The 55,199-nt window shown below is 71.5% G+C and carries 53 protein-coding genes and 1 other RNA gene (1 of these 54 running past the window's edge); 22 read left to right on the forward strand and 32 right to left on the reverse strand.

Annotation, left to right across the window (positions count from 1 at the left end):
• Positions 1–126 precede the first annotated feature (126 nt).
• The 4 genes from recR to ffs form a co-directional block, all read right to left on the reverse strand.
• Positions 127–756 (reverse strand): recombination mediator RecR, encoded by a 630-nt coding sequence (gene recR, locus GSE44_RS07785; RefSeq protein ID WP_159348348.1) that lies wholly within the window; start codon positions 754–756, stop codon positions 127–129.
• Between the two features lie 45 nt (positions 757–801).
• A complete protein-coding gene (locus tag GSE44_RS07790; protein ID WP_159348233.1) occupies positions 802–1,146 on the reverse strand; it encodes a YbaB/EbfC family nucleoid-associated protein in 345 nt (114 codons plus the stop codon).
• Positions 1,147–1,215: 69 nt separating this feature from the next.
• A complete protein-coding gene (locus tag GSE44_RS07795; RefSeq protein ID WP_159348234.1) occupies positions 1,216–3,267 on the reverse strand; it encodes a DNA polymerase III subunit gamma/tau in 2,052 nt (683 codons plus the stop codon).
• A 128-nt stretch (positions 3,268–3,395) separates the two neighbouring features.
• An RNA gene (ffs, locus tag GSE44_RS07800) (signal recognition particle sRNA small type) lies at positions 3,396–3,491 on the reverse strand.
• A 127-nt stretch (positions 3,492–3,618) separates the two neighbouring features.
• Between ffs and nudC the strand changes: the two genes are divergently transcribed.
• Together nudC and GSE44_RS07810 are read left to right on the forward strand one after the other, a co-directional pair.
• A complete protein-coding gene (gene nudC, locus GSE44_RS07805; protein WP_159348235.1) occupies positions 3,619–4,572 on the forward strand; it encodes an NAD(+) diphosphatase in 954 nt (317 codons plus the stop codon).
• Positions 4,569–4,871, forward strand: coding sequence for a hypothetical protein (locus GSE44_RS07810; protein ID WP_159348236.1), 303 nt, complete (start codon positions 4,569–4,571; stop codon positions 4,869–4,871). The genes nudC and GSE44_RS07810 overlap by 4 nt, the downstream gene beginning before the upstream one ends.
• A gap of 34 nt (positions 4,872–4,905) precedes the next feature.
• Here GSE44_RS07810 and GSE44_RS07815 read toward each other — a convergent pair whose 3' ends face one another.
• The 5 genes from GSE44_RS07815 to GSE44_RS07835 form a co-directional block, all read right to left on the reverse strand.
• Complete coding sequence (locus GSE44_RS07815) at positions 4,906–5,307, reverse strand: phosphoribosyl-ATP diphosphatase (RefSeq protein WP_235924639.1); 402 nt, start codon at positions 5,305–5,307, stop codon at positions 4,906–4,908.
• Between the two features lie 338 nt (positions 5,308–5,645).
• Positions 5,646–6,425, reverse strand: coding sequence for an imidazole glycerol phosphate synthase subunit HisF (hisF, locus tag GSE44_RS07820; RefSeq protein WP_159348350.1), 780 nt, complete (start codon positions 6,423–6,425; stop codon positions 5,646–5,648).
• Between the two features lie 61 nt (positions 6,426–6,486).
• Positions 6,487–7,323: a SirB1 family protein gene (locus tag GSE44_RS07825; RefSeq protein WP_159348237.1), complete on the reverse strand. Its 837-nt coding sequence runs from the start codon at positions 7,321–7,323 to the stop codon at positions 6,487–6,489.
• Positions 7,323–7,712 (reverse strand): histidine triad nucleotide-binding protein, encoded by a 390-nt coding sequence (locus GSE44_RS07830; RefSeq protein ID WP_159348238.1) that lies wholly within the window; start codon positions 7,710–7,712, stop codon positions 7,323–7,325. The genes GSE44_RS07825 and GSE44_RS07830 overlap by 1 nt, the downstream gene beginning before the upstream one ends.
• 107 nt (positions 7,713–7,819) lie before the next feature.
• Positions 7,820–9,439: a bifunctional metallophosphatase/5'-nucleotidase gene (locus tag GSE44_RS07835; protein WP_235924621.1), complete on the reverse strand. Its 1,620-nt coding sequence runs from the start codon at positions 9,437–9,439 to the stop codon at positions 7,820–7,822.
• A gap of 271 nt (positions 9,440–9,710) precedes the next feature.
• Between GSE44_RS07835 and GSE44_RS07840 the strand changes: the two genes are divergently transcribed.
• The 6 genes from GSE44_RS07840 (at position 9,711) to GSE44_RS07865 (ending at position 13,809) form a co-directional block, all read left to right on the forward strand.
• Positions 9,711–10,619, forward strand: a complete 909-nt coding sequence (locus tag GSE44_RS07840) for a sulfite exporter TauE/SafE family protein (protein WP_159348239.1) — start codon at positions 9,711–9,713, stop codon at positions 10,617–10,619.
• Positions 10,616–11,410, forward strand: coding sequence for a TIGR02186 family protein (locus tag GSE44_RS07845; RefSeq protein WP_159348240.1), 795 nt, complete (start codon positions 10,616–10,618; stop codon positions 11,408–11,410). The genes GSE44_RS07840 and GSE44_RS07845 overlap by 4 nt, the downstream gene beginning before the upstream one ends.
• A gap of 137 nt (positions 11,411–11,547) precedes the next feature.
• The gene (locus GSE44_RS07850; protein ID WP_159348241.1) at positions 11,548–12,012 is read left to right on the forward strand and encodes a universal stress protein; all 465 of its coding nucleotides are present in this window, start codon (positions 11,548–11,550) and stop codon (positions 12,010–12,012) included.
• Between the two features lie 107 nt (positions 12,013–12,119).
• Positions 12,120–12,683: a NifU family protein gene (locus tag GSE44_RS07855; protein WP_159348242.1), complete on the forward strand. Its 564-nt coding sequence runs from the start codon at positions 12,120–12,122 to the stop codon at positions 12,681–12,683.
• A 110-nt stretch (positions 12,684–12,793) separates the two neighbouring features.
• Positions 12,794–13,405: a malonic semialdehyde reductase gene (locus GSE44_RS07860; RefSeq protein WP_159348243.1), complete on the forward strand. Its 612-nt coding sequence runs from the start codon at positions 12,794–12,796 to the stop codon at positions 13,403–13,405.
• Positions 13,406–13,545: 140 nt separating this feature from the next.
• The gene (locus GSE44_RS07865) at positions 13,546–13,809 is read left to right on the forward strand and encodes a hypothetical protein (RefSeq protein ID WP_159348244.1); all 264 of its coding nucleotides are present in this window, start codon (positions 13,546–13,548) and stop codon (positions 13,807–13,809) included.
• A 16-nt stretch (positions 13,810–13,825) separates the two neighbouring features.
• Here the strand turns inward: GSE44_RS07865 and GSE44_RS07870 are convergent, their stop codons facing one another.
• Entirely contained in the window at positions 13,826–14,542 is a 717-nt protein-coding gene (locus tag GSE44_RS07870) for a response regulator transcription factor (protein ID WP_159348245.1), read from the reverse strand.
• 301 nt (positions 14,543–14,843) lie between these two features.
• Between GSE44_RS07870 and ribA the strand changes: the two genes are divergently transcribed.
• From ribA to GSE44_RS07890, 4 genes are all read left to right on the forward strand, one after another.
• Positions 14,844–16,034: a GTP cyclohydrolase II RibA gene (gene ribA, locus GSE44_RS07875; protein WP_159348246.1), complete on the forward strand. Its 1,191-nt coding sequence runs from the start codon at positions 14,844–14,846 to the stop codon at positions 16,032–16,034.
• 72 nt (positions 16,035–16,106) lie between these two features.
• Positions 16,107–16,571, forward strand: coding sequence for a hypothetical protein (locus GSE44_RS07880; RefSeq protein WP_159348247.1), 465 nt, complete (start codon positions 16,107–16,109; stop codon positions 16,569–16,571).
• A gap of 47 nt (positions 16,572–16,618) precedes the next feature.
• A complete protein-coding gene (locus GSE44_RS07885) occupies positions 16,619–17,107 on the forward strand; it encodes a L,D-transpeptidase family protein (protein WP_159348248.1) in 489 nt (162 codons plus the stop codon).
• 32 nt (positions 17,108–17,139) lie between these two features.
• Positions 17,140–17,856 (forward strand): YjbF family lipoprotein, encoded by a 717-nt coding sequence (locus GSE44_RS07890; protein ID WP_235924622.1) that lies wholly within the window; start codon positions 17,140–17,142, stop codon positions 17,854–17,856.
• Here GSE44_RS07890 and GSE44_RS07895 read toward each other — a convergent pair.
• The 6 genes from GSE44_RS07895 to GSE44_RS07920 form a co-directional block, all read right to left on the reverse strand.
• Positions 17,837–18,901, reverse strand: a complete 1,065-nt coding sequence (locus tag GSE44_RS07895; protein ID WP_159348249.1) for a glycosyltransferase family 4 protein — start codon at positions 18,899–18,901, stop codon at positions 17,837–17,839. The two genes, GSE44_RS07890 and GSE44_RS07895, sit on opposite strands and share 20 nt — an antisense overlap.
• Entirely contained in the window at positions 18,901–19,650 is a 750-nt protein-coding gene (locus tag GSE44_RS07900; RefSeq protein WP_159348250.1) for an FkbM family methyltransferase, read from the reverse strand. Before GSE44_RS07900 ends, GSE44_RS07895 begins: the two co-directional genes overlap by 1 nt.
• Entirely contained in the window at positions 19,647–20,516 is an 870-nt protein-coding gene (locus GSE44_RS07905) for a VOC family protein (protein ID WP_235924623.1), read from the reverse strand. Before GSE44_RS07905 ends, GSE44_RS07900 begins: the two co-directional genes overlap by 4 nt.
• Positions 20,477–21,151, reverse strand: coding sequence for a glutathione S-transferase family protein (locus tag GSE44_RS07910; protein ID WP_159348251.1), 675 nt, complete (start codon positions 21,149–21,151; stop codon positions 20,477–20,479). The genes GSE44_RS07905 and GSE44_RS07910 overlap by 40 nt, the downstream gene beginning before the upstream one ends.
• Positions 21,144–22,163: an NAD(P)/FAD-dependent oxidoreductase gene (locus tag GSE44_RS07915; protein WP_159348252.1), complete on the reverse strand. Its 1,020-nt coding sequence runs from the start codon at positions 22,161–22,163 to the stop codon at positions 21,144–21,146. Before GSE44_RS07915 ends, GSE44_RS07910 begins: the two co-directional genes overlap by 8 nt.
• Before the next feature lie 217 nt (positions 22,164–22,380).
• A complete protein-coding gene (locus tag GSE44_RS07920) occupies positions 22,381–22,560 on the reverse strand; it encodes a hypothetical protein (protein ID WP_159348253.1) in 180 nt (59 codons plus the stop codon).
• A 123-nt stretch (positions 22,561–22,683) separates the two neighbouring features.
• On the opposite strand from GSE44_RS07920, the gene tsaE reads away from it, so the two are divergent.
• The 6 genes from tsaE (at position 22,684) to GSE44_RS07950 (ending at position 32,419) form a co-directional block, all read left to right on the forward strand.
• On the forward strand, positions 22,684–23,151 hold the full coding sequence (gene tsaE / locus GSE44_RS07925; RefSeq protein ID WP_159348254.1) for a tRNA (adenosine(37)-N6)-threonylcarbamoyltransferase complex ATPase subunit type 1 TsaE: 468 nt from the start codon (positions 22,684–22,686) through the stop codon (positions 23,149–23,151).
• Positions 23,148–24,158, forward strand: coding sequence for an aminoglycoside phosphotransferase family protein (locus GSE44_RS07930; RefSeq protein WP_159348255.1), 1,011 nt, complete (start codon positions 23,148–23,150; stop codon positions 24,156–24,158). The genes tsaE and GSE44_RS07930 overlap by 4 nt, the downstream gene beginning before the upstream one ends.
• Positions 24,155–24,880 carry a nucleotidyltransferase family protein gene (locus GSE44_RS07935; protein ID WP_159348256.1) on the forward strand — a complete coding sequence of 242 codons (726 nt, stop codon included), beginning with the start codon at positions 24,155–24,157 and terminating at the stop codon, positions 24,878–24,880. The genes GSE44_RS07930 and GSE44_RS07935 overlap by 4 nt, the downstream gene beginning before the upstream one ends.
• Before the next feature lie 34 nt (positions 24,881–24,914).
• Complete coding sequence (addB, locus tag GSE44_RS07940; RefSeq protein WP_159348257.1) at positions 24,915–27,905, forward strand: double-strand break repair protein AddB; 2,991 nt, start codon at positions 24,915–24,917, stop codon at positions 27,903–27,905.
• A complete protein-coding gene (addA, locus tag GSE44_RS07945) occupies positions 27,902–31,348 on the forward strand; it encodes a double-strand break repair helicase AddA (protein ID WP_159348258.1) in 3,447 nt (1,148 codons plus the stop codon). The genes addB and addA overlap by 4 nt, the downstream gene beginning before the upstream one ends.
• Positions 31,349–31,429: 81 nt before the next feature.
• A complete protein-coding gene (locus tag GSE44_RS07950; RefSeq protein ID WP_159348259.1) occupies positions 31,430–32,419 on the forward strand; it encodes a Bug family tripartite tricarboxylate transporter substrate binding protein in 990 nt (329 codons plus the stop codon).
• A 45-nt stretch (positions 32,420–32,464) separates the two neighbouring features.
• Here GSE44_RS07950 and GSE44_RS07955 read toward each other — a convergent pair whose 3' ends face one another.
• The 5 genes from GSE44_RS07955 to GSE44_RS07975 form a co-directional block, all read right to left on the reverse strand.
• Complete coding sequence (locus GSE44_RS07955; protein ID WP_159348260.1) at positions 32,465–33,661, reverse strand: lactonase family protein; 1,197 nt, start codon at positions 33,659–33,661, stop codon at positions 32,465–32,467.
• A 133-nt stretch (positions 33,662–33,794) separates the two neighbouring features.
• Positions 33,795–35,459 carry a histidine kinase famiy protein gene (locus tag GSE44_RS07960; protein WP_159348261.1) on the reverse strand — a complete coding sequence of 555 codons (1,665 nt, stop codon included), beginning with the start codon at positions 35,457–35,459 and terminating at the stop codon, positions 33,795–33,797.
• A gap of 92 nt (positions 35,460–35,551) precedes the next feature.
• Complete coding sequence (locus GSE44_RS07965) at positions 35,552–36,250, reverse strand: class I SAM-dependent methyltransferase (protein ID WP_159348262.1); 699 nt, start codon at positions 36,248–36,250, stop codon at positions 35,552–35,554.
• Between the two features lie 134 nt (positions 36,251–36,384).
• Positions 36,385–37,602, reverse strand: coding sequence for a ribonuclease D (gene rnd, locus GSE44_RS07970; RefSeq protein ID WP_159348263.1), 1,218 nt, complete (start codon positions 37,600–37,602; stop codon positions 36,385–36,387).
• Positions 37,603–37,724: 122 nt separating this feature from the next.
• Positions 37,725–38,813: a class I SAM-dependent methyltransferase gene (locus GSE44_RS07975; RefSeq protein WP_159348264.1), complete on the reverse strand. Its 1,089-nt coding sequence runs from the start codon at positions 38,811–38,813 to the stop codon at positions 37,725–37,727.
• 162 nt (positions 38,814–38,975) lie between these two features.
• Between GSE44_RS07975 and GSE44_RS07980 the strand changes: the two genes are divergently transcribed.
• Entirely contained in the window at positions 38,976–39,965 is a 990-nt protein-coding gene (locus tag GSE44_RS07980; protein ID WP_159348265.1) for an AraC family transcriptional regulator, read from the forward strand.
• 25 nt (positions 39,966–39,990) lie between these two features.
• Here GSE44_RS07980 and GSE44_RS07985 read toward each other — a convergent pair whose 3' ends face one another.
• Both GSE44_RS07985 and GSE44_RS07990 read right to left on the reverse strand, forming a co-directional pair.
• Positions 39,991–40,647 (reverse strand): LrgB family protein, encoded by a 657-nt coding sequence (locus GSE44_RS07985; RefSeq protein WP_235924624.1) that lies wholly within the window; start codon positions 40,645–40,647, stop codon positions 39,991–39,993.
• A 59-nt stretch (positions 40,648–40,706) separates the two neighbouring features.
• Complete coding sequence (locus tag GSE44_RS07990) at positions 40,707–41,090, reverse strand: CidA/LrgA family protein (protein WP_159348266.1); 384 nt, start codon at positions 41,088–41,090, stop codon at positions 40,707–40,709.
• 161 nt (positions 41,091–41,251) lie between these two features.
• Here GSE44_RS07990 and pgi point away from each other — a divergent pair, with 161 nt between their 5' ends.
• Positions 41,252–42,856 (forward strand): glucose-6-phosphate isomerase, encoded by a 1,605-nt coding sequence (gene pgi, locus GSE44_RS07995; protein WP_159348267.1) that lies wholly within the window; start codon positions 41,252–41,254, stop codon positions 42,854–42,856.
• 10 nt (positions 42,857–42,866) lie between these two features.
• Here pgi and GSE44_RS08000 read toward each other — a convergent pair whose 3' ends face one another.
• Both GSE44_RS08000 and GSE44_RS08005 read right to left on the reverse strand, forming a co-directional pair.
• On the reverse strand, positions 42,867–44,945 hold the full coding sequence (locus tag GSE44_RS08000) for a TonB-dependent receptor family protein (protein WP_159348268.1): 2,079 nt from the start codon (positions 44,943–44,945) through the stop codon (positions 42,867–42,869).
• 61 nt (positions 44,946–45,006) lie between these two features.
• Positions 45,007–45,375, reverse strand: coding sequence for a DUF2946 family protein (locus GSE44_RS08005; protein WP_159348269.1), 369 nt, complete (start codon positions 45,373–45,375; stop codon positions 45,007–45,009).
• Between the two features lie 110 nt (positions 45,376–45,485).
• Here GSE44_RS08005 and mutL point away from each other — a divergent pair, with 110 nt between their 5' ends.
• A complete protein-coding gene (gene mutL, locus GSE44_RS08010; protein ID WP_235924625.1) occupies positions 45,486–47,354 on the forward strand; it encodes a DNA mismatch repair endonuclease MutL in 1,869 nt (622 codons plus the stop codon).
• A gap of 17 nt (positions 47,355–47,371) precedes the next feature.
• Here mutL and GSE44_RS08015 read toward each other — a convergent pair whose 3' ends face one another.
• From GSE44_RS08015 to GSE44_RS08035, 5 genes are all read right to left on the reverse strand, one after another.
• Positions 47,372–48,595: a DUF4336 domain-containing protein gene (locus GSE44_RS08015; protein WP_235924626.1), complete on the reverse strand. Its 1,224-nt coding sequence runs from the start codon at positions 48,593–48,595 to the stop codon at positions 47,372–47,374.
• A 256-nt stretch (positions 48,596–48,851) separates the two neighbouring features.
• A complete protein-coding gene (locus GSE44_RS08020; protein ID WP_159348270.1) occupies positions 48,852–49,094 on the reverse strand; it encodes a hypothetical protein in 243 nt (80 codons plus the stop codon).
• A 68-nt stretch (positions 49,095–49,162) separates the two neighbouring features.
• A complete protein-coding gene (locus tag GSE44_RS08025) occupies positions 49,163–49,609 on the reverse strand; it encodes a DNA polymerase III subunit chi (RefSeq protein WP_159348271.1) in 447 nt (148 codons plus the stop codon).
• A complete protein-coding gene (locus GSE44_RS08030; RefSeq protein ID WP_159348272.1) occupies positions 49,606–51,069 on the reverse strand; it encodes a leucyl aminopeptidase family protein in 1,464 nt (487 codons plus the stop codon). The genes GSE44_RS08025 and GSE44_RS08030 overlap by 4 nt, the downstream gene beginning before the upstream one ends.
• Before the next feature lie 28 nt (positions 51,070–51,097).
• Positions 51,098–52,777 carry a leucyl aminopeptidase gene (locus GSE44_RS08035; RefSeq protein WP_159348273.1) on the reverse strand — a complete coding sequence of 560 codons (1,680 nt, stop codon included), beginning with the start codon at positions 52,775–52,777 and terminating at the stop codon, positions 51,098–51,100.
• Between the two features lie 260 nt (positions 52,778–53,037).
• On the opposite strand from GSE44_RS08035, the gene GSE44_RS08040 reads away from it, so the two are divergent.
• Positions 53,038–53,460 (forward strand): VOC family protein, encoded by a 423-nt coding sequence (locus GSE44_RS08040; protein ID WP_159348274.1) that lies wholly within the window; start codon positions 53,038–53,040, stop codon positions 53,458–53,460.
• Between the two features lie 182 nt (positions 53,461–53,642).
• Here the strand turns inward: GSE44_RS08040 and GSE44_RS08045 are convergent, their stop codons facing one another.
• Together GSE44_RS08045 and GSE44_RS08050 are read right to left on the reverse strand one after the other, a co-directional pair.
• Positions 53,643–53,921, reverse strand: coding sequence for a DUF4242 domain-containing protein (locus GSE44_RS08045; protein WP_159348275.1), 279 nt, complete (start codon positions 53,919–53,921; stop codon positions 53,643–53,645).
• Between the two features lie 176 nt (positions 53,922–54,097).
• A protein-coding gene (locus GSE44_RS08050) for an MFS transporter (RefSeq protein WP_159348276.1) crosses the window boundary here: on the reverse strand, positions 54,098–55,199 show its 3' portion. 71 nt of this gene lie beyond the right edge of the window; only the last 1,102 of its 1,173 coding nucleotides appear in the window; the start codon falls outside the window, past its right edge; its stop codon occupies positions 54,098–54,100.

Below are 55,199 nucleotides of genomic sequence, written 5' to 3' on the forward strand. Positions count from 1 at the left end.
GGAAAGCTACGACGACATCGTCGATGCATGCTGCCACGCCTGGTCCGCCCTGATGAGCACGCCAAAGCAGATCGCCTCTATCACGCGTCGCTCCTGGGCACAGGTCAAACTCTGAGGCGGTTGGTATCAGGCCGGCCGCCGCGCCCGCAGCGCTGCGGCCAGCGTCCCGTCGTCCAGAACGTCCAGTGCCCCGCCCATCGGCACGCCCTGCGCCAGCCGCGTGATGGGCACGGAAAGTGGTTTCAGCCGGTCCGCCAGGTAATGCCCGGTCGTCGCGCCCTCGACGGTGGCGGGCAGGGCGAGGATCACCTCCTCCACACCCCCCTCCGCGATGCGCTCCACCAGCGGCTGGATCGACAGATCCTCCGGCCCAACGCCGCCAAGCGCGGAGAGCGTGCCGCCCAGCACATGGTACAGCCCGCGATGCGCCCCGGCGCGCTCCAGCGCCCAGAGATCGGCCACCCCTTCCACCACGCAAACCAGACCACGCTCCCGCCGCGGATCGCGGCAGACCTGGCAGGGATCGCGAGTGTCGAGATTGCCGCAGACCCGGCAGGGCGCCACCGCTTCCGCCGCCGCATCCAGCGAACGCGCGAGCGGCAGCATCAGCCGCTGCGGATCCTGCAGCATCTTCAGCACTGCCCGCCGCGCGGAACGCCGCCCCAGCCCCGGCAGGCGGGACAGGAGGGCGACGAGCTGCTCCACCGGATCGTTCGGCGGAACCGGCGGGGAAGGCGTGGAGGGATCGAACGGCATCCGTCTCATATGGGAACGGAGCCCCCCAATCGCATCGGAAGCGGATCAGAACGGCAGCTTGAAGCCGCCCAGACCGCCGCCACCCATGCCGGGGATGTTCAGCCCGGAGGTCGCCTTGGACATCTCCTCGGCCATCATCGCCTCGACCTTCTGCTTGGCATCCGCATGGGCCGCCACAATCAGGTCCTCGAGCACCTCGCGCTCATCCGCCACCATCAGCGAGGGGTCGATCACGATGCCCTTCAGGTCGCCCTTGCCCGAAAGCGTCACCCGCACCATCCCGGCGCCGGCCTGGCCCTCCATGGTGGCGGCCTCCAGCTTGGCCTGCATCTCCTGCATCTTGGACTGCATCTGCTGCGCCTGCTTCAGCATGTTGCCCAGGTTCTTCATCGGCATTCCTTCGATCGGATGGGAAAGCGTGTCGCCGCTCCCCGGAGGGGGGGCGGAATCGGCGAAAGCCTAAGGCCTGTCCATCCCGGCAGGCTCGGCATCCAGCGGCGCGAAACCGGGATCGTCGTCATCCATCGGCGCGAAGCCTGCGTCGTCCTCGCCGACAGGCTCGCCATCCGGGGCGGCCTCGGGCGGCGGCAGGCCATAGGCATCCAGCGAGGCATCGCGCACATCGCGGATCTGCGCGCCGGGAAAGGCCTCCATCACCGCCAGCACCAGCGGATGGCTGCGCGCCACCTCCAGCCGCGCCTCGTCGGCGGCGCGGCGCTGCGCCGCCAGGGTCGGCTCGCCCTCGGCATTCGAAAGGGAAACAGTCCAGCGCGTGCCCGTCACCTCATGCAGCAGGGCGGTGAGCTGCCCCGCCAGGTCACGCGGCGCATCGGGCCGCGTCCGCAACTCGATCCGCCCTTCGGCGAAGCGTACGAGATGGACGCTATGCACCAGATGCGCATGCAGCATCGGCTTCCGGCCGGAGGCGAGCGCCGCCACCTCACGGAAGGTGGTGGGAACAGGCGCCGGCGCGGCCTCTGTCTCCGGCAGCACGGCGGGTGCGGCCTCCGCTGGCGCCGCGACGGCGCGCATCGGCCCACCGCCCGCAATGGCGCGCAACCCGCCCGGAGCGCCGCCACCCAGCGCAGATACGCCAATGGCATCGGCAAGCACGCCGGCCGGTGCCCCGGCAGGCGCGCCGGACCCGCCGCCGGACGGCATCGGCGCGGAAATCCCGCGCGGCGCCTGCGCGCCCGAAAGCCGCCGCACAATTTCGCCCGGCGTCGGCATCTCGGCCAGATGCGCCAGCCGGATCAGCACCATTTCGGCCGCCGCGCGGCGGTCGGGGCTGTCCGCCACCTCGCCGATTCCCTTCAGCAACACCTGCCAGGCACGGCTCAACACGGGGATGGTCAACGTCTCCGCCAACGCCCCACCGCGCACCCGCTCCGCCTCGGGGATGGAGGGATCGTTGCGCAGCCCCGGCACGGCGCGAAAGCGCGTCAGCGTATGGGTCAGCTCGGTCATGTCGGCCAGCACCACGCCGGGATCGGCCCCGCGCTCATGCGCGCGGTCCATGGCCTGCAGCACGGCGGGCAGGTCGCCGCGCATCGCGGCCTCCATCAGGTCCAGCACCAGGGCGCGGTCCGCGAGCCCCAGCATGTCCCGCACCTGCTCGGCCGAGACGGCGCCGCCCGCATCCGGCATGGCGATCGCCTGGTCCAGCAGCGACAACCCGTCGCGCACCGAACCATCGGCGGCGCGGGCGATCATCGCCAGTGCCTCAGGCTCGATCGTGGCCCCTTCCTTCTCCGCGATCCGCGCGAAATGCGCGCGCAGCGTCTCCTGCGACACGCGCTTCAGGTCGAAGCGCTGGCAGCGGGAGAGGATGGTGGCGGGAACCTTGCGGATCTCGGTGGTGGCAAAGAGGAACTTCACCGCCGGCGGCGGTTCCTCCAGCGTCTTGAGCAGCGCGTTGAACGCCGCCCCTGACAGCATGTGCACCTCGTCGAGGATATAAACCTTGAAGCGCCCCTGGCTTGGCCGGAAGCGCACCGCCTCGCGGATTTCGCGGACATTCTCGACGCCGTTGTTGGACGCCGCGTCCAGCTCCATCACGTCCGGATGGCGGTCGGCCAGGATGGCGCGGCATTCCGGGCAGACGCCACAGGGATCGGCGGTCGGCCCGCCCTTGCCGTCCGGCCCGATGCAGTTCAGCGCGCGGGCGATGATGCGGGCGGTGGTCGTCTTCCCCACTCCGCGCACGCCGGTGAGCATGAAGGCATGGGCCACGCGGTTCTGCGCGAAGGCGTTCCGCAGGGTGCGGACCAGCGCCTCCTGCCCGATCAGGTCGTTGAAATCCTGCGGCCGGTACTTCCGCGCCAGCACCCGGTAGGGCTGTGAGGGCTTCGCCGGGGCGGGCTCGGTCCCGACAGGCGGCACGGCGACAACCGGCGGGGCAGGGGAGGGCGCGGGCGGCGGGGACGGATCGCCGAACAGCCCCGGCCCCTCCATCGGGGGCTCGGGCAGGTCGTCAGTCGGTTCGGGCGAAAGGTCGGTGTCGCTGGTCATCCGGGCGGCATGGCTGGAGCGTTGCGGAAGGTATCACGCATCCGGGCATCCCACCCCTCGGCGATTCGCCCCCCGATGGATCGCCCTTGAGGCGCGGCCTGGGCCGCCAGGCATCGGGAACTCAAAAGGTGGAAGACCGGCCACGACCCAGGCGGTAACCCGCCTCGGCTGCTTCCTTCCGGACCTGACCGGGTCGACGAGGCGCCCGTCCGCGACCGGCCTTCCGGGGCGGAATATGGGGGGAGGGGGCCCAGGAGTCCACCACTTGCCCCACCTTCAATCGCCTCCCGCCCCGGAAGGCGCCGCCCCGCCCGTTGTCGCGCCCGTCCCCCCGTGCGACCTTCCCCGTCCATGCTGTCCATCCCCGCCAGCCGCCCCAATGCCTATACAGGCAGCCCTCTCGACCGCGTCTCGGACCGGCGGGACGACGCCGAGTTCGTGGCCGCGGCCCTTGCCGCGAAGGACAGCCTGATCGCCCCGGTCTGGCGGTCCAAGAGCCTGCTGCGCGGCGTCGAATCGGGCGCCCCCGAAGCCGTGCTCCTCACGCGGGAGGCCGCCGAGGCCATGCTGATGGCCGGCGGCCAGGACCAGTCCACCTGGGCTCTGCTCGGCCTGCGGGACGGCATCGCCGTCTTCGCGGTGGATTGCAGCGCCGCCGAGGACCCGCTGCCCCTCCTGCCCGAAGGCTTTGGCAGCTTCCACGACCTGCGCGCCGTCGCCGGCTTGCTGCCGCCCGGCGAGGCCTCTCTGCTCGCCCATGCGCGCGGGCTGATGCATTGGCGCACCCGCCATCGCTTCTGCGGCGTCTGCGGCCATGGCTGCGAACCGCGCTCCGCCGGCAACGCCATGGCCTGCACGAATTGCGGCACCCAGCATTTCCCCCGCACCGATCCGGCCGTGATCATGCTGGTGGTGGCCAGGGACGAAAGAGGTGACAGCTGCCTGCTCGGCCATTCCACCCGTTTTCCGAACACCACCATGTACTCGACGCTGGCCGGCTTCGTGGAACCAGGCGAAAGCCTGGAGGAGGCGGTGCGGCGCGAGGTGTTCGAGGAAACGGCCGTGCGCGTCGGCGCCGCCTATTATCACTCCTCCCAGCCCTGGCCCTTCCCCTCATCGATCATGCTCGGCTTCCATGCCGAGGCGCTGAGCCGCGACATCACTGTGGACCCGAACGAACTGCGCGACGCGCGCTGGTTCACCCGCGACGAGATCCGCAATCACAAGACCGCCGGCTTCTCCCTGCCGCGGGTCGATTCCATCGCCCGCCGCCTGATCGAGGACTGGCTGGAGTCCAAGCCATGATCCCGGCCATGCACCGCGCCATCCCCGCCCTCGTCATCCTGCTGGGTCTCGGGGCCTGCGCCGCCAACGACCCCCTGCCTCAGGCCCATAATGCCGCCGAGGCCGCCTGCCGCTCCGAGGCCGAGGCCGCGCCCGAGGTGAAATCCGCCTATCAGCGCCTTTCGGCCGACAACCAGACGCAGCGCAGCCGCGTGCTGGCCGATGCGGCCGCCGCCGAGCGCGCCGCCTATCTCCGCTGCATGCGCCTCAAGGGCCTGATCCCCCCCGGCGGGGTGGAGCCGGTCCGCCCGCTGCAATAGCGCCCGGCGGACCACTCGCTCGTCAGGTCGCTTATCAGGGCAGCTTCGTCGTCTGCCCTGCCTTGACCACTCCGGCTGAGGAAAGGTTTTGGCGCGAGGCCTTCTCGGCGATCCCGCTGATTCCCTCGCGCCGCACCAGCTCCGCCCAGACCTCTTCGGGCCGGATGCCTGCATCCACCCACAGCACGATCAGGTGGTACAGCAGATCGGCGCTCTCGCCGATCAGGGCGGGGCGGTTGCCGGCCATCGCCTCGATTACCGCCTCCACCGCCTCCTCGCCCAGCTTCTGCGCGACCTTCGCCGTCCCGCGCGCGAGCAGACGGGCGGAATGCGAGACCGTGGCATCGCCCGAGACGCGACGCTCCTCCACCGTGGCCCAGAGCCGGTCCAGCACGGCAGCCGCCGGGTCGGCCCGGCTGGGATCCAGCGGCCCCAGATGCCGCGATTCCGCCTTGCGCACGCGCTTGGGCACCGGGGCATCCGCGGCCACGGGCGCATCCGCCAGATCCTGCGGCACGGGAAGCGGATGCAGGACGCGAAGATCCTCCTTCCACTTCGCCGGCTTCAGCTTCGGCGGCTTGGCCTTTGCCTTCACCTTAGGCCTCGCCGGTGGCTTGGGAGGCTCCTTCGCCTCGGCAAGGTTCCGTGCCGCTGCCTCCCGGCGCTTGTCCCGGGCCTTCTTCTGCGCCGCGTTCTTGCGCCGCAGGGCCGCGTCCTCCGGCCGCTCCGCGCCTTCAGCCTTTGCCGCCTTGCGCGGCTTCGTGGCCTTCGCCATCACGCCGCCTCCCGCTGTTCCGCTGCAGGCCGCACGGGCAGCCCGGCCGCCGCCAACGCCGCCTTCGCCTCCGAAATGCGGAACTGGCCGTAATGGAAGACGCTCGCGGCCAGCAGGCCCGTCGCCCCGGCCATCGCACCCTCCACGAAATGCTCCAGCTTGCCCACGCCGCCCGAGGCAACGAGGGGCAGCCGCACTGCCGCCCGCACCGCACGCAGCAGGTCGAGGTCGAAGCCCTCCCCCGTGCCGTCGCGGTCCATCGAGGTCAGCAGCAACTCACCCGCGCCCAGGCTCTCCACCCGCCGCGCCCATTCCACCGCATCCACGCCCGTCTCGCGCCGTCCGCCATGGGTGAAGATCTCCCACCGTCCCGGCGCCACGCGGCGCGCATCCACCGCCACCACGATCGCCTGGCTGCCGAAGGCCTCCGCGCCGCGGCGCACCAGATCGGGATCGGTCAGCGCCGCCGAGTTCACCGAAACCTTGTCGGCCCCGGCCAGCAGCAGCGCCCGCATGTCCTCCACGCTCCGCACCCCGCCGCCGACGGTCAGCGGGATGAACACCTCCGCCGCCGTGCGCGAGACGACATCGAGCATCGTGCCCCGGTTCTCATGCGTCGCGCCGATGTCGAGGAAGGTGATCTCGTCGGCCCCCTCGCGGTCATAGGCGCGCGCCTGCTCCACCGGATCGCCGGCGTCGCGCAGGGAGACGAAGTTCACGCCCTTCACGACGCGGCCGTCCTTCACGTCCAGGCAGGGAATCACGCGCAACGCCAGCACGATGGGCACTCCTGTCACAATCCGCCGCGATTGCGCCCCCGCGCCCCGGGGGTCAAGCGCCTCAATGCAATCGCGCCCGCCATTCCTCGATCATGTCGCGCCCACGCGTCGCCGCCTCGCCGGAGGGCACGAGCTCGAGGAAGCGCTCCATCCCCTCGATCGCCGCTCCCAGCCGCCCAAGCCGCGCATTCATCACCGCCGCCTCCCGCCACAGCGGCGCGGCATCCGGCGCCAGGCGCAGCATGTCGGTGGTGCAGCCCAGCGCGCCCTCCAGGTCGTTGTCGCGCAGCCGGCGCAGGCGGATGTTGGTCTGCAGCCGCAGCAGCACGGCACGGCGGCTCATCGGCGCCAGCATTCCCGGGCGCAGCTCGGCCTCCGGCCCCTCGATCCGCTTGATCAGCGCACGCAGCGCCGGCGCCGGCAGCCCGATGCCGCCGCCGAAGGGATCGACCACCACCGCGCCGTGCTTCGTGTCGCCATCCAGGGCGATCAGGAAATGCCCCGGGAAGTCCAGCCCGCGTGCGGACCAGCCGGCCGCCTCCGCCACATGCAGCCAGAGCAGCCCGATCGCGACCGGCAGGCCGCGCCGCCGCTCCGTAACCCGGATCAGGTTGGCGTTGCGCAGGTCATCATAGCTCTCGGAATCGCCAGTATAGCCGCCCTCGTCATGGATCACATGGGCCAGCAGCGCGCGGCGCGCCTCGGCGTCGCGCGGTGATTCCTGGGACAGCACGGCGCGCACCAGCTCGGATATGCGGGCCTGCGCGCCACGCCAGTCGGCCTCCGGCGCGTCGATCCGGGCGAGTTGCAGCGCGACGGCGGCCAGGTCCAGCTCGTCATCCGGCAGGCGCCCGGCGGCCTCGATCGCCGCCCGGGCATCGGCGATGGCGTCCGCCATTAGCGCTCCGTGGCCGGGACCATGCGTCCCAGCCGCTTGCCGCCGAAGATATGGACGTGGAAATGCGGCACCTCCTGCCCGCCCTCCGGTCCCATGTTGGACAGGACGCGATAGCCGCTCCCCTCCAGCCCCAACTCCCGCGCGACGCGGCCGACGGCCCGCCAGAACCCGGCAATCTCGGCATCCGAGGCCTGGGCGCTGAAATCGGCCAGCGAGACGTAGCGCCCGCGGGGAATCACCAGCACATGCACCGGGGCCTGCGGATTGATGTCGTGGAAGGCGACGGCGTGATCATCCTCGTGGATGCGCCTGCTCGGGATCTCGCCGCGCAGGATCTTCGCGAAGATGTTGCTGTCGTCATAAGGCGGCAGGCCGGTGGTTGCGGACATGGCAGCTCCTCGCGATGGGCCATTCTTCCTGCTGCGGCCTTGAGCCGGGCGCAAGGCCCCAGGTTAAGCCTTGTGCCTCAAGGCGGGCCCCGGGCCGCCCGGCGTCATCAACGCCGCGCGATGCGGCCATCCAGCACCGGCGCCACCTGCCCGCGCGCGGCGATATGGTCCGCCAGCACCTCCTCCAGGGGTGGCCCCTCGTCATAGGCCTCCAGCGCCGCATCCCGCAGCACGGCATAGCCATCCCCGCCCCCCCGCATGAAGTTGTTGGTCACCACGCGGTAGGCGCGGTCCGGGTCCAGCGGGCCGTCGCGGGTGGCGATCTCCCGCAGCCGCTGCCCCGGGGGTGCCGCGGGGTCGAAGACCAGCCTCAGCCCCGCCAGTTGCGGAAAGCGCCCGGCCAGCCCCGGCAGGCGGGACAGCCCGTTCTCCAGCGCCGCCCGCAACGCCCCGCCGCGGATCGTCAGCATGGACAGCGTATTGCCGAAGGGCAGTACCGCCAGCACGTCGCCATAGGTGAGTGTCCCGGCGGGCAGTGAGGCGCGCAGGCCACCACCATTGACGATTGCGATCTCGGCCGAGGGGACCCAGGCCAGCGCCGCCTCCGCCACCAGATTGCCCAGCGCGCATTCCCCCTCACGGCAGCTCGCATCGGGGAAGGCGCCGGAGGCGGTGCCGAGCGGGCGGCGCCGCATCTCGCCCAGCGGTGCCGCATACTCAGCCACCACCGCCGCCACCGACGGATCCTCCGCCACATCCGCCCCGATCGGCCGCACCGCCCCGCCATGCGCGGCCACCCGGCCATCGTCCGAAAGGTCGAGGTCCAGCCGCCCGAGATAGCGCCCGTGGCAGGCAACGGTCGCGATCCGCACCTCCCGGTCCCGTCCCGCCACCATCAGCGGACTCGGCCCCACCGCCCCCGCCAGCCCATTGGCCAGCAGCAGATGCGAATGCCCGCCGATGATGGCGTCGATCCCGCCTACCTCCGCCGCCAGCCGCTGATCCGCCGGCAGGCCGAGATGCGAGAGCACCACCACCGTGCCCACCCCCTGCCGGCGCAGCGCGAAGGCGGCGCGGTCCGCCGCCTCCAGCGGATCGGTGAAGCGGAGGTTCCGCCCGGGTGAGGAAGAGGTGGCCGTGTCGGGCGTTGTCAGCCCCACCACCCCGATCCTCACTCCGCCCGACTCCAGCACGCTGAACGCCGTCACACGGTCCCGCAGCAGCGGCTCCGCCCGCGTGTCCAGATTCGCCGAAAGTAGCGGGAAGGGTACCGCTGCCGCATAGCGCGCGAGATTCTCCGGCCCATTGTCGAATTCGTGATTGCCCAGCGCCATGGCCATGGTGCCCACGGCGCGCTGCACCGCCGCCTCCGCCAGGCCACGATGGAAGGTGTAGTAGAGGCTGCCCATGAACTGGTCGCCTGCATCCAGCAGGAAGGGCGCGCGGCCCTCGGCCAGCGCCGCCGCGCGGGCCTCCCGAATCGCGCCTGCCAGTCGCGCGGCGCCGCCGGCGCAGGGACGATCCGCTCGGCAGACGCTGCCGCCCTCGGCCACGCCCTCATGCTTGGAGTGGAAGTCGTTCAGGTGGATCAGCGCGATTCGCGCGCCATTTGCCGCGATTGCGGGCCGCAGTGCGGGCGCGGCGAGCGGCAGCGCCAGTGCCGCGCGTAGCAGCCCACGCCGCGACAAATCGCGTGGCATCGGTGAATTGGCCGAATCGTGCCGCATGGATGCCCTTTTCCCCGGGAAGGATGCCTCCCGGCCCCGATTCTGTGTCGCGGCGACACGCCGCGGCGCCAAGGTTTAGCGCCTCCGCCTGCAGGACCGGAATGGACCTTGCGTGACACGGGATGCGGGTCCAAACGGCCCGCGCCCGGGCGCTCCGCCGGGTGCCGAATCCTGCGCCGCGCCGGGGCGATTCCCCGGGCGCGACCCGCCCGCGCGCGGCCCGCGCGGAACCTGCGCGCCCCCCTTTCGCTGGGGGAGGAGCGGCGAACGCATGCCTGTTTACCTGCCGATCGCCGAAATGTCCGTGGATGCCCTGCTACTGCTGGGCATCGGCCTCGGCGTGGGCTGGCTCTCGGGCCTGTTCGGCGTGGGCGGCGGATTCCTGCTGACGCCGCTGCTGATCCTGATCGGCATCCCGGCTCCCGTCGCCGTGGCCTCAGGCGCGAACCAGACGCTCGGCGCCTCCGTCTCCGGCCTCATCGCCCAGTGGCGGCGCGGCAATGTCGATGTGCGCATGGGCGCGGTGCTGCTGGTGGCCGGCCTCGTCGGATCGGCGGCGGGCACGCAGTTTTTCGTGCTGCTGCGCCGCCTCGGCCAGGTCGATCTCGCCGTCTCACTTTTCTACGTCGTCGTGCTCGGCACCGTCGGCGCGCTGATGGTGCGGGAAAGCCTGCGCGCCATCCTGCGCCGTCGCCGCGCCCTGCCGGCGCGCACGCACCAGCATTCCTGGCTGCACGGCCTGCCGTTCAAGATGCGCTTCCGCAAGTCGCGCCTCTACATCTCCATCATTCCGCCCGCGCTGGTCGGATTCGGCATCGGCATTCTCTCGGCCATCATGGGCGTGGGCGGCGGCTTCATGCTGGTGCCGGCCATGATCTACCTGCTGGGCATGCCGACGATGACGACCATTGGCACCAGCCTGCTCCAGGTCACCTTTGTCAGCGCCAACGTCACCCTGCTGCAGGCGCTGCAGACCGGCTCCGTGGACATCGTGCTGACCCTCCTGCTGCTCACCGGCGGCGTGGCGGGTGCGCAGTTCGGCGCGGCCATGGGCACGAAGCTGCGGGGGGAGGAGACGCGCGCCCTGCTCGGGCTGCTGGTGCTCGCCGTCGCCGCGGGACTGCTCGTGGACCTGCTGCAGACGCCCTCGCACTTGTACCTCATCGGCCCGGCGACGTGAGGCGGCGGCGCGTTCCGGCGCTGGCGGCCCTGTTGCTGGCGGCGTTCCTGGCCCTGGCCCCCGGCGCCTCCGCCCAGCGCGAGCCGCCGCCCGGCGCCCCCGTCCAGGTCGGCCCGGCCCTGGCCGCAGAGCTTGGCCAGCCGCGCATCGCCGTGGACACCAGCTTCACCGGGGCGGACCTGCTCGTCTTCGGCGCCACCGACCGCCTGCTCGGCCCCGCCGGGGACAATGTGGTCGTGGTCGGCCTCGGCCCCCCGCGGGACGTGACAGTGCGCCGCCGTATCAAGCGCCTCGGCATCTGGGTGAACGGCCCCGCCGCCCGCTTCCGCGAAGTGCCCGATTATTATGCCCTCGCCGCCACCGCCCCTGTGGCGGGGCTGCTGGAGGAGGCGGCGCGGCGTGAGCGGCGCCTCGGGCTCGACATGCTGGCCGCCCGCCTGCCGGGCTCGCGCGATCCCGCCTTCCGCTCCGCGCTCATCGACCTCAAGCGCGCCTCCAACCAGTGGAATGAGGAGGAGGACATGGTGGAGGTCTCCGGCGGCCGCCTGTTCCATGCCCGCCTGCCGCTGCCCTCCACCATCGCCCCGGGCGACTACATGGTGCAGGTGCTGCTGGTGCGCGCGAACCGCATCATCGCCCGGCAGGAGCTTTCCTTCCGGGTCGACCGGGTGGGCGCCACCGCCCGCATCGCCGAGGCGGCCCGCTATCAGCCCCTGCTCTACGGCCTCGCCTGCATTGCGCTGGCCGCCCTGGCAGGCTGGATGGGAAGCGTCATCTTCCGCCGCAGCTGAGCCGGGCCGCCGCTGACCAGGCGGGTCCGGCGTTCGAAGGACTTCCCCTTTGGCGGCAGTCGCGGCACATGCTCTCGCCGCTCGTCCGCGGGGCCGCTCGGCCCCCGGCGATCCATGCCACCGAGGAGGAGAGCCCGATGCCGCAGGACCGCGTCTTCCTCGTGGTGGTCGATGACAGCCCTGAGCGTGCCGTTGCCCTCCGTTATGCCTGCCTGCGCGTGCGCAAATCCGGGGGCCGCGTCGCCCTGCTCCGGATCAACGAGCCCGTCGGCCTGCAGGAATGGGCCGGCGTCGGCGCCCTGATGCAGGAGGAGCGGCGGCAGGAGGCGGAGCAGCTTCTCTCCGCCCTGGCCGCGCAGGTGCAGGAGATCACCGGCGGAATCCCCCTGCTCCTGATCCGCGAGGGCGAGCCCGTGGAGGAGGTCCTCGCGGCCTTGGCCGAGGATCCCCGCATTTCCATCCTGGTCCTCGCCACCGCCACAGAGGGCGGGCCGGGCCCTCTGGTCACCGCCCTGACTGGCCGCTGGGCTACGCGGCTGCGCTGCCCGATAACCCTGGTGCCGGGCGGCATGGACGACACGGAACTCGACCGGGTGACCTGACGCCTCCGCAGCCCACCCACGCGCCCGTAATGGTTGCTTCCACGGAGAGTCTGCACCACATCCACCGGCACAGAGCGGCCTGATCTGCCGCAGCAGGGAATTCCCGGATGTTCATCGAGACCGAGGCGACGCCAAACCCCGCGACCCTAAAGTTCCTCCCCGGCCAGGCGGTGATGGGCGATCGCGGCACTGCCGACTTCACCTCCGAGGAGGCTGCCGGGCGTTCGCCGCTCGCCGCCCGTCTCTTCCAGCTGGATGGCGTGGCCCGCGTCTTCCTCGGTGCCGACTTCGTCACCATCACCAAGTCCAACGATGCCGAGTGGCAGGATCTCCGCCCGCAGGTCCTGGGTGCCATCATGGAACATACCATGGCCGGCCGCCCCATCATGGCCGGCGGCGAGGCCGAGGATGAGGCCGAGGACGTCGATCCCGCCGATGCCGAGGTGGTGGCCCAGATCAAGGAGTTGCTGGACACCCGCGTGCGCCCGGCCGTGGCTGGCGATGGCGGCGACATCGTCTTCCGCGGTTTCCGCGACGGCATCGTGAAGCTCCACATGCAGGGCGCCTGCTCCGGCTGCCCCTCTTCCCGCGCCACGCTCAAGCACGGCGTGGAGAACATGCTGCGCCACTACGTGCCCGAGGTGGTCGCGGTGGAACAGGTCGAGGCCTGACCCAGCCGCCTTGGCACGGCGTCATTCAGGACGCCCATGACCGTGATGCCGCGCGGCGGATTGCCGCGCGCGTCATCGGGGCCGATCCTGCAGGGTAAGGAGACCATCCCATGCCCGATACCAATGTTCCTCCCTCTGCCCGCCTTGAGGATGCCGCGCTCGACCGGCTCTTCCGCAAGGCGCGCACCGCCAATGCCTGGCAGGACCGCCCGGTGTCGGAGGAGACAATCCGCGAGCTTTACAGCCTCGTGGCGCTCGGCCCGACCAGCGCCAACCAGAGCCCGGCGCGCTTCGTCTTCGTCCGCAGCGCGGAAGGGAAGGGGAAGCTTCTGGAAGCTGTTTCTTCCGGCAACCAGGAGAAGACGCGGACCGCGCCGGTGACGGCGATCGTCGCCTATGACCCGCAGTTCTTCGAGCATCTACCGCGGCTTTTCCCGCATGCCGATGCCAAGGCCTGGTTCACCGGCAACGCGGCCTTCGCCGAGCGCAGCGCCTTCCTGAACAGCACGCTACAGGCGGCCTATCTCATCCTTGCCGCCCGCTCGCTGGGCCTGGATGCCGGGCCGATGGCCGGCTTCGACGCCGGTAAGGTCGACAGCCTCTTCCTGGGCGAGAGCGGGTGGAAGTCCACCATGCTCATCAACCTCGGTTATGGCGATCACTCCAAGACCCTCGGGCGGCTTCCGCGGCTGGGCTTCGAGGAAGCGGCGTTTTTTGCCTGATCCCAGGGGCTTGGCCCCTGGACCACACCGGGGGGCGAACGCGCCCTCCGGACCCGGCGATCTGTTGTGGGTGAAGTTCCGCGCAACTGGCTCTGCATCGCTCCGTTCGGACTCCCTGCGGCACAGGGGGAGTTCCAACGATGGTCCGACCGATTCTGATTCCGGCTCTGCTGGCGATTGGCGCCCTGCCCGCGCTCGCGCGCACTCCCGGGCCCGAGGAACTGGGCCGGATCGAGGCGGCGCTGCGGGGCGCCGGCTATACCATTTGGGGAAATATCGACATTCCGGCCGGCGGCGACCGCGTCATCGTCGACGCTGCCCGCCGCACGCCTAACGGGCCAGCCCGCGGCGTGGTGGTCGAGTCCTCGACCATGCGCGTCACGGAGGAGACGCCGGCGCGCTGACGCGCCGGCGCATCGGTCAGGCGGCCGCGCGTCCCGCCTGGGGGTCCAGCCGGTAGCCGCCACCCTCCGTCAGCAACAGCGAGGCTGCCGCCGGATCCGGCTCGATCTTCTGCCGGAGCCGGTAGATATGCGTCTCCAGTGTGTGCGTGGTGACGGCGGCGTTGTAGCCCCACACCTCGTTCAGCAGGATCTGCCGCCCCACCGGCCGGCCACCGGCGCGGTAGAGGAACTTCAGGATCGAGCATTCCTTTTCGGTCAGCCGGATGCGGCGGTTGCGCGCCGTGTCCTGAAGCATCTTGGCCGAAGGGCGGAATGTGTAGGGCCCGATCACGAAGACCGCGTCCTCGGAATTGTCGAAGACGCGGAGCTGGGCGCGCAGGCGCGCGATCAGTTCCATGATGCGGAACGGCTTGGCGATGTAGTCATTCGCCCCCGAATCCAGGCCGCGCACCACATCCTGCTCGGCATCCGCGCCGGTCAGCATGATGATGGGCACCTTGATGCCGTTGCGCCGCAGTTCGGCGCACAGGTCACGCCCGTCGCCATCCGGCAGCCCGATGTCGAGCAGCACGGCGTCGAAGCGCGAACCGTCGGCGAGCAGGATCTGCCCGGCTTCGGCCATGGTTCCCGCCTCGCGGGGCGTGAACTCGCCATCCACCGCCAACTGCTCGGACAGGGTGGCCCGGAGCGCCGGGTCGTCGTCCACGATCAGGATCGGACGTGGGTCCGACATGCACCCTCCCGTTTGAAGGTATGGTTCTGGACCATGCCAAATTGGCTGGGCTCAGAGTTATGAAGTCGGGATATGGGCCCAAGCAGCGTGAACGGGCAAGGCTTTGCTCTCTTTTTCGTGCGGCGTGCCCTTTTTGCCCTGCCATTGCCTCGGTTTTGCCCCCTTCTGGTCCGCCGGGACGTCCCATATTGGCCAGGCTCATATCGGCTTAACATAAGGCGGGTTTCGCCCGCGGAGCCGCATAGGTGGGTCGTCCGAACCGGGTGGTGCCTGGTGGCGGGACGTGCTGATAGGAAACGGAATGCCTGAAGCTTCGATCTGCGCCCCGGCGGCGGGCGTCCCAGGGCGGAAGGCAACCGGCCTGGCGCCCGACCCACGCGCGGCCGGGATGCGCGCCGTGCACCGCGCGGTGTCGGACCTACGGCGCGGTACGCCGGTGATCCTCTCGGCGGGAGGCGAGTCGCTGGTGCTGGCCGCCGCCGAGACCGTCGGCGCGCGCGGGCTGGCGGAACTGGCCGAGGCCTCCCTGGCCGCACCTGTCCTGCTGCTTTCCGCCCCGCGAGCCGCCGCCATCCTCTCCCGCCCGGTCTCCACCGCTTCGGCGGCCGAGCCCGCGCCGGTGTCGCTGCGCCTGTCCCCGGCCCTGCTCGCCCCCGATTCGCTGCGCCGCCTCGCCGATCCGGTGGCCGAGCAGCTCCTGCCCGAGGTGCCGCAGATCGTCCCCGCCGCCGGCTTCGTCCAGGCGCTCTCGCCCGCCGCCATCACCCTTGCGAAGATCGGGCGGCTGCTGCCCGCCCTCGTCGTGGCGCCGGCCTCCGAGCCGGTCGCGGCACGCCTTGGCCTGCTCTCGGTCGAGGTCCCGGACGTGCTGGCCTATCCCGTCTCCGCCGCCGCCAGCCTCAATCAGGTCGCGGAGGCGCGGGTGCCGCTGGAGGATGCGCCCGAGGCCCGAATCGTGGCCTTCCGCGCCGCCGATGGCGGAATCGAGCATCTCGCCATCCTGGTCGGCCAGCCGGAGGCCGCTGGCCCGGCCGCACCGCTCTGCCGCATCCATTCGGAGTGCTTCACCGGCGACCTGCTGGGCTCACTCCGCTGCGATTGCGGCCCGCAGCTGCGCGGCGCCATCGCCCGGATGGCGCAGGAGCCGGGCGGCGGCGTGCTGCTGTACCTGGCGCAGGAGGGGCGGGGAATCGGCCTGGTGAACAAGCTGCGCGCCTACACGCTGCAGGACACCGGGCTGGACACGCTCGATGCCAATCGTGCCCTCGGCTACGGCGCCGACGAGCGGGACTTCCGCGTCGCGGCGACCATGCTGGAGGCGCTGGACATCCCCCGCATCCGCCTGCTGACCAACAACCCCGACAAGCTGGCGGGCCTCGCCGCCTGCGGCATCCAGGTGGAGGGCCGCGTTTCCCACCTCTTCGCCGCCAATGGGGTGAATGACGGCTATCTGGCGACCAAGAAGGCGCGCTTCGGCCACCTGATGGGCTGAGCCGCCCCGATGGCTTGGGCGACCGGCACGCACCTTGCCCTGCCGCCTCCATCCCCTGGGTGGAGCGGCGCCATGTCCCCGATCGTCCCGAATACCGCGTCCCCGGAAGGCTGGGGCGTCTTCGCCGGCCGGACCTATGGCGGAACCCGCCCGGCGCCGGATGGCGGGCCGCCGCTTTCCGGCGAGGAGGCGGCGCCCATGCCCGCCAGCCTGTCCTTCGATGAGATGCTGGAGGTCCTCAACCCGGTGCAATACGTGCCGGGGGCCGGCACGATCTACCGGGAGGCGACCGGCAGCGCGGCCCCGATTGCCGCCCGCATCCTGGTGGGCACGGCCATCGGCGGGCCGGTCGGCTTCGTCGCCGGCGTCGCCTCCGCGGTGCTGGAGGTGACGGGCTTCGTGGACTCGCTGCGCGCCGTCCTCAACGGCCGCGACCAGCCCACGGCCTTCCTCGCCTGGGGGCAGGCGCCGGACCCGGCTGTCTTCGCCCGGGCGCGGCTCGCCTATGAGGACCAGATGCGAGGCAACATGGCCTGACGCCGCTGCCCCTTGCGCCAGAGCCGCTCCCAGGGCCAGGAAGCGGCATGAGCACCGCCCTTGTCGACGGCCAGCAACTCATCCTGCAGCGCGACCGCTGGCGCTGCGCCATCGGCCGCGGCGGCATCCGCGCCGACAAGCAGGAGGGCGACGGCGCCACCCCGCGCGCCCTGCTGCCCCTGCGCCGCGTGCTCTACCGGGCGGATCGTGGCCCGGCCCCCCGCTGCGCCGTGCCGGTGGAGCCGATCGGCCCCGCGGATGGCTGGTGCGACGACCCGGCCGACCCCGCCTACAATCGCCCCGTCACGCTGCCCTATGCCGGCCGACACGAGGAGCTTTGGCGGGCCGATGCCGTCTACGACATCATCGGCGTGCTGGGCTGGAACGACGATCCGGTCCGCCCCGGGCGGGGCAGCGCCATCTTCCTGCATGTCGCCCGGCCCGATTACGCGCCGACCGAGGGCTGCATCGCCCTTGCCCTTCCCGACCTCCGGGCCGCCCTGGTCGCCGGGCTGACGGCCATTGAGGTCGCCTGAGGCCGCTGGAGCGGTATTTTCACATTTCAGTGATGCGCGGCCGTGGCCGCGCGCCTATCCTGCCGGGGATGCGCCGGCTCCTGCTCCTCCTCCTACTTCCCCTCGGCGCCTGCGAATCGGCCCCCGACATGGGAGAGATGGGCCGCTCGGCCGAGAACCTCCTCCGCGCCAGCATCTTCCTGCCGCCGCGGCAGGATGGGTTCGCGCCGCGCCGGCACGAGGCGCCCAAGGGCACCATCCCCGAACTGGAGGCATCCACGGCGGACGGCCCGGCGCTGCTCGTCACCTATGGCAGCCAGCGCAAGGTGATGACGATGATCCAGGGCAATGGCGAGCAGCGCATGTGGCGCTCGGACGACGGCACGGTGGTGGCGACGGATGGCGCCCGGGTGGTGGCGACCGCCGGCACTGTGACCAGCCTCGCCGCCACGCGCTTCGACAGCCCCGATCCGCTGGACGACGTGACCGCCCTGGCGGATCGCCCGGCCATGGCGCGGCGGGTGGTCGACCTCGCTCCATCCTCGCGCGATCCCAACCGCATGCGCTTCGGCGTCACCCTTGAATGCCGGATGCGCGCGACGCGGGTCACGGAAGGGCTTTTCGTGGAGGAGCGCTGCGGCGGCGGCGCGCGTTTCGTGAACCGCTACTGGGCCGATGCCGAAACGGGTGCTGTCTGGCGCTCGGAGCAATGGGTGGGGATGGATGGCCGCCCGATGACGATCGAGGTGATCAGCCCGCCCGCCAACTGACCCCCGCGCGCCGCATCCGCCGGGCGACATAGGCGAGCCACAGCAGCTGCACCGCCAGAGGCGGCAGTACCACCAGCGGCTTCACATCGGAGCCGAGGCGGGGGAAGACGAGGGCGAGCGCCGCCTGGAACAGGACGAAACCCCCATGCACCGCCGCCACCTGCCGCACCGACATGCCGGAGCGTTGGGCCAGCTGGTAGAGATGCGTGCGATGCGGCGTGCTCGGCTGCTCCCCCATCAGCACGCGACGGATCAGGGTGAACCCCGTGTCGAACAGATGCCCGAAGAGAAGCAGCGGCACGATGAGGAAGGAAAGCTGCGCCGTGTCGAAACGCGCGCAGGCCACGGCCAGCACCGCGAGGATGAAGCCGAGGAACTGGCTGCCGACATCGCCCATGAAGATCCGCGCCGGATGCAGGTTGTAGGGCAGGTAGCCCATCAGCCCCGCCGTCAGGAACAGCGCCGCCGCATAGACGAACCAGGCCCCCTGCTGCGCCCCGATGAAGCAGAGCGCCGCGCAGACTACCAGCAGGGATCCGGCCACCAGCCCGTCCATGCCATCCATGAAGTTCACGGCATTGGTGCAGGCGACGATCCAGAACAGCGTCAGCAGCGGCCCCCAGATGCCGAGATCGACCAGCCCGATCCAGGGAAAGGCGAGCCGCGTCACCACCAGCCCACTGGCCATGGCCACCAGCGCCGCCCCGGCCTGTGCGGCCAGCTTCACGACGAAGCGGAAGTCCCACAGGTCGTCCGCCAGGGCGACGGCCGCGATGGCGATGGCCGCCAGGATCACGCCGATGAACTCCGGCTCCGCGATGCGCGCGAAGCGGGCCGTGCCGTAGAGCACCACCATCCCCGCCACAAAGGCCGCGACGATGCCCAGGCCACCGCCCTTGGGGGTAGGCACCTTATGTGCCGTCGCCTGCCGCCGCGCCGGATCGTCCAGTATGGGATAGGCGATCATCAGTCGCACCACCCCGGCCGAGAGCAGCACCAGCAGCACGGCGAAGCCGAAATGCGGCAGGAAGGCCTCGAACTCCATCAGCCTACGATCCGCGCCGGCTCGAGGCTGGCATAGACGTCGCCGCTGTTTGCCTCATGCGGCAGGGCGGTGATCCAGTCCCGGATCGCACCCGCATCGACGGGCACGGGAAGCGCGAGCCGCATGTCCTCCCCGAGCGCCGCATTGAAGCGATAGGGGCCGAGCGCCGCCAGCCGGGCCAGGCAATCCGCCGCGATGCCGCGCTGGATCGTGGTGAACTCGAAGGACAGTGCGCGAGGCGCAAAGGACAGGCCGGCCAGCGCCTCCGCCTCGAAGCCCTCCACATCCAGCTTGATGAAGTCCGGCACGCCATGCACGGCGGCCAGGGCATCGAGGGTGGTGACGGGGCGCGGAATCGCGCGGTCCCACTCCTGCCCCTCCCAGCCCGCAGCGCCATCGGCGGCGGCCACGAAGGCCTCGGAGGCAGTGGCGACGGTGGGGTTGCGCGTGTTCAGCCGCAGCATGCACTCGCCGGGCGCCGCGCCGACCAGGGCGGGCACCAGCGCCACCCCGTCATCGCCCCGGAAGACCAGGCGCAGCACGCGCAGCAGGGCGGGCTGCGGTTCCACCGCCACGGCACGCGCGCCCAGGCGGCGGAAGCTGGCCGCCCGGTCCCCCACATGCGCGCCGATGTCGAAGCCAAGCTCCCCCGGGCCCAGGAAGCGGCGCAGAAAGCCGTCCAGCGCTTCCGCACGGCCCGGCGCGTAATAGGTTCCAATGGACCGCCGCAGGGCGCTGGCAGCCATCATGCCGCGAAGACCAGGGCGCAGCCGCCGGCGCGCTCCGGCGGCACCATCACGCCGCCCGGCACCTCGACCAGCGGCTCCGACGCCAAGCGCGCGCGTGTGGCGGCCGGATCGGCCACGCCCAGCACCATGCCCATCACCGCGGGCAGGGCAGGGGCCTCCACGCCCGGCAGGATCGCAGCCGCGGCTTCCGGCGCCAGGATCCGCACCCGCGCGCCATCCGGCAGCGGCAGCGCAAAGCCACCTGCCGGATCGGGCTCCAGCACCAGGCCGGAGAGGCGGGACAGGCGCGCGGCGCTTTCCGCCGGCCGGCCCGAAACAAGGATGGCGGCGCGCAATTCGGTGGCGCCGTTCGGATGGCCCATCCAGCGTTCCTGCCAGATGGCCTCGGGCGTCAGATGGCGCACGAGCTGCACACGCCCCTCCGGCGCATCGGGAAGCGGAAGCCGCTCGAAGCGCGCGATGGGGCCGCCGGGCTCGGCGGGGCGGGAGAGGGGGGAGATGCCGGGGATGACCAGCCCCGCCCGCCGCAGCCGTGCCAGGTTGCCTTCCGCATCCTGCATGCCCAGGGCCAGGATATGGGCGCCCGCGAAGCGGTCCAGCATCGCGCCCAGCCCGTTATCGGGAAGCGCCGGATCCACGATCGCCAGCAACTCGATATAACCGCGCCGCAGCATGGCGCAGCGATTGGCGGTGCCCAGCGGCTCCTCGCCGCGGGACTGCCGCGCCACGGGCGTCAGCGTGAAGCCGAGGCGCTCATAGGCCTCCCACAGCGCCGCCGCATCGCGCGAGCAGACACCGATGTGGTCGAGGCCGCTGGAGGTGCCCATCAGGCGGCGGGCCCGGCCTCGTAATGCGGCAGCAGCCAATCCTGCGGCTCCTGCGCCGCCTCGTCATACCAGCGCGTGACCAGCGGATGCGCGCGCACCGCCTGCACATAGGCCTTGCCACGGGCGGAAAGGGCCGGCGCATAGGTGATCAGCCGCGCCACCACCGGCGCATACATCGCATCCGCGACGCCCATCGCCGCGCCATGCAGGAATGGCCCGCCGCTGGCATCCAGGCATTGCGCCCAGACCGTCTCGATCCGCGCGATGTCTGCCAGCGCATCCGGCGTGCCGCCGCGCCCCGCGAAGTCGCGGCCGAGATTCATCGGCATGGCCATGCGGAGCCCGCGGAAGCCCGCATGCATCTCGGATGCCGCGCTGCGCAGCAGGGCGCGCAGCACGCGATCCTCCGGCCAGAGGGCGGGCGCCAGCTCGGCGCAATATTCGCAGATGGCCAGGCTTTCCCACACCCGCGCGCCGCGATGCTCGAGATAGGGCACCAGCCCGGCGGGCGTCACCGCCTTGATCGCTGCGGTCTTTCCCCCGCCTGCGAGGGGGATGATCTCCTCCTCCACCTGCAGCCCGGCCAGATGCACGGCCAGCCAGCCGCGCATCGACCAGGAGGAGTAACGCTTCGTCCCGATGACGAGCCGGCCGTCAGTCCCCTTCTCAACCATGAACGGGAACCCCCTTGGAGGTGGAGTACTCGAAGTGCAGCGCCTCGCCCGGATGGACGCGCGGATGAATGGCATGCGCGGCCATCGCCGCCTCAGAGAAGCCCTGCAGGATCAGCTTCAGCTTGCCCGGATAGGTCGCCACGTCGCCGATGGCATAGATGCCGGGGCGTGAGGTCTCGCAGGTGGAAGGCTCCACCGTGACATGGCTGCGGTCCATGCCAAGGCCCCATTCGGCGATCGGCCCCAGCTCCATCGAAAGCCCGAAGAAGGCGAGCAGGTGGTCCGCCTCCACGTCCCGCGTCTCGCCCTTCAGCGTCGCCAGCGTCACATGCGAAAGCGTGCTGCCGTCTCCCTTCAGCCCATGCAACTGGTAGGGGATGGCCATCTCCAGCTCGCCCTTGGCGGCGGCGGCATCAAGCTGCGCCGCGCTTTCCGGCGCCGCGCGGAACTTCGGCCGGCGATGCACCACCGTCACCTTCGCCGCGATCTCCTTCAGCGACAGCGCCCAATCCACCGCGGAATCGCCGCCGCCGGCGATCACCACCTTCTTTCCACGGAAATCCTCGCGCCGCGCCACCATGTAGCGCACGGCGCCGGAGGCCTCGTAGCGCGTCAGGTCCTCCAGCGGCGGGCGGTTCGGCCCGAAGGCGCCGGCCCCGGCGGCCAGGATCACCGCCTTGGCCCGGACGCTGTCCCCCTCGCTCGTGCCGAGGGTGAAGTGCCCGTCCTCCTCCAGCATCCGCTCCACGCGGCGCCCGAGCAGGTAGATCGGCGCGAAGGGCTGCGCCTGCTTTTCCAGCTCATGGATCAGGTCGGCGCCGGCGATGCGCGGATGGGCCGGGATGTCGAAGATCGGCTTCTCGGGGTAGAGCGCCGAGCACTGGCCGCCGATCGCCTCCAGCGCATCGACGACCACGCATTTCATCCGCAGCATGCCGCATTCGAACACGGCGAAAAGCCCGACGGGACCGGCGCCGATGATGGCGACATCCGTCTCGATATGCGCGGTCATGGGTACGGCGCGTCCCCGATGCTGTGAGGGGAGGCGTGATACAGCGGGCAGGAAGGGTGGGAAAGACAGGGGGCATCGCGCGGAAGCCCCGCGATCCGTTTCATCGGGCGGATCGCCCGCTCTGGTTCATCGGGCGGATCGCCCGCTCTGGTTCATCGGGCGGATCGCCCGCCCTGGCCCTAGGGACCGGGGTGGCCGCAGCCACCCCGGTGGAGGCTCAGTTCGGCCGCACGCGGTCCACGGCCCGGTCCACTGCCCGGCCGGTCCGCTCCACCGGTCCGCTCGGCGGGTCCACCGTATCCCGCACTCGCTCGCCGACGGTGCGGTTTCCTCCCGTGCAGGCGGCTAGGGTGGCGAGCAGCAGCATGGGCATCAGGGCGGCACGGATCAGGCGCATGGGTGGTATCCCCTCTCTGGGTGCGGCCAGCGGGCCGCTGGTGCAGCGCTAACCGGAGGAAGGCGCCCCGGTTTCCGCCCGGCTTGCTCCTTGCCCCGCCCGGAGGGCAGATTGGGCCCGCTCATGAACACCCCGATCATCCTTTCCCTGCCCAATGAGGCGGCAACCGGCGCGCTTGCCGCCCGCGCCGCGCGGCTGGCCCGTCCTGGCGACGCGATCCTGCTGGACGGGCCGTTGGGCGCCGGGAAATCCGCCTTCGCCCGTGCCTTCCTGCGCGCCGCCAGCGGCGACCCGGCGCTGGAAGTGCCCTCGCCGACCTTTACCCTCGTGCAGTCCTATGGCTTGCCGCAGGGCATGGCGCACCACATGGACCTGTACCGGCTGGAGGGGCCCGACGCCCTGCCGGAGCTGGGCTGGGAGGAGGCGGCGGAGGGGATCCTGCTGGTGGAATGGCCCGACCGTCTCGGCCCTTATGCGCCGCCCGATGCCTTGCGCATTACCCTCGCCCCGGCGGAAGAGCCCGAAGCCCGCACCGCCACCCTTTCCGGCTGGGACACGCCCCGCCTGACCGCATTGGCCACCCTCGCATGAGCCTCGACCACTTCCTCGCCGCGCATGGCTATGCCGCGGCCAGCCGCGCGCCCCTGCCGGGCGATGCCGGCCATCGCCGCTATCTGCGCCTGGTAGGCGGCCCGCGCCCGGCCCTGCTGATGGACGGCTCGGGCGCCGCCGCCGTCGGCCTGCCCTCCGCCGAGGCGGACCTGCGCAACTTCATGGCGATCGCGGCCCATATCCGCACGATCGGCCTCTCCGCGCCCGAGATCCTGGCGGCAGATCCGCCCGCCGGCCTGCTGCTGCTGGAGGACCTGGGCGAGCCCACCCATGCCACGCTGCTGGATGCGGGGGCGGAGCCGCTGCCCCTCTACCTCGCCGCCGCCGAGACCCTGGCGGCCCTGCATGAGGCCCCGCCGCCCGCCGGCCTAGCGGCCTGGGAGGGCGCCGCCATGGCCCGCGCCACCGCCGCCACCTTCCTCGACTGGTGGTGGCCCGCCGCCGTCGGCACCGATCCCAGCCCGGCGCAGCGGGAGGCCTTCCACGCGGCGATGGGCGCCATGCTCGCCCCCTTCGAGGGCGCCGGCGCCTTCGTCCACCGGGACTACTTCCCCGCCAACCTCCTGCCCCTGCCGGAGCGCCCCGGCCCGGCCTCGGTCGGCATTATTGACTTCCAGGATGCCGGGCACGGCCACCCGGCCTATGACCTGGTGAGCCTGCTGCAGGACGCCCGGCGCGACGTGCCCGATGCCGTGCGGCAGGCCGCGACCGACCGCTACCTCGAACGCCGCCCGGGGCTGGACCGCGCGGAATTTGCTGCCGCCACCGCCGCCATGGCTGCCCAGCGCCATTTGCGGGTCGCTTCCCTCTGGGTGCGGCTGGACCGGCGCGACGGGAAGCCGCACTACCTCCGCCATGGGCCACGCTGCTGGCGCCTGCTGGATGAGGCCCTGGCCCATCCGGCCACGGCGCCGCTCGCGGCCTTCCTCGACGAACACGTGCCGCGCCACCGGCGCGCCAACCCTGTTATGGAACCCGCCGCATGATCCGCCTGACCCATGGCATGGTGCTGGCGGCCGGGCTCGGGACGCGCATGCGCCCGCTGACCGAGACTGTGCCGAAGCCCCTTCTCGCCCTGCGCGGCCGCTCCCTCCTCGACCACGCGCTGGACCGGCTTGCCGATGCCGGCATCGGGGAGGTGGTGGTGAACGCGCACCACCTCGCGCAACAGGTCGTCGTGGCTTGCGAGGCGCGCAGCACCCCCCGTTGCACCGTGCTGGTGGAGGATGAACTGCTGGAGACCGGCGGCGGCATCCGCAATGCCCTGCCGCTCCTGGGCGATGCTCCCTTCGCCGTGGTGAATGGCGACGCCTATTGGCTGGATGGCCCGACCCCCGCCCTCACGCGCCTTGCCGCTGCCTTCGACGAGGAGCGGATGGATGCGCTGCTGCTGATGGTCCGCGCCGCGACGGTGGAGGGGGAGGTGGGACTCGGCGACTTCCTGCTCGACCCCGTCGGCCGCATTCGCCGCCCGAAGGAGCGCGAGGTGGCCCCCTATCTCTATGCCGGCGTGCAGATCATCCACCCCCGCCTGCTGGACGGGACGGAGCCCGGCCGATTCGGCCTGATGGGCCCCTGGACGCGCGCGATCGAGGCTGGGCGCCTCTATGGCCTGGTGCATGACGGCGCCTGGTTCCACCTTTCCACCCCGCCGGACCTGGAACGGGCTGAGGAACTTCTGGACAAGGGGCTGGTGAAGCTGTTCTAGCCATGTTCTTCCGATGGGGAGGGGAGGGCGCGCGGTGAGGCTGTACGAAATTCCCGCCCATCGCCCCTTCCTGGATGACCTCGCCCATGGCGTCCTCGCCATGGCGGAGGACCTGGACGATCCGGCGGCGCTGGCGCGGACCACCATCCTGCTGCCCACCCGCCGTGCCGCGCGCTCGCTGCGCGAGGCCTTCTTGAGGGCCTCGGGCAAGCCCGCTTTGCTGCTGCCCCGGTTGCGCGCCCTGGCCGGGCTTTCGACCGAGGATGCGGAGGAGCTGTCGCTCCCCACCCTGCTGGACGAGCCGCCGGCGGTGGACGCCGCCCGGCGGCTTGCGGTGCTCACCGAGATGGTGATGCGCCTGCCCCCGCATTTCGGCGGTCCCGGCAGCCCGGACCAGGCCTGGCGTTTGGCGCTGGAGCTCGCGACCCTGCTGGACGAGATGGCGCTGGAGGGCTGCGACCCCGCCGCCCTGCCTGACCTCGTGACCGGCGACCTCGCCCAGCACTGGGAGATCACCCACAAGTTCCTCGGCGCCGTCATCGAATCCTGGCACGGCTGGCTGGCTGAGCAGGGGCTTTCGGACATCGGCGCGCGCCGCGTCGCCGCCCTGCGCGCCCAGGCCCAGGCCTGGAAGCAGCACCCCCCCACCGATCCGGTGATCGCCGCGGGCATCGGCATTGGCGGCACCATTCCGGCTGCCACCGACCTGCTGCGCCAGATTGCCCGGATGGAGAAGGGCGCCGTGGTCCTGCACGGCGCCGGGGAGGAGATGCCACCCGAGCTATGGGAGGTGCTGCGCGATGCCCACAGCCATCCGCTGAATGGCACAGCCCGCCTTCTGCGCGGGCTGGACGCCACTGCCGCCGACCTGCGCCCCTGGCCCGGCCGAGCCCCCGATGCCCCCGCACCCAACGACGCCCGGGCCGAGTTGCTCGCACGCGCCCTGCGGCCGGAGGATGGCATCGCCTGCTGGCAGGATCGGGAGCCCGAGCGCTGGCGCCCCGCCCTGACCGGGTTGGACCTGCTGATCGCCCCGGACGAGGCCGGCGAGGCCGCCGCCATCGCCCTGCTGCTGCGCGAGGCCCTGGAAACCCCCGGCGCCCGCGCCGCCCTGGTGACACCGGATCGCGACCTCGCCCGCCGCGTCTCGGTGGAGCTGCTGCGCCACGGCATCATGGCCGATGACTCCGCCGGCCAGCCGCTGGGCATGACCCCGGCCGGCGCCTTCCTGCGGCTGATCGGCCGCATGGTGGAGGAGCAGTTCGCCCCGGTTCCCCTGCTGGCCTGCCTGAAGCACCCGCTCTGCGCCGCCGGCATGGCGCGGTCCGATTGGATGCGGGCGGTGCGCGAATTGGAGCGCCACGCCCTGCGCGGCCCCCGCCCCTGCGCCGGGCTGGACGGGGTGCGTCGCGCGGCCGAGGCGATCCGGAACGACCAGGCGCGCGACCGCGTGCGCGCCATGCTGGATGCGCTGGAGGCGGCGCTCGGCAGCTTCCGCGCCCTCGAATACGAGGTGCGCCCTCCATCGGACCTGCTGGCCGACCATCTTTCCGCCGCCGAGGCCCTGGCCTCTACGGATGAACGCCCCGGCGGGCTGCGGCTCTATTCCGGAGAGGAAGGCGAGCCGCTGGCGGTCCATCTCGCTGGGCTGGAGCCCGCCATGCGCGCCCTGCCGCCGCTCGAGGCCGCCGCCTGGCCCGCGCTGTTCGACGCGCTGCTGGAAGGTCCGCTCGCCCCCGGCATCCGGACCATGCGCGGCCGCAAGGGCGCATCCCATCCCCGCGTGCAGATCCTCGGCCTGCTGGAAGCGCGCCTGCAGAGCTTCGACCGCGTCGTGCTCGGCGCGCTGGAGGAAAGCGTCTGGCCGCTGGCCACTGATCCCGGCGCCTGGATGAGCCGACCCATGCGCGCCCAGTTCGGCCTGCCCGCGCCGGAGGCCCGCATCGGCCGCGTCTGCGCGGACTTCCTGCTTTCCGCCCTTTCGGCACCCCGCGCCACCCTGTCGCGCGCCCGCAAGCGCGGCGGCTCGCCCACCGTTGCCGCGCGCTGGCTGACGCGGATCGAGACCTTCCTGAACGGCCAGGGCCTTGGCGGGCTGGAGGGTTCCCCCGCCACCGGCTGGGCCGGGCTGCTGGACATGCCGGAACGCCCGCAGCCCTGCGCGCGCCCCGCGCCATCTCCGCCCGCCGCGCTGCGCCCGCGCCGGATCAGCGTGACGGATGTCTGGCTGCTGAAGTCCGATCCCTATGCCTGGTACGCCAAGCGCATCCTGAAGCTCCGTCCGCTCGACGATCTCGATGCCGAGGCGGATGCGGCGGAATACGGCAACATCGTCCACCACATGGTCTCGCGCTGGCTGACGCTCTGCGATGGCGATCCACATTGCCTGGAGGCGGTCGCGCATTTCGCCCAGGCTACCGAGGACGCGCTGGCCGAATTCGCGCCGCGCCCCGGCCTCGTCGCTTATTGGCGCCCGCGCCTCGCGCGCATCGCGGAGTTCGTGCTGGACGAAGAGCGCAAGCGCGATAGCGTCGCGAAGCGCCATGCCGAGATCAGCGGCGCGATCGAGCTGCCCTGCGGCGTGCGGCTGGAAGGCCGCGCGGACCGGGTGGACGTGATGAAGGATGGCCGGCTCGTCCTGATCGACCTCAAGACCGGCGCGCCGCCCAGCCATGCCGAGATGGCCGATGGCCGCGCCCCGCAGATGCCGCTGGAAGCCGCCATCGCCGCGCGCGGCGGCTTCGCCGGCATCGCGGCCGCCGAGGTTTCGTCACTGGAGCACTGGCATGTATCCGGCGGCTACGTTCCCGGCGCGGTGGAGCCCTTCCGCCCGAAGGATTCGACCCTGCCCGAGGTGAGCGAACAGGCCTTCGAAGCACTGAACGGCCTGGCCCTGGCCTTCCTGCTGGGGGACCGCCCATTCCTGGCCCGCCCGCACCCAGCGCGCACGCCGAAAGGCGATGAATACGACCACCTCTCGCGTATCGCCGAATGGGGCGGCGCGAGCGAGGGCGACACCGCGTGAACGAAGCTCTTTCGGCGCGCGTCCGTGCCGTCATTTCGCAGCGCATGGCCTCCGACCCGCGGATCTCCGCCTGGGTGGGGGCCTCCGCAGGGTCGGGCAAGACGAAGGTGCTCACCGACCGCGTGCTGCGCCTGCTGCTGCGCGAGGACACGCAGCCCGGCCGCATCCTCTGCCTCACCTTCACAAAGGCGGCGGCGGCGGAGATGGCCACGCGCCTCGCCGCGCGGCTGGGTCAGTGGTCCGTGCTGCCCGAGCCGAAGCTGCGCGCGGCGCTGGAGGATCTGACCGGGCAGCCGCCGACGCGCGCCGAAGTGGAAACCGCGCGCCGCCTGTTCTGCCGCGTGCTGGAGCAGCCCGGCGGAATGCGGATCGCGACGATCCACGCCTTCTGCCAATCGCTGTTGCGCAGCTTCCCGCTGGAGGCGCGCCTTCCCCCCGCCTTCACCCTGCTGGAGGAGGCGGACAGCGCCACGCTGCTGGCCGAGGCGCGCGAGGCCGCGCTGGCCGGACGCGCCATTCCCGAGGAAGCGCTGGCCGGCCTCGCCCGCCTCGTCCCCGCCGACAGTCTGGCCAAGGCGCTGCGCGAGCTCGTCGGTAAGCGCGAGCGCCTGCGCCCGCTGCTGGAACGCGCCGATGGCCACGCCTCCGCCCTGCGCGAATGCCTGGAGATCCCGGACGGCGAGACCGAGGACACGCTGCCGGCCCATGTGGTGACGCCGCCGGAATCCTTCCGCATCGCCCTGGCCACCCTGTCGCAGCACAAGAACAAGGGCCCACGCGAGGCCGCGGCCACCCTGCTCGCCATTCTCTCCGAGCCCGAGGAGGCGCGCGCCGCCCGCTGGGCCTCCTGGCACATGACGCTTTTCACCCAAAAGGGCGAATGGCGCGCCGCGCTCGCGAAGGAGGAAGCCTTCGCGACCGAGATGGCGCGGGTGGACGGCATCCTCGCGCGCTGGGCCGCGCATCGCCTGCTCGGCGCCACAGGCTCGCTGCTCTCCGCCGCGCGTCCGGTGCTGGATGATTACAAGGCCCGCAAGCAGCGACGCGGCGCGCTGGATTTCGACGACCTGATCCACCGCGCCCAGGCCCTGCTGCGCGATCCCGGCTCCGCTTGGGTGCTGTTCAAGCTCGATGGTGGCCTCGATCACCTGCTGCTGGACGAGGCGCAGGACACCAACCCCGCGCAATGGGGCATTGCCCAGGCACTGGCCGAGGAATTCTTCTCCGGTGCCGGCACGCGCGAACCCGGTGACCGCACCCTCTTCGTCGTGGGCGACGAGAAGCAGAGCATCTTCGGCTTCCAGGGCGCTGATGCACGCGGCTTCGCCGAATGGGAAACGCGCTTCGACACGCAGGTGACGCGCGGCGGCGCGGTGTTCGAGCGCGTGCCGCTGAACGTCTCCTTCCGCTCCTGCGCGCCCGTGCTGGCGCTGGTGGACCAGGTCTTCGCCGATGGCGACGCGCGAAAGGGCGTCGTGCGCGACGGCATGGCGCTGGAGCACTCCGCCGACCGCGCCGGCCATGCCGGCAAGGTGGAAATCTGGCCGCTCCTGGAACATGCCGGCACCGAGGCGCCCGAGCCCTGGATCGTGCCGCGTGATCCCGTCTCAGCGCAGGATTCCGAGGCGCTGCTGGCTGAGGCCATCGCCGCCCGCATCGCCCGCATGATCCTGGAGGAAACCTTGCCCGCGCGGGGCGACCGCCCGATCCGCCCGGGCGATGTCATGGTGCTGGTCCGCCGCCGCACGCGGCTGATCGAATTGCTCGTGCGGCAGCTGAAGCAGCGCGGCATCCCCGTCGGCGGCGTGGACCGTATGATGCTGGTGGAGCAGATCGCGGTGCGCGACATGCTCGCCCTCTGTGACGCACTGCTGCTGCCCGAGGATGACCTCGCCCTCGCCGCCCTGCTGAAGTCGCCGCTGATTGGCCTGTCCGAGGATGATCTCTTTGCCCTGGCACATGGCCGCGAAGGCCCGCTTTGGCATGTGCTGATCAAGCATCGCGACGAGAAGTCGGCGGTCGGCGAAGCCGCCAGCTGGATTGCGTCCCTCGCCGATCGCGCCGACCTCATCACGCCACATGCCCTGCTCTCCGAAGTGCTGGGCGAGCATGGCGGCCGCGCCCGCCTCCTCGCGCGGCTCGGCGCCGAAGCCGCCGAGGCGCTGGACGAGCTGCTCTCGGCTGCGCTCCGCCACGAGAACCGCCACGCGCCCTCCCTCCAGGGCTTCGTGCAATGGCTTCGCCGAGGCGGTGCCGAGGTGAAGCGCGAGATGGAGAACGCCGCCGACGCCGTGCGCATCATGACCGCGCATGGCTCCAAGGGATTGCAGGCCCCGGTGGTGATCATCCCCGATATCGGCCGCGGCGGCGCGCGCGACACGCTGCTCTGGAGTGGCGCGAACGGCCCCGGCGCCGATGCGCCAGATGTTCCCCTCTGGGCCCCCCGCCGCGAGTTCCAGGCCGCCCACTGGACCCGGGCCCGCGACGCCCGGGCCCATGCGGATTCCGAGGAGGAGAACCGCCTCCTCTATGTCGCGCTCACCCGTGCCGAGGATCGCCTGCTTGTTTGCGGCCTCGCCCCCCGGAAGGCCTCCGCCCACCCGCCCTGGCACGCGCTGGTGAAGGCCGGCTTCATGCGCGGCCTGGAAGCAGGCAACCCTGGCTTCGCCATCGTTCCCTTCGATCCCATTGCCCTCGGTCTGCCCGAAGGCTGCGGCTTCGGGCCGGAGGGCTGGGAGATCACCACCGCGCAGGAGGCCGAGCCCAGGATCGACCCGCCCGCCCTGCGCGCCGAGGCCGCCATCCTCCCGGCATGGGCCACCATCCCCGCGCCCGCCGAGGCGAGCGAGGACCCCATTGCTCCCTCCCGGCTGGAGGGAGAGGCGGAGCCCCCCGCAGCCGCGCCGCATGGCGCAGGCGATCCCGGTGGCCGCCGTTTCCGCCGTGGGTTGCTGATCCACGGCCTGCTGCAGCACCTGCCCGAGCATAAGGAGGCGCGCTGGGGGGACCTGGCCCGCCGCCACCTCGCCCGCCCCGGCCATGGCCTCGACCCCTCCGAGCAGGAAGCGACGCTCGCCGAAACCCTGGCGGTCCTGCACCACCCGGCGCTGGCCGGCGCCTTCGGTTCCGGAAGCCTCGCCGAGGCGCCGCTGGCCGGGGTGGTGGACGGTATCCCAATCGCAGGCCAGGTGGATCGCCTGCTGGTCGAACCCGACCGCGTGCTGGTCCTCGACTACAAGACCAACCGCCCGCCACCCTCCGAAGTGGCGGCTGTTCCCCCCGCCTATCTGCGCCAGATGGCCGCCTACCGAGCCGTGCTGCGCGCCGCCTGGCCGGGGCGGCGGGTGGAATGCGCCCTGGTCTGGACCTGGTCCGGCCATGTCATGCCGCTGCCGGACACGGCCCTGGACCCCCACGCGCCGGGTGCCACGCGTCCCGCCTGAATCGCCTTGTCGCCCCGCCCGGGGCCGTGACATTCAGGGCGCATACGGTCCGCACGAAGCGGGCCGCGAGGAACGCCCCGGATGCTCACCCGCCGCATGATCGGCATGGCCACGCTCGGCATGCCCCTGCTCAACCTCTCCACTGCGCGTGACGCCGCGGCCCAGGACTATCCGAACTATCCCAGTCGCCCTGTAACCCTCGTCGTCCCCTGGGCGGCCGGCGGCTCCACCGATGCCGTGGCGCGCATCCTCGCCGCGCGGCTGACGCAGGATACGGGCAAGTCCTTCGTCATCGACAACCGCGCCGGCGCCAATGGCACGATCGGCTTCGCCTCCGTCGCCCGCGTGCGGCCGGACGGCTATCAACTCCTGGTCGGTACCATCAGCACCTATGCGATGGCGCCGCATCTCTACCAGCTGCCCTATGACAATGACCGCGCCTTCACCGGCATCGGGCTGATCGCGGCGCAGCCGATGATCATGGTGGTGCCGAAGGCCTCCCCGGTACGGACGCTGGCCGAGTTCCTCGCTCTGGCGAAGCGCCTGGGCAGCAACATGACCTATGCCAATTCCGGCACAGGCAGCTCCACCCACCTTGCCACCGAACTGTTCCTCCAGGCCGCCGGCATCACGATGAACGATGTCGGCTACCGCGCTGGCGCACAGGCCGTGCAGGGCACGCTGCAGGGCGAGGTCTCGATGGTGATCCAGGCCGCCTCGGGCCTGCTGCCGCTGATCCAGTCCGGCGAGCTGCGCCCCCTCGCCATCTCCTCCCGCGAGCGCAGTCCCGTGGCGCCGGAGATTCCCACCTTCCGCGAGCAGGGCTTCCCGGATTACGAGGCGGTGGAGCACATCGCCATCCTCGGCCCCGCCGGCCTGCCGGTGCCCATCGTCGCGCGCATGAACGAACTGGCCCGCGCGGCCATGACGGCACCGGAGACGCGAGAGCGGCTGGCGGCCCTGGCGGTCACGCCCGAGACGCAGCGGCCGGAGGAATGGGCGGCCTACAACGCCGCCGAGAATGCCAAGTGGCGCGAGGTGATCCGCTCGCGCGAGATCAAGGTGCAATAAGGCCAGGGGCCCGGGTGCTCGCCCCGGGCCCCGAGGCGACGTGCCTCAGGCCTTCACGGTCGAGAAGGCGATCGTCACCGGGCTGCCGATGCGGATAGGCGCGCCGTTCGGTGTCAGCCGGCCGGTCGCGGCATCCAGGCGGAAGGGCACCACCGTGTCGCCCTGCTCATTCGCCGCCAGCAGGAACCGCCCGGTCGGGTCCACGGCGATGAAGCGCGGGCTCTTCCCCTGTGTCGGTTCCCAGCCCACGGAGGCCAGGGTGCCTGACTGCGGGTCGGCGGAGAAGATCGCCACGCTGTCATGGCCGCGGTTCGAGCAGTAGACGAAGCGTCCATCGGCCGTGACGGCGATTTCCGCCGTGGTGCTGGCGCCGAAGAAGTCGGGCGGCAGGGTGGTCAGCACCTGCAGCGGGGTGAGGGTGCCGGCCGTGCCGTCCCACCGGTAGGTGGCGACGGTGCTGTCCAGCTCGTTCAGCACCCAGACCACGGGCAGGCGGGGGTGGAAGGCCAGGTGGCGCGGCCCGGCGCCCGGCCGGCTCGCCACCGAGCTGGCCAGGGAGACCTTGCCGCTCGCGCCGTCGAAGCGGAGCACAAAGGTCCGGTCCAGCCCCTTATCCGGGATCAGCACGAACTGGCCCGAGGGATCGAAGACGACGTCATGCGGATGCGCGGTGGCCTGCTCCGCGCGGTGCGGGCCGATCGCGCCTTCCAGCGGCAGAAGCTGGTGCTGGTCCGAGAGCCGCCCGTCGGTCCCGACCGGCAGCACCGCGACGCTTCCGCTCGAATAATTCGCCACCACCATGTAGCGGCCGGAGGGGTCGATCGCCTGGCGCACCCCGTTGCGCCCGCCGGTCGAGCCGCGGTTCAGCAAAGCGATCTCGCCGGTCGCGGCATTCACCGAGAAGGCGGTGGCGTAGTCCAAGTCGCCATGGACGGCGTAGAGGAAGCGTCCGTCGCGGCTGAGAATGAGGAAGGAGGGGTTCACCAGCTCCCCCTGGCGCTGCACATGCCGCCAGGCCCCAGTTTCGGCATCGATGGCATAGACATTGATGCCGTCGCCCCGCGCCTTGCGCTGCTCCGTGGTGAAGGAGCCGACATAAGCGAAGGCACCGCCGCGTGCGGGGGCGGCCGCTGGCGCCGTCTGCTGCGCCAGGGTCACGGTGGCGGGAACGGTGGCGGCGAGGGCAGCGGTGCCAGTCAGCACGGTACGCCGCGTGGATATCGCGTCGGCATCCTGGGTCATGTGTTTCCTCGGTTGGTCTTGTTGTTTTCAAGCGCCCGACGGGGCCGAGGGACACTGGGCCAGGATGGTACGGCCATCAAGCACGGCGCTCCGGCCCGACCGGCTTCGCCGCCGAGCCAGGATGAGCCCGCGTTCAGCCGACCCCGGTCGGCCCATCCAGCACGATCCGCACGCGCCGCGCGAGATCTGCGCGACCATAGGGCTTGTGGATCAGGTCGAACTCCGTGCCGCGGGAGTCGTCCTGGCTGACGGAATCATCGGCATAGCCCGTGGTCAGCAGCACCTTGATCCGTGGCCGCTGCCGCCGCGCCTCGCGCGCCAGCATCACCCCGTTCATCCCGCCGGGCATGATGAGGTCCGTGAACAGCATGTCGAGCGGCATGTCGCCGTTGATCACGCGCATCGCCGCATTCCCGTCATGGGCGATGTGCACCGTGTAGCCGAACTCCTCGAGGATCGCGCGGGCCAGCTCCGCCACTTCCGGCCGGTCGTCCACGACCAGGATCGTCTCCGTGCCCGGCCGCTCGGAGGCACGGGGCGCGCTGGGGCGGGGCTGGATGTCGTCCGCCGCCTGCGGGAAGTAGAGGTGGACGCTGGTTCCCTGGCCGGGCGCGCTCTCGATCTGCACGGCGCCGCCGGATTGCCGCGCGAAGCCATATACCATGGACAGGCCGAGCCCGGTGCCGCGCCCCTCCTCCTTGGTCGTGAAGAAGGGCTCCATCACGCGGGACAGGATTTCGGGCGGCATGCCGCCGCCATTGTCCGTGACGCAGACCGCCACATAGGAGCCGGGGGGTAGGCGGTTGCGCATCAACGCATCCTCCACCCCAATCTCCCGATTGCGGGTCGCGATCGTCACCGCCCCGCCCTGCCGCCCGCCCAGCGCGTCCCGCGCGTTGATCAGGATGTTCAGCAGCGCCACCTCGGCCTGGGTGGGATCCAAGCGGCAGGTGCCGAGCTCCGGCGCGAGATCGAGGGTCAGCGCCACATCGTCACCCAGGGTGCGCGCCGCCATCTCGCGGATGCCCCCCACCAGGGCATTGAGGCTCACCGCCTGGCCCTCCAGCCGCTGCTTGCGGGAGAAGGCGAGGAGCTGCTGCGTCAGCGTCGCCGCGCGGTCGGCGGCGGCGCGGGCATTGCACAGGCTGCGCCGCAGCCGCGCCATTTCCGGCTGCGGCCGCGACAGACCGCTGTCGATCAGGTCCATATAGCCGCGCATGACCTGGAGCAGGTTGTTGAAGTCATGGGCGATGCCGCCCGTCAGCTGCCCCAGCGCCTCCATCTTCTGCGCCTGGCGCAGCGCCTCCTCGGCATCGCGGCGCCGGCTGACATCGAGCTGCGAGGCGAAGAAGTAGATCAGCTTGCCCGCCGGATCGAAGATCGGGGAGATGAAGAGCGCGTTCCAGAAGGTCGAGCCGTTCTTGCGGTAGTTCAGGATCTCGGTGGCGATTTCTCGCCGCGTCTCGATGGCGTGCCGGATCTCGGCGACCGTCTCCCGGTCCGTGTCCGGGCCCTGCAGGAAGCGGCAATTCCGACCGAGGAGCTCGGCTTTCGAATAGCCCGTCATCCGGATGAAGGCCTGGTTCGAGAAGACGATCGGATTGTCGTGCTGCCGGGGATCCGTGACGATCATCGGCATCCGCGTCATCTCGACGGCGGCGAAGAAGATATCCGCATGGGTGTCGGTCACACCGTCATGATCCGCCCGGATGGTTGGGGGGCGGTCCAGCCGGATCGGGTCCAGCGCGTCGGAGAGGCTCGAATCCGGCCCGGAAGTCTCGCAGGCGTCGTCGTTCATCGGGCGGGCGGAGGCTCGGGTCGGAGGAGGTGGCGCGCCTCAGATCGGCCCGATCGGCCGATCCGCAAGGGGCCCCGCAAGGTCACACCGCATCACGCGGCCAGCGCCTGGGCAGTCCGGGCATTGCAGACCTGGACAAGGGTGAAAAGCCCGGCGGGCGGGCAGGCCTCGAGCGATTCCACCTGGGCATCGGCATCCAGCAGGTCCGACAAGGCGAAATCCGGGTGCCAACCCAACACGCGGGAGAGTGGCGCCATGGCCCGCTCCACCCACCAGCGCGGCCCGTCCTGAGCGGCGAAATGGTTCACGAACAGCAGGTGTCCGCCCGGCCGCACCACCCGTGACATCTCGGCGAAGAGGCGCCGGGCATCGGGCACCACGCTGGCGGTGAACATGGCCACCGCGATGTCGAAGGAGCCGTCGCGGAAGGCCATGTGCTCCGCATCCATCTCCACCAGCCCCTCGACGCCGGTGAGCCCCTCGGCCACGACCCGCTCCCGCGCCTTTTCCAGCATCTCCCGCGAGAGATCGACCCCGACCACCCGCTTGTCCGCCCGGTAGTGGGGCAAAGCGAGGCCGGTGCCGACCCCCACCTCCAGCACGCGGGTGCCGGGCAGGCGGTTCACCGCCGCCACAGCCCGCTTGCGCCCGAAGGAGGAAACCCCCCCGAAGACCGCGTCATAGACCCCGGCCCAGCGGCGATAGGCGTCCCGAACCGCGCCCGCATCCAGCACCGCGCGCTTGTGGTCGCGCGAGGGGTCGGCGGTCAGGTCGGGCAGGGGGCGCGCCATGGGTCGTTCAGGATCCGCTCAAAGGGCCGCCGGAAGGCAGGCAGGAGGGCGCTAAACCAGCGCCGGGCGGCGCGCAAGCACCGTTCCGCCCTTGCTGTTCCCGCCGCTCTTAAGCCGCGGGAAGCATAGGGGTTTCAGTTGGCGGCCTGCGCCATGGCCTCGAGGCGGATCAGCCGCACCCGCCGCCCGTCCACGCCGAGCGCGAGGTCGCCGTTCCGCAGTGCCAGGGCGTCGGCCCCGAACACCTTGCGGCGCCAGCCCTGCAGGGCTGGCAGGTCCTCCGGCGCATCGCTGGCCAGCCGGTCCAGGTCGTCGGAACTGGCCAGCAGCCGGGGGGCCACCTGGTGCTCCTCCGCCTTGGTGGCCAGCAGGACCTTCAGCAGCGCCACCAGCGCCGGGGAGGGGGAGGGGCCAGCCCGGTCCTTCGGCGCCTCGGGCAACTGGTCGTCCGGCAGGGCACGGGCGTCCTCGATGGCGGCAATCAGCGAGGCACCGGACTTGCCGCGGGCAAAGCCCTCGGTCACGCCCCGCGCCCGGGCCAGGGCATTGGGTTCGGTCGGTGCCGTGGCGGCCACTTCCAGCAGGGACTCGTCGCGCAGCAGGCGCTGGCGGGGAATGTTCACCCGCTGCGCCTCGCGCTCCCGCCAGGCCGCGATGGCGCGCAGCGTGCCCAGGAAGCGCCGGTTGGTGGTACGGGGGCGCAGCTTTTCCCAGGCGCTGTCGGGATCGGTGCCGTAGGTGGCTGGCTCCATCAGCGCCGCCATCTCCTCCGCCACCCAGTCCAGCCGGTTCTCCCGCGCCAGCCGGTCCCGCAGCGCCACATAGATGCGGCGCAGATGCGTCACGTCGGCGGCCGCATAGGCGATCTGGGCCGGGGAAAGGGGCCGCGCTGACCAGTCGCTGAAGCGATGGGCCTTGTCGATATGGGCGTTGGCGAGGGCACGGGCCAGGCTGTCATAGCTCGCCTGGTCGCCGAAGCCGGCGACCATGGCGGCGATCTGGGTGTCGAACATCGGCTGCGGCGTCTGGCCGAAGCGCAGCAGGAAGATCTCCACATCCTGCCGGCAGGCATGGAAGACCTTCACCACCTCCTCGTCGGCCAGCAGGGCACCAAGGGGGGCGAGGTCCAGCCCCGGGGCGAGGGCATCCACCACCGCCGTGTCCTGGCTGCCGCCCAGCTGCACCACGCAGAGCTCGGGCCAGTAGGTCCGCTCCCGCATGAATTCGGTGTCCACCGTCACGAAAGGCTCCTGGCGGAGCCTCTCGCAGAGCGGGACCAGCTGCTCGGTGGTGGTGATCAGGACGGGCTCGGGATCGGGAGCCTGGTTGCTGGAATGGGGGCGGCGGGACATGGGGCGCCGTTTAAGCGCAGATCGCGTCAGCCACAAATCGCGATTCCGGTCTGACCTGGCACCTTCCGCCCGATGATGGGGAGGGGGAGTGCCGGCGGGCGGGCCGGCACGCCCCCGATCCCTCAGGGACGGGCCTCCATCACGATGTTGAAGGGCGTCTCCGCTGCGACCCGAACCTGGGAGAAGCCGGCCTCGCGCAGCACCGCCTCCAGCCGTGCGGGACCGGCCTGCGCGCCGAGCGCGGCGGCGCCGGGCTGGTCCAGCGAAACCGGCGTGCAGATCATGGTCGAGGCCGAATAATACAGGCGTCCCACCGGGTTCAGGTTCTCTTCCAGCCGGTTGCCCGCCTTCGGCTCCACCATCATGAAGGTCCCGTCAGGCCGGAGGGCGCCGTGGATCCGGGTGGCGACGCCGACCGGATCGCCCATGTCGTGCAAGGCATCAAAGCAGGCCACCAGGTCGTAATCCCGCTGGGCGAAGTCGGTCGCTCCTGCCACCTCGAAGGCGGTGTTGCCGGCCACCCCCGCCCGGCCCGCAGCCTCCCGCGCGCAGGCGATGGAGGCGGCGTGATAGTCGATCCCGGTGAAATGCGAGGCCGGGAAGGCCTCAGCCATCATGATGACGGTGGCGCCATGGCCGCAGCCGAGGTCGGCCACCCGCGCCCCACGCCGCAGCCGCTCCTCCACGCCATCCAGCGCCGGCAGCCATTCCTCCAGCAGATGCGCCGAATAGCCGGGCCGGAAGAAGCGCGCGATGCCGCTGAACAGGCAGGCGCAGCGGGTGCCATAGCCGGCGCCGCGCCCGTCACCCTGGCGGAAGGCGCGGGCCACCTGGGGCTGGTCGAGCACGTTCGCCATCGCGATCTCGAAGGCGCCGAGCATGCAGGCTGGGCTGTCCGGGCGCGCGAAGACCATCGCCTGCTCGGGCGTCATGGTGAAGCGCCCGGTGGCGGTGTCGTAGTCGAGATAGCCGGCGGCGGCATGGGCGGAGAGCCATTCGCGCAGCAGCCGCTCATTCGCGCCGGTGCTTCGCGCCAGCTCGGCCGGGGTGACGGCGCCGGCGCCATCCATGGCGGTGTAGAGGCCCAGTTCATCGCCGATGCGGACGAGGGGCACCGCCATGGCGGCGCCGAGATCCCCGAGCATCCGCTCGACGAGGCCTTGCAGCTTCTCCGGATTCGGAGGGGCGAGCGATGCGGTGAGCGTGTCCATGCTGTCCTCCCTGGAACACGCCATGGCTAGCGGACGCGACCCCGCGGGCGAATGACGGGGCTGCCGTTCCGATTGACCGTTCGTCCGGAAGATCGTTACGCTTTTGCCGAGCGTCCGGATCGCCTGCCCGATCGTCCATCGGGATCAGGCGGGAGGTGATGCATGGCTGCGGATGCCCTGTCCGAGGTGCTGCGCGCCGTCCGGCTCACCGGCGCCGTTTTCTTCCGCCTCGAAGCCCGCGAGCCCTGGGTGGCGGAAACGCCGCCCTCCGCCGATTGCGCGCCCTTTGTCATGCCCGGGGCGCAGCATGTCATCGAGTACCACGTCATTCACAGCGGCTCCTGCTGGGCCGGTCCGGTGGGTACCGAGCCGGTGCGGATGGAGGCGGGGGACATCATCGCCTTCCCCCAGGGCGACCCGCATGTGCTCTCGAGCACGCCGGGGCTTCGGCAGGTGCCTGACCTCGCCATCTACCGCGAGGCCGCGACGGCGGGCCTGCCCTTCTCCTGCCGCCTGGGCGCGGAGGGTGCGCCGACCGCCTGCATCATCTGCGGTTTTCTTGGCTGCGACGCCCGCCCCTTCAACCCGCTGCTCGAAGCCCTGCCGCGCATGCTGCACCTCCGGGCGCGGCCAGGCCATGGCGGCTCCTGGCTCGGGCATCTGGCCGGCGCGGCCATGGCGGAATCCCTCGCCCGGCGGATCGGGGGCGAGGTGATCCTCGCGCGGCTAAGCGAGCTGATGTTCGCCGAGCTGATCCGCCACCATGTCGAGGCCATGCCGGCGGAGGAGACGGGCTGGTTCGCGGCGCTGCGCGACCCCCATGTCGGCCGCGCGCTGAACCTCCTGCACGGGCGCCCCGCCGCGCCCTGGACACTCGATGCGCTGGCGCGGGACGCCGCCCTTTCCCGATCATCCCTGGCCGAGCGCTTCACGCGCCTCGTCGGTCATCCCCCGATGCAATACCTGGCCCGGTGGCGGATGCAGCTGGCGGCGGGGCTGCTGGCGGATAGTGGGCACCAGGTCGCGCGGGTGGCGGCCGAGGTCGGCTATGATTCCGAGGCGGCGTTCAGCCGGGCCTTCCACAAGCTGGTCGGCATGCCTCCCGCCGCCTGGCGCCGGTCCTGCGACCGGAGCGCGCCGCGACCCGCCTGAGGCGGTTTCCTTCCGGCGAGGAGGCTTACAGCAAGGCCCGCAGCACGATGGGGGCCAGGATGGCGCTGAGCAGGGCGTTCAGCGCCAGGGCGATCCCCGCGAAGGTGCCGGCCAGCGGGTTCACGTGGAAGGCCCGGGCCGTACCCAGGCCATGCGCCGCCAGCCCGGCCGCGAAGCCCCGGGCGCGCATGTCCTTCAGCCGCAGCCCGTTCATCAGCGGCGTGACGGTTACCGCCCCGATGGCGCCGGTCAGGATCACCAGCACGGCGGCCAGGGCCGCATCGCCGCCCAGCCCTTCCGCGATGCCCATGGCCACCCCCGCCGTGACCGATTTTGGCGCCAGCGAGGCCAGCACCGCCTCGGGCATGCCGAAGGCGCGGCCGATCAACAGGGCCGAGAGCATGGCGGCCAGCGAACCCGCCAGCAGCGCCGCTCCCATCGGCAGGATCGCCCGCAGGACCGTCTGACGGTTGCGGTAGAGCGGGACCGCCAGGGCCACTGTCGCCGGGCCGATCAGGAAGTGCACGAATTGCGCCCCCTCGAAATAGGTGCGGTAGGGCGTGCCGGTGGCCCCCAGCAGCGCCGCCGTCAGCACCACCGCGATCAGCACCGGATTGGCCAGCGGATGCCGCCGCAGCATCGCGGAAAGCCGGTCCGCCGCCACATAGGCGAGCAGCGTCACCGTCAGCCACAGCAGCGGCGTGCGGGAGAGATAGACTCAGTGGCTGAAATCCGCGTCGCTCATGCCGCGTCCCCCTTGGCCCCGGCCGGCGCCATCAGCCGCGCGACCCCGGCGAAGACCAGCGCCGTGACGGCGAGCCCGATCAGGGTGGAGGCGATGAGGGCCACGGCAAGCCCGAGCCCGTATTGGGAGAGGACATCGAGCTTGCCCACCACCCCGACGCCGGCCGGCACGAAGAGAAGGGAGAGATTGGCCAGCAGCCCCTCCGCCGGCGCGGTGACGAAGCCGGTCTCCACCGGCCTGGGCCAGGCGTCATTCGCCAGCAGCAGCGCCAGGAGAAGGATCATGCCGAGCACCGGGCCTGGCAGGGGCCATCCCGTGCCATGGGCCAGCGCCTCCCCCGCGAGCTGGCAAAGGAGGATGAGGGCGACACCAGGGATCATGCCCCCGATGTAGCGAGGATCGTGCCGCCGAGACCTGCGATCCCGTGGCAGCGCCCATGCTCCGGCGGCACGGGAGCCTGCGGAGAGGTGATCGGCCGCCGCCTTCCGCCCCCATCCCCGCCCGCTTAACCTTGGTGGAATTTACGAGGAGAGCGACCCGCATGGCGGATTCGGAGGCGGCTTGGGAACGGGTGACGGGTTTGGCGCGCGCGGCGGGCGCCTCCGCTATCCGGCCCCTCATGACCGACCCCTCCCGCCCCGCCCGCTTTACTCATCGCGCGGGCGATATCCTGGCGGACCTCTCCAAGACCTCGGTCTCGGACGGGGTGCGGGGCGCCCTGTTGGATCTTGCCCGGGCGCGCGGCGTGCTGGCGGCGCGTGACGCCATGGCCCGTGGCGAGGCGATCAACACCACCGAGGGCCGCGCCGTGCTGCACATGGCGTCCCGCGGCCCGCGCGGCGCCTTCCGCGCCGGGGATGAGGACGCCTCCGCCGAGGTGCATGATACGCTGGACGCCATGCGCGCCTTCTGCGCCCGCATCCATGCGGAGGGCCGCTTCACCGATGTGGTGAATATCGGCATTGGCGGCTCCGACCTCGGCCCGCAGATGGTGGCCCGCGCCCTGTGGCGCCACGGCATGCCGATGCGGGCGCATTACCTCTCGAATGTGGACGGCCATGCCTGGGAGGCGATGCGCCATGGGCTGGACCCGGCGCGCACCCTCGTGCTGGTGGCCAGCAAGACCTTCACCACCGCCGAGACCATGGCCAATGCGCATCTGGTGCGGGACTGGCTGCGCGCCGCGCTGGGCGACAGGGCGGACGCCCAACTCGTCGCCCTGTCGACCAACTCGGGGGCCACGCGCGCCTTCGGCGTGCCGGAGGACCAGGTCTTCGGCTTCAAGGACTGGGTTGGCGGGCGCTTCTCCATGTGGTGCGCCATCGGCCTTTCCGTCGCCCTCGCCTGCGGCTGGGATGTCTTCGCCGCGCTGCTGGCCGGCGCGCGCAAGATGGACGAGCACTTCCTCTCCGCGCCCGAGGCCGAGAACCTGCCGCTGCTGATGGCGCTGACCGAGCTGTGGCATGTGAACGCCCTCGGCTACCCCAGCCGCGCCGTGCTGCCCTATGACGAGCGCCTGGCCCGTTTCCCCGCGCATCTGCAGCAGGTGGAGATGGAAAGCCTCGGCAAGCGCGTGACGCTGGGCGGGCTGCCCGTGACGCGCGCCACCGGCCCCGTGGTCTTTGGCGAGCCGGGTACCAATGCGCAGCACTCCTTCATGCAGCTGCTGCACCAGGGCACGACGCCGATCCCGGCCGATATCGTGCTGATCGCCAATCCCGACCACGCCTTCGAGGAGAACCACCGCCAGCTCCTCGCCAACGGCCTCGCCCAGGCCGAGGCCCTGCTGCGCGGCCGCGACGCCACCGAGGTGCGGGAGGAGATGGCGGCGAAGGGCATGGCCCCGGCGGCGATCGAGGCGCTGCTGCCCCACCGCCTCTTCCCCGGCGACCGGCCGAGCACGACGCTCGTCCTGCCACGGCTCGATGCGAGCACGCTCGGCCAGCTCGTTGCCCTCTACGAGCACAAGGTCTTCTGCCTTGGTGCGTTGTGGAACGTGAACGCCTTCGACCAATGGGGCGTTGAGCTCGGCAAGCAGCTCGCGGGCGCGCTGCTGCCGGAGCTTGCGCCCGGCGCGAAGCCGGGCGCACATGATCCCTCCACCACCGCGCTGATCGCCGAATTGCACCGGCTCCGCGGCGACTGAGGCCGCCGGCTCAGAACCGGAACTGCACCCCGCCATAGACGCTGCGCCCGAAGCCCGGCTCGAACAGCGCCGAGTTCAGGGTGGCCACCGGAGCGACGGAGGCGTTGGAGATGTACTTCCGGTCCGCCAGGTTCCGCCCCTCGGCGAAGACCGACAGCCCGTTCTCGAAGTCCCAGCCGGCGCGCAGGCCGAGGATGGCATAGGCGTTGGTCTTCAGCGTGTTGGCATTGTCCACGAAGAAGCCCTGCGGCACCCATTCGACATTGGGCGCAATGCTGAAGCCCGCCGGGTGCCGGTAGCGAAGCTCCGCCCGGTAGAGGTGGCGCGGGGCACCGGGCAGCTGGTTGTCGCCATAGACGGCGTCGCCATCGAAGCGGAAGTCGTTGAAGCTGTAGGCCTGCCGCAAGGTGAGGCTGTCGCCGAGGTCAGGTGCGGCGAGGTTGCGCAGCATCGTCCAGGACAGTGATGCCTCGATGCCCTGGTGGATGGTGCGCCCGGCATTCAGGGCCAGGGTCGCCCCCGTGCCGGTCGGGTCGAAGAGCTGGATCTCGTCCCGGATCGAGGCGCGATAGGCTGCCACCTCCCATTCCAGCCCGTCGCGCCGGCCACGCGTGCCGATTTCGGCGGTGCGTGCCCGCTGTGCCTTCAGCGCGGAAAAGCCGCGCGCCGCCAGCGGCGTGAGGTCGCCGATGGTCGGCGGCTCGGTGGCCCAGGCGAGGCTGGCGAAGACCTGCGCCTCAGGCGCCGCATCCCCCGGCACCACATCCCAGAGCAGCCCGATCTGCGGATTGGCGAAACGATAGGTCTCCGAGCCGGACTGGTCGCCATCCGAGAGGAAGCGGTCGCGGCTGGCGCGATAGGTCTCGCCCAGTTGCAGCCCGGCCACCAGGGCGAGGTCCGGCAGGAGGTGGAGCGTGTCCTGCAGCGTGACCGTGTGCTTGCGCGCGCGATCGGTGCTGGAGGCCGTCAGCCGGCCCGGATGGCCGCCGAGATTGAGATAGCGCCGGCTGTCATAGGTGCCGAAGCCCAGCGTGGCGCCGGCGACGACGCGGTTGCGCAGCCCGGCGATCTCGCCGTCGAGCGTCAACCGGGCGAAGCCGTTCACGTCGTCGGTGCGCTGGTCGATATACTGGAAGATCGGGTGGTCCAGCTCCCGGTGCACAAAGGAGGCGCCGAGATCCAGCACCGCGCCGGGCGCGATACGCCAGCTGGTGCGGTTGCCGAAGCGGTTGCTCTCGGTGTTGCGCTGGTAGTCGTTGGCGATATTCGCGGCGGCGGCCGCGCGCGGGTTGGAAAGGGCCTGCTGGCGGGTCACGCTGCCCGGGATGCGCTGCTCGATGTGGTTGTAGCCGTAGTAGAAGCGCGTCTCGATATCGTCGGTGATGCGCCAGCCGAAATTGGCGTTGAAGCGGCGGCTGTCGCCCCAGCTATGCTGGCGGAAGCCATCCTGGCTCAGGGCCGAGAAGCTGGCCCAGGCATCGAAATCCCCGGCCTCCATGCCATAGGCCCCCTGCGCCCGGCGATAGCCATAGGTGCCGGCCTCGCCGCGCAGGACGGCGCCCGGGTCGCTGCGGCCGGTCGGCGTCACGAAGTTCAGCACGCCGCCCAGCGTCGCGGCGCCCTGGCCGAAGGCATTGGCGCCGCGCAGCACCTCCACATGGCCGAAGGTCAGCGGGTCCAGCTCCTGGAAGTCGCCCGCGCCATCGGCCTGGTTCAGCGGGATGCCGTCCTGGGTCAGCTGCACGCCGCGCAGGTGGAAGTTCCGCGCGAGGCCCGAACCGCGGATGGAGAGGCGCGTGTCCTCGCCCCATTTCGGCTGGGCGAAGACGCCTGGCACGTATTGCAGCACGTCGCTCAGCCCGGTGACGCCGGCGCGGGTGCGGATCTCCTCCGCGGGCAGGACGGTGACATTCCCCGGCACCTGCCGCAGCCGGGCTGCGGCCTCGATGGCATCGGGCGCGGTGAGGGAAGGGGCGGCGCCGCTCACCGCCACCTCCGGCACCGCGACGGGCGCGGCGGGGTCCTGGGCAAGCGTGGGCAATGGAAGGCAGGCGGCTGCGAGCAGTGCCGCGCGGGTCGACGAAAGCATGATGGAATCCTGACAGGCATGGGCAGGGCGGCCCCGGATGGGGCCGGCGCGGGCATGACGGTCAGGCGGCGGGTGGGGCCCTGGGTTGCTGCGGCGGTGCGCGGGGCGGGAAGGGCGGCAGGCCGGCGCGCCCCGCCGAATGCGCCACGGCCAAATACAGGATGCGGCGATCCGGCGCCTGCGGCCCTGCAGGCTCGATGGCCGCCGGCCCCTGGCAAAGGTCGCAGCAGGTGGAGTCGTGGGATGCCTCGACCGGCTGGCCGTTCTCATCGACCAGCACGGTCCGCGTGCCGGAATGGGTGCAAAGCTCCACCGCCGTGGCGCGGCCGAGCATCGCCAGGGCACGCATCTGCGGCAGCACCGCCCCCGCCCATTGCAGGAGCAGGAGCAGGGCGATCAGGCGCGCGGCGAGGCTGCGGGGCGGACGCATCACCGCTCCGCTAACAGAGGGCCGCCCTGCTGGCGAGGCTGGCGCTAATCCTTCCTCCACCCTCGCCGCGCATCCTTGCCTCAGGGCCGCCGAAGCCCCATCCCCTCCCTGTGATTCCCGATCAGGTCATTCGCCGCCTTCCTCCCACCACCGCAGACCGCATCGCCGCCGGCGAGGTGGTGGAGCGCCCCGCCGCCGCCGTGAAGGAGCTGGTGGAGAACGCGCTGGATGCCGGTGCCCGCCGCGTGAACGTGACGCTGGAGGGTGGCGGCATCGACCGCATCCTGGTGGAGGATGACGGCAAGGGCATGGTCCCGGCCGACCTCGCCCTCTGCATCGAGCGCCATGCCACCTCCAAGCTGCCGGACGAGGCGACGCTGTTCCGCATCGCCACCCTCGGCTTCCGGGGGGAGGCCTTGCCCTCCATCGGCGCCGTCTCCCGCCTGTCCATCACCACCCGCCCGCGCGACGGGGACGCCCATGCCATCGCGGTGGAAGCCGGCCGCGTCGGCGAGGTGACGCCCGCCGCCGCGCCCCCCGGCACGCGGGTGGAGGTGCGGGACCTGTTCTTCGCCACCCCCGCCCGCCGGAAGTTCCTCAAGACCGCCGGCACTGAGGCCTCCCATGCGGTGGAGGCGGTCCGCCGCCTCGCCTTCGCCTGGCCGGAGGTGGGTTTCCGCGTCACGGTGGATGGCCGCGTTGCGCTCGACCTTGCCCCCGCCGACCGCGCCGGCCGCGCCGCCGCCCTGCTGGGCCGGGAATTCGCCGCCGCCGCCGTGCCGGTGCAGGGCAATTGGCCCGACCTGGCGCTGGAGGGTCTCGCCGCCCTGCCCACCCACAGCCGCGCCACGGCCACCGAGCAGCATCTGGTGGTGAACCGCCGCCCGGTGCGGGACCCGCTGCTGCGTGCAGCATTGCGTGTCGCCTATCGGGACGTGCTGGCCGCCGGGCGCCACCCCGTGGCCGCGCTGTTCCTGGAAATCCCGCCCGATGCGGTGGATGTGAACGTCCACCCGATGAAGACGGAGTTGCGCTTCCGCGATTCCGCCGGCGTGCGCGGCGCGCTCATCGCCTCCCTCCGCCGGGCGCTGGGAACGGGGGCGGGAGTTGGCCCCGCGATCGGCGTTCCGCGCAGCGGCTGGGATGCCGGCGGCGCGCCCGATCCCGCCTGGCCGAGCCGCGCGGGTCAGCCGATCCAGCTGGAACCCGAGGCCGACGCATCCGTCACCTGGTCCGATGGCAGCGCGACGCCCGCCCGCGCGCCCGGCTTCGCCGAGGCCGGCTTCACCTTCTCCGCCCCGCCGCCTGTGCGCCCCGTCCAGCCACGCTTCGCCCTGCCGCCCGGTGCCATGACCCTGCCTGCCGAGGCGCCCGCTTCCCCGGCCGGCACGGTAGAAGGCCCGCTGGGCCGCCCGCTCGCGCAATTGCTGGACACCTACATCCTCGCCGAGGCCCCGGACGGCGCCCTCATCCTCGTGGACCAGCATGCGGCGCATGAGCGGCTGACGCATGAGCGCCTCTCGGCTCAGCTGGTGGCCGGCGGGGTGCGGTGCCAGCCGCTTCTGCTGCCGGCGGTGGTGGACATGCCCGCGGCCGATGCCGAGCGCCTGGCGGAGCGCGCCGAGGAGCTGGCGCGGCTCGGGCTGGAGATCGAGTTGTTCGGCACCGGGGCCATCCTTGTTCGCTCCCTGCCCGCGCTGCTCGGCACGCCCGAGCCCGCGCCGCTGCTCGCCGATATCGCGGCGGAACTGGCTGATTGGGAGGAAAGCACGGCGCTGGAGCGACGGCTGGATGCCGCCGTGGCGCGGCTGGCCTGCCATGGCAGCGTCCGCGCCGGGCGCCGCCTTAACCCGGCCGAAATGGCCGCCCTGCTGCGCGAGATGGAGGCGACGCCGCGCGCCGCCACCTGCTCCCATGGCCGCCCGACCTTCCTACGCCTGGGCGCCGGCGACCTGGCGCGGATGTTCGGCCGGACCTGACGGTGGCCCGGAGGCCCCTAGAGGGGCTCCGTCGCGATGGTCGTGCCGCCCGGTCCCGTCTGCAGCGGCTCGACGCCGTGCCGGCCCTCCGCCGGCTCCTCATGCCCATGGGTCCAGAGCCAGCGCAGCGAGTGCCGCAGCGCTGCTGTCCCGTCCCGCTCGAACCAGCGGCCGTGGGCGAAGACCACGCGCTCCGGCTGGAGCGCGATCAGCCGGGCGGCGGCCCGCGCCGCCTCCGCATGCCGCGCCTTCACCACGGCGCGGAGATAGGGCGGCGGCATGCTGTCCGGCGCCATGATGCCGAACATCCAGGCCAGGGGCCGCAGGAGCAGCGGCACCTTCGGCGGCTCGAGGTTCATGACGAGGTCGGTGAGCACCAGCGTGCGGGTCGGCTGGTGGAACATCGCCATCTCGTGGAAGCCCGCGCCACCTGGCACCGGCACGATTTCGATCACCCCGCCCCAGGCGGCAGGCGCGGAATCGCCGAGGTCGTAATCGAGCCGAACGCCACTCTTCTGCACCTGAGAACGGTCGCGCAGCCCCGGCGCGGCCCAGCTGGTGGCCTCCGGGCAATCCTCCTGCCAGTCCTTCAGGAAGGTCCAGTGGGCGAAGTTCGGCGCGACCAAGTGGCGGATCGGCCCGATTCGCTCCAGCTCCCGCTTGAGGCCCCGGCTGAAGCGCGTGGGGGAGTGCAGCAGCAGGTCGCCGTCGGGCAGCCGGATCACCGTCATCCGCGTGCCGATCACCGCGCCGAGCGCATTGGGCAGGAGGCTGTCGACGATATAAACGCCCTCCGCCGCCGGCTTGGGTGTGTCGAAGGGCGGGTAGCCCACCTGCCGTGCGGTCGCCGCATCGTCGCGGCCCAGCAGTCGCCCGACTGGACCGGAGCCCTGGCCCGGGCCCCGGATGGGCGTGCTCGCGCTGAAGGCCACCACGGCCAGTTCAGCGAGGCCGACCCCCACGAGAAGCGCGCGCGCCTCGTTCGACTCGTGCCGCATCCGCAGCCCCGCGCCGATCAGCGCCGCGCCGCCAATGGCATCCAGCGCCAGGTGCTGGCGCATGGAGAGGACGGGCTTCACGCCTCCCTCGTAATCGGTCAGCAGGGAATAGCCCGCGTGATAGGCGCCGGCGGTGCCGAGCGCCCGCCGCACTGCCGGCGGCAGGGTGGGGCAGGTGGAGAGGCCGCCGAGCAGCGCGGCCACGCCATAGTCGATCAACCCATGGTGACGGGTGGGTATCATCTTCGGTGCGCCCATGCCGGTTGGTCCCCGTCAGAACGGGGCAACCGCGCGATGGATGCCGCTTCATCGCCCGCCTTTACGACTTGCGCCTTTACGACTTGGCATCACGCCCTGCCGGGCATGATGGCCATGGCGCTTTCAGGCAACCCGTTCAGGCGGCGCCATCAGGCCCCGCCCGTCGGGCACGCGCCCAGCTGTCGGCACCGGCCGCGCTTGGCTGGGCGGGCCGCTCCGACGCGCCAGGGCCGGGGGAGGGTCAGCCCTCCTCCTCGTCGTCGGACCCGCGCAGGTCGCAGGCGATGACATAGGCGGGGGAGCCGTCCTCCGCCTCCATCTCCTCGATGATGTCGATGCCGTAGATGTCGATCTCGCCTTCCTCGTCCTCCTCGCCGCCCAGCATGATGCCGAGCGCGATGGGACGGGACGGGTCGAGCTTCTGCAACTCGGCAATCAGAGCGCCGACCGTCATGGTCTCGGTGGCCTGGGTATTGTCGGACATGGAAATGCGCTCCTGAGGGCGGGCCCGATGTGGCAGGCCGTGGCGGGCGGGGCAAGGGCGGCGATGGGTTACTCGCGCTTCATCCAGCCATTCGGCCCCTGCTGCCAGTAGGTCAGGCTGTGCCCGGCCGCCCGCGCGCGGCGCCAGCGGTCCCGTGCGGCCTCCAGCGCGGCGGAGTCGTTGCCGTCGAACAGGTCGAAGATGCGGTCGAACGCCTCGGCCCGCGCGGTTTCCGCCCCATCGGCCAGAAACAGATGGCGGGCGCCGTTCGGTGCCTCGTCCTCGGTGGTAAGCCAGATGGGCTGGAGGTCGGGATCGCCCGTGGTCGGCGTGCCATGGGGCAGCCAGTCGGGATCGGGGCAGAGCCAGAGGGCGGTGTCCAGCGCCGCCAGCCGCTCTGGCCCGCCCACCCGCACCACGGCGCGGCCGCCAGTGGCCAGCACGCGGCCGAGCAGCTTGGGCAGCGCTACCTCCAGTGCCGTGCGGGTCAGGTGGTAGAAACCGATCTCGGTCATGTCTCGAAGCGGTCCGCGACCAGCCGGTCCAGCAGCCGCACCCCGAAGCCGCTCGGCCCCGGGGGGAGGGGATAGGGACCCGACTCCACCCCTTCCTCGCGCAAGTCCATCCCGGCGATGTCGAGATGCGCCCACGGGATGTCTGCCGGCGTCTCGGCTCCGGCGAATTCCCGCAGGAAGGCGGCGGCATGGCAGGCATCGGGCAGGAACTTCCCGGCCCAGCCGCCTCCGCCGCCCGCGGGCAGGCAATGGCGCAGGTCAGCGATCGCGCTTTCCAGATCGGCCCGGTGCCGCTCGCCGATCGGCATGGGCCAGAGCGGCTCGCCCACCGCTTCGCCCGCTGACATGGCGGCATCGCGCAGCGCCGGTTCGTTGCCGAACAGCCCGGCGCGGTGATGGCCCAGGGCCGAGACGATGCTGCCGGTGAGCGTCGCCAGGTCGATCATGGCGCGGGGCTTCAGCCCGCGGGCATGGTGCAGGGCATCGGCCAGCACCAGCCGCCCCTCCGCATCCGTGTCAACGACCTCCACCCTGCGGCCGGAGGCCATGCGGAGCACGTCGCCGGGGCGGTAGCTGTCGCCATCGGTGGCGTTCTCCGCGATGGCCAGCACCGCGACCGCCGGGGCGGGGCTGTCGCGCAGGGAGAGGGCCAGTATCGCTCCCGCGCAGGCGGCGGCCCCGGCCATGTCGGCCTTCATCGCCTCCATCCGTGGACCCCGCTTGATGCTGATGCCCCCCGTGTCGAAGGTGATGCCCTTGCCGATGAAGGCAACCGGTGCATCGGCATAGGTCGGGCCATGGCCGGGCCAGCGCAGCACGACAAGGCGCGGCGCATGCGCCGAACCTCGCCCCACCGCCAGCAGCCCGCCATAGCCGCGCCGCTCCAGCCAATGGCGGCCATGCACCGCCACCTCGATCCCGTGCTTCTCCAGCCCGCGCAGCCGCTCGACGAATTCGGTGGGGGTGAGCCGGTTTCCGGGCTCCGCTGCCAGGTCCCGCGCGAAGCCCACCCCGCGCAGCACGGCCCGCACCCGCTCGATCTCCGGCGCCGCCTCCTCGGCCTTGTCCACCAGCAGGTCGAGGTGGCGCAGGGCAGCTGGCGGCTCGGCACCGTAATGGGGCAGGCGGTGGGCGCGCATCCCGGCGCCCACCGCCAGGACCCCGACCTGCTGCGGCGTGAGCCCGCGCGCATCGATCACCCCGTGCTTCGCCTCGGCCATGGAGGCTGCCGCCAGCGCCCCCGCCGCCTCCAGCCCGTGCGGTCCGGGGGCAACGCCGACGAGCCAGATCGTGCGCCCGTGCAGCACGCCATCCAGGCGCAGGGCCTCGCCCTTTTCTGGCGAGAACCCCGCCGCCTGGCCGGCCGGCGCATAGGCGTCCGGCAGCGCCTCGCCCGCCAGGGCGGGGAAGGCCATCGGGTGGCGGCCGCGTGGCATCTCGGTCAGGCGGAGCTTCAGCATGCTGTCGGCCCGCGATCCGCGCGGTCCCTCAGCGGCGCGGGCGGCGCGTGGCCGGGCGGCGGGCGGGACGCGCCGCCGGCTCGCCCGCCGGGCGCGTCGGCAGGTCTGGCGTGGGCAGGATGGGTTCGGAGATGGCCGTGCCCTCGGCCAGGGCGGCGGGGGAGTCGCTGCCGGTGCCGGTCACCGCGGCCGTCTCGGTCTCGGCGGGCTCGGGCAAGGCGGGGGCACGGCCCTCATGGTGCTCGGCCACCAGCCGGTCCAGCAGGCGCACGCCCCAGGCCGTCGCGCCCTTCGGCGTGGTGGGCTGGTCCTTGCTGCCCCAGGCGACCCCGGCGATATCCAGATGCGCCCAGGGGCAACCATCCACGAAGCGCTGGATGAACTGCGCGGCGGTGATGGAGCCGCCCGGCCGCCCGCCGACATTCTTCATATCCGCGATATCGGAGCGGATCTGGCGGTCATAGGCATCGCCAAGCGGCATGCGCCAAGCGAGTTCGCCCACCGCCTTTCCGGCCTCCTCGATGCGGCGCGCGAGGCCGTCGTCATTCGAGAACAGCCCGGCATGCTCATGCCCCAGCGCCACGATGATGGCGCCGGTAAGCGTGGCGAGGTTCACCATGAAGGCCGGATCGAAGCGCTTCTTGCAATAGGAGAGCACGTCGGCCAGCACGAGCCGGCCTTCGGCATCGGTGTTGATCACCTCGATCGTCTGACCGGAATAGGAGGTGACGACATCGCCCGGGCGCGTCGCCGTGCCGGAAGGCATGTTCTCCACCAGCCCGACGATGCCCACCGCATCGACCTTCGCCTTGCGCCCGGCGAGGGCCGCCATCAGCCCCGCCACCGTGCCGGCGCCGGCCATGTCCCACTTCATGTCCTCCATGCCCCCCGCGGGCTTGATGGAGATGCCGCCCGTGTCGAAGGTCACGCCCTTGCCGATGAAGGCGATGGGCTTGCTGTCACGCTTCTTCGAATCCGTGCCGTTCCAGCGCATCACCACCATGCGCGGCGGCTGGGCCGAGCCCTGCGAGACGCAGAGCATTGAGCCGAAGCCGAGCTTCTCCAGGTCCTTCTGCCCGAAGACCTCCACCTCCACGCCCAGCTTCTCGAGCTTGCGGAGGCGGTCGGCGAATTCCGGCGGGTTCAGCACATTGGCGGGCTCGCTCACCAGCTCGCGGGTGAGGAACACGCCCTCGGCCACGGCGCGGCGGGTGGACCATTCGGCCTTGGCGGCGGAGGGGTCCTCGCACAACACCTTGATGCCGGAGAGGCGCGGCTTGTCCTCGGGCTTCTCGGTGGTGCGATAGCGGTCGAAGCGCCAGGCGCGCAGCACGGCGCCAAGGGCAAGATCGGCCGGCGCCCCGGCCCAGCCGCCAATGGCGCGCGCATCGATGGAGGCAGTCGCCTCCTTGCCCAGTGCCGCGACGGCATGGCCGCCGGCGGCCTCCACTCCGCTGGCCTCCAGCGCATCGCGCTTGCCGAGGCCGACCAGCACCAGCCGGGACAGGCCGCCGCCCGGGGCGAAGAGCGTCGCGGTCTGCCCCTTGCGTCCCTTGAACTCGGCCGCGGCGAGCCCGCGCGCGACATGGCCGCCCAGCTGCTTGTCCCACTCCGCGACCAGCCCGCCACCCAGGTCCTCCTCCGCCAGCGGCAGGACGAGAGCACCGCTCTCGGGGAGGGCGGGCTTGGCAAAGGCGATGTCGAGCATGTGGAGGTCCCGGATTGCGTCCGCCCAGAGATAGCACCCGATTGGCGATCCGCCATGCCGCGCCGCGGGTCGTGGCCGGTTTCATCGATCCGTTATCGGGTGGTAGGCTCGCCACCGGTCGGAAAAGGCGGTGCCGGTGTGGTTAGCCCGGCCGCCTCGCCGGGGTTCCGGATGGGGTTCTGACCGGCGCGCCCGCGCCGAGTCCCGCGATCCTGAACCGCCCGCGCATGGTGCGCGGCGCGGATGAAGGGACGTGCCAGATGCAGCAACAGCAGATTTCCGTCATCACCCTGGGCGTGGCGGACCTCGCCCGCTCCCGCCGCTTCTATGCGGAGGGATTCGGCTGGCGGCCGGTCTTCGAGAATGGCGATATCGCGTTCTACCAGATGAACGGCTTCGTGCTGGGCACCTGGCTCCGCGATGCACTGGCGGCGGATGCTGGCCGGGAGACACTGCCCTCGGGCGGCTTCTCCCTCGCCCACAACGTGCCGGGACGGGACGATGTGCAGCCTCTCATCGGCCAGCTGGTGGCCGCGGGAGGCAGGATGCTGCGCGCGGCCGACGTGCCGCCGCATGGTGGGATGCGCGGCTATGCCGCCGATCCGGACGGCCATGCCTGGGAGATCGCCTGGAACCCCGCCTGGGCCATCGACGAGCGTGGCTTGGTGACTTTCGGCCTCTGATTGCAGCCTAGGCCAGGGCCCCGCGAGGCCGGCTTGCGGGGGGCCAAACGGCGCCCCCGTCTTGCGTGCCGCGCGGTGGCCTCATCTTGCAGATCGAGCTGCCCCATGGCCGAAGCCCGCCCACATGGGCGACCCGGGCCGTCGCGGGATGATCCGCGACGGCTGCGAACGAAAAGCTCGCGTCAGGCGGCTTCCGCCGTCGTCGGGTCGATCATTCGCGCAACCTTGTTGATCTTGTTGGCCGGGAAGCCACCGCGCTCCGCATGCTCGCGGATCTGCTCCTCGTTTTGCGCCACATAGACGCAGTAGATCTTGTCGCCGGTCACATAGCTTTCGACCCACTGGATCTCGGGACCCATTGCGCGAATCACGTCGCAGGATTTCTGCGCCGCGCCCTGGAAGTCCGCCGGCGACAGGCTGCCGGCTCCGGGCATCTCTCGTTCGATGATGAATTTCGGCATCGCGTCCTCCTTTTCCTGGCCGGGGCGGCAGGCGGTCGGTGCCCATATGCGGACATCCTGCCCGTGCCGGAGCCTAGCACCGGGCGGGCTTGCTCTGTTGTTTGTTGATTGCAGTGCCGGAATTGTCATCGGCCCTGGGCTCGAGGCCGGGGGGAACTCCCCCGGCCTTGGTTAGCTCAGGCGTCCCGCAGCACGGCGGCCGGGCGGCGCGCGGTACGCATGCCGAGGGAGGCCAGCACCAGTGCCCCCAGCGGCATGACCGTCGCGGCCAACGGCACGGCCCAGAGGCCCGGCCCATGGTCGATGACCAGCCCGCCCACCGTCGCCCCCAATGCATTGCCGAGGTTGAACGCGGCGATGTTGAGGCTGGAGGCGAGGCTCTGCCCCGCACCCTCCGCCCGCTGGAGCACCCACATCTGCAGCGGCGCCACGGTCGCGAAGCCGGCGGCCCCCAGCAGCCCGACAAAGAGCACGGCGGCGACCTGATTGTGCAGGGCGAAGGTCATCAGCCCGAGCACGACTGCGAGGGCGACGAGGGTGCCGATGACGGTGCGGCCGAGATCCCGGTCCGCCAGGCGTCCGCCGATCAGGTTGCCCAGCACCAGCCCGCCGCCAAAGACGAGCAAGATCGGCGAGACTGCGGCCTCGGAGAAGCCAGCCAGCCGGGTCAGCGCCGGGGCGATGTAGGTAAAGACCGCAAAGACGCCCGCGAAGCCGAGCGTCGTCATGGCCAGGCCCAGCAGCACGGGGCGGCGCGCCATGGCACGGAGGTCGGCACGCCAGTCATTCGCCTCGGGCGCCACTTCGTCGCGCGGGATCAGCAGGGCGATGATGGCCAGCGCCAGGACGCCGATGGCGGTGACGGCCCAGAAGGTCGCGCGCCAGCCGTAATGCTGGCCCAGCCAGGTGCCAAAGGGCACGCCGAGGATGTTGGCGATGGTCAGCCCCGTGAACATCACGGCGATGGCCGAGGCGCGGCGGTCCGGCGCGACGAGGCCAGTGGCCACCACGGAGCCGACGCCGAAGAAGGTGCCATGGGCGAAGGCGGTCAGCACCCGCGCGCCCATCAGGATGCCGTAGCTGGGCGCGAGCGCACAGGCGGCGTTGCCGATGACGAAGATCACCATCAGCCCGATCAGCACCCGCTTGCGCGGCATGCCGGCGGTGAAGGCGGTGAGCAGCGGCGCGCCGAGCACGACGCCGAGCGCATAGCCGGAGATGAGCAGGCCGGCGGCGGCGATGGAGACGCCGAGATCGGCGCTCACCTCCAGCAACAGG

This window comes from Muricoccus harenae (assembly GCF_009848505.1).
GTDB lineage: Bacteria > Pseudomonadota > Alphaproteobacteria > Acetobacterales > Acetobacteraceae > Roseomonas > Roseomonas harenae.

Coding starts and splice junctions, on each gene's coding strand:
- recR (WP_159348348.1), bottom strand. CDS start 756: ATGCCGTTCGATCCCTCCACGCCTTCCCCGCCGGTTCCGCCGAACGAT.
- GSE44_RS07790 (WP_159348233.1), bottom strand. CDS start 1,146: ATGAAGAACCTGGGCAACATGCTGAAGCAGGCGCAGCAGATGCAGTCC.
- GSE44_RS07795 (WP_159348234.1), bottom strand. CDS start 3,267: ATGACCAGCGACACCGACCTTTCGCCCGAACCGACTGACGACCTGCCC.
- nudC (WP_159348235.1), top strand. CDS start 3,619: ATGCTGTCCATCCCCGCCAGCCGCCCCAATGCCTATACAGGCAGCCCT.
- GSE44_RS07810 (WP_159348236.1), top strand. CDS start 4,569: ATGATCCCGGCCATGCACCGCGCCATCCCCGCCCTCGTCATCCTGCTG.
- GSE44_RS07825 (WP_159348237.1), bottom strand. CDS start 7,323: ATGGCGGACGCCATCGCCGATGCCCGGGCGGCGATCGAGGCCGCCGGG.
- GSE44_RS07830 (WP_159348238.1), bottom strand. CDS start 7,712: ATGTCCGCAACCACCGGCCTGCCGCCTTATGACGACAGCAACATCTTC.
- GSE44_RS07835 (WP_235924621.1), bottom strand. CDS start 9,439: ATGCGGCACGATTCGGCCAATTCACCGATGCCACGCGATTTGTCGCGG.
- GSE44_RS07840 (WP_159348239.1), top strand. CDS start 9,711: ATGCCTGTTTACCTGCCGATCGCCGAAATGTCCGTGGATGCCCTGCTA.
- GSE44_RS07850 (WP_159348241.1), top strand. CDS start 11,548: ATGCCGCAGGACCGCGTCTTCCTCGTGGTGGTCGATGACAGCCCTGAG.
- GSE44_RS07855 (WP_159348242.1), top strand. CDS start 12,120: ATGTTCATCGAGACCGAGGCGACGCCAAACCCCGCGACCCTAAAGTTC.
- GSE44_RS07860 (WP_159348243.1), top strand. CDS start 12,794: ATGCCCGATACCAATGTTCCTCCCTCTGCCCGCCTTGAGGATGCCGCG.
- GSE44_RS07865 (WP_159348244.1), top strand. CDS start 13,546: ATGGTCCGACCGATTCTGATTCCGGCTCTGCTGGCGATTGGCGCCCTG.
- GSE44_RS07870 (WP_159348245.1), bottom strand. CDS start 14,542: ATGTCGGACCCACGTCCGATCCTGATCGTGGACGACGACCCGGCGCTC.
- ribA (WP_159348246.1), top strand. CDS start 14,844: ATGCCTGAAGCTTCGATCTGCGCCCCGGCGGCGGGCGTCCCAGGGCGG.
- GSE44_RS07880 (WP_159348247.1), top strand. CDS start 16,107: ATGTCCCCGATCGTCCCGAATACCGCGTCCCCGGAAGGCTGGGGCGTC.
- GSE44_RS07885 (WP_159348248.1), top strand. CDS start 16,619: ATGAGCACCGCCCTTGTCGACGGCCAGCAACTCATCCTGCAGCGCGAC.
- GSE44_RS07890 (WP_235924622.1), top strand. CDS start 17,140: ATGCGCGGCCGTGGCCGCGCGCCTATCCTGCCGGGGATGCGCCGGCTC.
- GSE44_RS07895 (WP_159348249.1), bottom strand. CDS start 18,901: ATGGAGTTCGAGGCCTTCCTGCCGCATTTCGGCTTCGCCGTGCTGCTG.
- GSE44_RS07900 (WP_159348250.1), bottom strand. CDS start 19,650: ATGATGGCTGCCAGCGCCCTGCGGCGGTCCATTGGAACCTATTACGCG.
- GSE44_RS07910 (WP_159348251.1), bottom strand. CDS start 21,151: ATGGTTGAGAAGGGGACTGACGGCCGGCTCGTCATCGGGACGAAGCGT.
- GSE44_RS07915 (WP_159348252.1), bottom strand. CDS start 22,163: ATGACCGCGCATATCGAGACGGATGTCGCCATCATCGGCGCCGGTCCC.
- GSE44_RS07920 (WP_159348253.1), bottom strand. CDS start 22,560: ATGCGCCTGATCCGTGCCGCCCTGATGCCCATGCTGCTGCTCGCCACC.
- tsaE (WP_159348254.1), top strand. CDS start 22,684: ATGAACACCCCGATCATCCTTTCCCTGCCCAATGAGGCGGCAACCGGC.
- GSE44_RS07930 (WP_159348255.1), top strand. CDS start 23,148: ATGAGCCTCGACCACTTCCTCGCCGCGCATGGCTATGCCGCGGCCAGC.
- GSE44_RS07935 (WP_159348256.1), top strand. CDS start 24,155: ATGATCCGCCTGACCCATGGCATGGTGCTGGCGGCCGGGCTCGGGACG.
- GSE44_RS07950 (WP_159348259.1), top strand. CDS start 31,430: ATGCTCACCCGCCGCATGATCGGCATGGCCACGCTCGGCATGCCCCTG.
- GSE44_RS07955 (WP_159348260.1), bottom strand. CDS start 33,661: ATGACCCAGGATGCCGACGCGATATCCACGCGGCGTACCGTGCTGACT.
- GSE44_RS07960 (WP_159348261.1), bottom strand. CDS start 35,459: ATGAACGACGACGCCTGCGAGACTTCCGGGCCGGATTCGAGCCTCTCC.
- GSE44_RS07965 (WP_159348262.1), bottom strand. CDS start 36,250: ATGGCGCGCCCCCTGCCCGACCTGACCGCCGACCCCTCGCGCGACCAC.
- rnd (WP_159348263.1), bottom strand. CDS start 37,602: ATGTCCCGCCGCCCCCATTCCAGCAACCAGGCTCCCGATCCCGAGCCC.
- GSE44_RS07975 (WP_159348264.1), bottom strand. CDS start 38,813: ATGGACACGCTCACCGCATCGCTCGCCCCTCCGAATCCGGAGAAGCTG.
- GSE44_RS07980 (WP_159348265.1), top strand. CDS start 38,976: ATGGCTGCGGATGCCCTGTCCGAGGTGCTGCGCGCCGTCCGGCTCACC.
- GSE44_RS07990 (WP_159348266.1), bottom strand. CDS start 41,090: ATGATCCCTGGTGTCGCCCTCATCCTCCTTTGCCAGCTCGCGGGGGAG.
- pgi (WP_159348267.1), top strand. CDS start 41,252: ATGGCGGATTCGGAGGCGGCTTGGGAACGGGTGACGGGTTTGGCGCGC.
- GSE44_RS08000 (WP_159348268.1), bottom strand. CDS start 44,945: ATGCTTTCGTCGACCCGCGCGGCACTGCTCGCAGCCGCCTGCCTTCCA.
- GSE44_RS08005 (WP_159348269.1), bottom strand. CDS start 45,375: ATGCGTCCGCCCCGCAGCCTCGCCGCGCGCCTGATCGCCCTGCTCCTG.
- GSE44_RS08015 (WP_235924626.1), bottom strand. CDS start 48,595: ATGATACCCACCCGTCACCATGGGTTGATCGACTATGGCGTGGCCGCG.
- GSE44_RS08020 (WP_159348270.1), bottom strand. CDS start 49,094: ATGTCCGACAATACCCAGGCCACCGAGACCATGACGGTCGGCGCTCTG.
- GSE44_RS08025 (WP_159348271.1), bottom strand. CDS start 49,609: ATGACCGAGATCGGTTTCTACCACCTGACCCGCACGGCACTGGAGGTA.
- GSE44_RS08030 (WP_159348272.1), bottom strand. CDS start 51,069: ATGCTGAAGCTCCGCCTGACCGAGATGCCACGCGGCCGCCACCCGATG.
- GSE44_RS08035 (WP_159348273.1), bottom strand. CDS start 52,777: ATGCTCGACATCGCCTTTGCCAAGCCCGCCCTCCCCGAGAGCGGTGCT.
- GSE44_RS08040 (WP_159348274.1), top strand. CDS start 53,038: ATGCAGCAACAGCAGATTTCCGTCATCACCCTGGGCGTGGCGGACCTC.
- GSE44_RS08045 (WP_159348275.1), bottom strand. CDS start 53,921: ATGCCGAAATTCATCATCGAACGAGAGATGCCCGGAGCCGGCAGCCTG.